The 56,981-nt window shown below is 63.2% G+C and carries 49 protein-coding genes, 1 tRNA gene and 3 pseudogenes (1 of these 53 running past the window's edge); 22 read left to right on the plus strand and 31 right to left on the minus strand.

From position 1 onward, the window contains the following. Window positions 1-299: 299 nt before the first annotated feature. The 11 genes from FJ548_RS24540 to FJ548_RS24595 form a co-directional block, all read right to left on the minus strand. Window positions 300-1,373: an adenylate/guanylate cyclase domain-containing protein gene (locus FJ548_RS24540; RefSeq protein ID WP_140700110.1), complete on the minus strand. Its 1,074-nt coding sequence runs from the start codon at window positions 1,371-1,373 to the stop codon at window positions 300-302. 3 nt (window positions 1,374-1,376) lie between these two features. After that, window positions 1,377-1,871, minus strand: a complete 495-nt coding sequence (locus FJ548_RS24545) for a Rab family GTPase (RefSeq protein WP_140700113.1) — start codon at window positions 1,869-1,871, stop codon at window positions 1,377-1,379. Between the two features lie 12 nt (window positions 1,872-1,883). Further along, window positions 1,884-4,547: an OmpA family protein gene (locus FJ548_RS24550; RefSeq protein ID WP_140779189.1), complete on the minus strand. Its 2,664-nt coding sequence runs from the start codon at window positions 4,545-4,547 to the stop codon at window positions 1,884-1,886. Window positions 4,548-4,554: 7 nt separating this feature from the next. Beyond that, entirely contained in the window at window positions 4,555-5,220 is a 666-nt protein-coding gene (locus tag FJ548_RS24555) for a hypothetical protein (protein ID WP_140609827.1), read from the minus strand. A 178-nt stretch (window positions 5,221-5,398) separates the two neighbouring features. Then, entirely contained in the window at window positions 5,399-6,379 is a 981-nt protein-coding gene (locus FJ548_RS24560) for a 2-dehydropantoate 2-reductase (RefSeq protein ID WP_140609828.1), read from the minus strand. Window positions 6,380-6,381: 2 nt separating this feature from the next. Then, window positions 6,382-7,902 (minus strand): acyl--CoA ligase, encoded by a 1,521-nt coding sequence (locus tag FJ548_RS24565; protein WP_181168896.1) that lies wholly within the window; start codon window positions 7,900-7,902, stop codon window positions 6,382-6,384. A 300-nt stretch (window positions 7,903-8,202) separates the two neighbouring features. Then, window positions 8,203-9,789 (minus strand): gamma-glutamyltransferase, encoded by a 1,587-nt coding sequence (gene ggt, locus FJ548_RS24575; RefSeq protein WP_140779190.1) that lies wholly within the window; start codon window positions 9,787-9,789, stop codon window positions 8,203-8,205. A gap of 49 nt (window positions 9,790-9,838) precedes the next feature. Then, window positions 9,839-10,633 carry an ABC transporter permease gene (locus FJ548_RS24580; RefSeq protein ID WP_140779191.1) on the minus strand — a complete coding sequence of 265 codons (795 nt, stop codon included), beginning with the start codon at window positions 10,631-10,633 and terminating at the stop codon, window positions 9,839-9,841. Then, window positions 10,630-11,556 (minus strand): ABC transporter permease, encoded by a 927-nt coding sequence (locus FJ548_RS24585; RefSeq protein ID WP_140693914.1) that lies wholly within the window; start codon window positions 11,554-11,556, stop codon window positions 10,630-10,632. The genes FJ548_RS24580 and FJ548_RS24585 overlap by 4 nt, the downstream gene beginning before the upstream one ends. Then, window positions 11,553-12,638 carry an ABC transporter ATP-binding protein gene (locus FJ548_RS24590; RefSeq protein ID WP_140779192.1) on the minus strand — a complete coding sequence of 362 codons (1,086 nt, stop codon included), beginning with the start codon at window positions 12,636-12,638 and terminating at the stop codon, window positions 11,553-11,555. The genes FJ548_RS24585 and FJ548_RS24590 overlap by 4 nt, the downstream gene beginning before the upstream one ends. 78 nt (window positions 12,639-12,716) lie before the next feature. Beyond that, window positions 12,717-13,757, minus strand: coding sequence for an ABC transporter substrate-binding protein (locus FJ548_RS24595; RefSeq protein ID WP_140779193.1), 1,041 nt, complete (start codon window positions 13,755-13,757; stop codon window positions 12,717-12,719). A gap of 225 nt (window positions 13,758-13,982) precedes the next feature. Here FJ548_RS24595 and FJ548_RS24600 point away from each other — a divergent pair, with 225 nt between their 5' ends. After that, window positions 13,983-14,684, plus strand: coding sequence for a GntR family transcriptional regulator (locus FJ548_RS24600; protein WP_181168895.1), 702 nt, complete (start codon window positions 13,983-13,985; stop codon window positions 14,682-14,684). 21 nt (window positions 14,685-14,705) lie between these two features. On the opposite strand, the gene FJ548_RS24605 is transcribed toward FJ548_RS24600, so the two are convergent. Next, window positions 14,706-15,470: an SDR family NAD(P)-dependent oxidoreductase gene (locus FJ548_RS24605; protein WP_140609835.1), complete on the minus strand. Its 765-nt coding sequence runs from the start codon at window positions 15,468-15,470 to the stop codon at window positions 14,706-14,708. Window positions 15,471-15,780: 310 nt separating this feature from the next. Between FJ548_RS24605 and FJ548_RS24610 the strand changes: the two genes are divergently transcribed. Continuing rightward, the gene (locus FJ548_RS24610) at window positions 15,781-16,569 is read left to right on the plus strand and encodes a hypothetical protein (RefSeq protein ID WP_140779195.1); all 789 of its coding nucleotides are present in this window, start codon (window positions 15,781-15,783) and stop codon (window positions 16,567-16,569) included. 48 nt (window positions 16,570-16,617) lie between these two features. On the opposite strand, the gene FJ548_RS24615 is transcribed toward FJ548_RS24610, so the two are convergent. Beyond that, complete coding sequence (locus tag FJ548_RS24615; protein WP_246678755.1) at window positions 16,618-17,496, minus strand: LysR substrate-binding domain-containing protein; 879 nt, start codon at window positions 17,494-17,496, stop codon at window positions 16,618-16,620. A 133-nt stretch (window positions 17,497-17,629) separates the two neighbouring features. On the opposite strand from FJ548_RS24615, the gene FJ548_RS24620 reads away from it, so the two are divergent. Next, on the plus strand, window positions 17,630-19,024 hold the full coding sequence (locus tag FJ548_RS24620; RefSeq protein WP_140779197.1) for an FAD-binding oxidoreductase: 1,395 nt from the start codon (window positions 17,630-17,632) through the stop codon (window positions 19,022-19,024). Between the two features lie 21 nt (window positions 19,025-19,045). Beyond that, a complete protein-coding gene (locus tag FJ548_RS30585; RefSeq protein WP_246671495.1) occupies window positions 19,046-19,420 on the plus strand; it encodes a hypothetical protein in 375 nt (124 codons plus the stop codon). Here FJ548_RS30585 and FJ548_RS24630 read toward each other — a convergent pair. The 4 genes from FJ548_RS24630 to FJ548_RS24645 form a co-directional block, all read right to left on the minus strand. Then, window positions 19,327-20,643, minus strand: a complete 1,317-nt coding sequence (locus FJ548_RS24630; protein WP_140693932.1) for an extracellular solute-binding protein — start codon at window positions 20,641-20,643, stop codon at window positions 19,327-19,329. The genes FJ548_RS30585 and FJ548_RS24630 overlap by 94 nt on opposite strands. A gap of 11 nt (window positions 20,644-20,654) precedes the next feature. Beyond that, entirely contained in the window at window positions 20,655-24,035 is a 3,381-nt protein-coding gene (locus FJ548_RS24635; RefSeq protein WP_140779198.1) for an adenylate/guanylate cyclase domain-containing protein, read from the minus strand. 219 nt (window positions 24,036-24,254) lie between these two features. After that, window positions 24,255-24,331, minus strand: a tRNA-Arg gene (locus FJ548_RS24640). A 257-nt stretch (window positions 24,332-24,588) separates the two neighbouring features. Next, window positions 24,589-26,076: a HAMP domain-containing sensor histidine kinase gene (locus tag FJ548_RS24645; protein ID WP_140609841.1), complete on the minus strand. Its 1,488-nt coding sequence runs from the start codon at window positions 26,074-26,076 to the stop codon at window positions 24,589-24,591. Between the two features lie 279 nt (window positions 26,077-26,355). Between FJ548_RS24645 and rpmH the strand changes: the two genes are divergently transcribed. The 5 genes and pseudogenes from rpmH to FJ548_RS24675 all read left to right on the plus strand — a co-directional run bounded on the left by rpmH (window position 26,356) and on the right by FJ548_RS24675 (window position 31,409). Beyond that, entirely contained in the window at window positions 26,356-26,490 is a 135-nt protein-coding gene (gene rpmH / locus FJ548_RS24655) for a 50S ribosomal protein L34 (RefSeq protein WP_008833937.1), read from the plus strand. Window positions 26,491-26,504: 14 nt separating this feature from the next. Beyond that, a complete protein-coding gene (rnpA, locus tag FJ548_RS24660) occupies window positions 26,505-26,858 on the plus strand; it encodes a ribonuclease P protein component (RefSeq protein ID WP_140609842.1) in 354 nt (117 codons plus the stop codon). Window positions 26,859-26,872: 14 nt separating this feature from the next. Further along, window positions 26,873-28,687, plus strand: a complete 1,815-nt coding sequence (gene yidC / locus FJ548_RS24665) for a membrane protein insertase YidC (protein ID WP_140609843.1) — start codon at window positions 26,873-26,875, stop codon at window positions 28,685-28,687. A gap of 382 nt (window positions 28,688-29,069) precedes the next feature. Further along, window positions 29,070-29,288 (plus strand): annotated as a pseudogene (locus tag FJ548_RS24670) (hypothetical protein). A 147-nt stretch (window positions 29,289-29,435) separates the two neighbouring features. Next, window positions 29,436-31,409 carry a protein-L-isoaspartate(D-aspartate) O-methyltransferase gene (locus FJ548_RS24675; RefSeq protein ID WP_140609845.1) on the plus strand — a complete coding sequence of 658 codons (1,974 nt, stop codon included), beginning with the start codon at window positions 29,436-29,438 and terminating at the stop codon, window positions 31,407-31,409. A 200-nt stretch (window positions 31,410-31,609) separates the two neighbouring features. On the opposite strand, the gene FJ548_RS24680 is transcribed toward FJ548_RS24675, so the two are convergent. Genes FJ548_RS24680 through FJ548_RS24690 form a run of 3 tightly spaced genes read right to left on the minus strand, consistent with a single transcriptional unit; the run spans window position 31,610 to window position 34,906 of the window. Next, complete coding sequence (locus FJ548_RS24680) at window positions 31,610-33,157, minus strand: DHA2 family efflux MFS transporter permease subunit (protein ID WP_140693942.1); 1,548 nt, start codon at window positions 33,155-33,157, stop codon at window positions 31,610-31,612. Next, window positions 33,154-34,449 carry an HlyD family secretion protein gene (locus FJ548_RS24685; RefSeq protein ID WP_140779199.1) on the minus strand — a complete coding sequence of 432 codons (1,296 nt, stop codon included), beginning with the start codon at window positions 34,447-34,449 and terminating at the stop codon, window positions 33,154-33,156. Before FJ548_RS24685 ends, FJ548_RS24680 begins: the two co-directional genes overlap by 4 nt. Then, complete coding sequence (locus tag FJ548_RS24690) at window positions 34,442-34,906, minus strand: MarR family transcriptional regulator (protein WP_140779200.1); 465 nt, start codon at window positions 34,904-34,906, stop codon at window positions 34,442-34,444. The genes FJ548_RS24685 and FJ548_RS24690 overlap by 8 nt, the downstream gene beginning before the upstream one ends. 177 nt (window positions 34,907-35,083) lie before the next feature. Between FJ548_RS24690 and FJ548_RS24695 the strand changes: the two genes are divergently transcribed. From FJ548_RS24695 to FJ548_RS24710, 4 genes are all read left to right on the plus strand, one after another. Beyond that, window positions 35,084-35,398: a hypothetical protein gene (locus FJ548_RS24695; protein WP_140609849.1), complete on the plus strand. Its 315-nt coding sequence runs from the start codon at window positions 35,084-35,086 to the stop codon at window positions 35,396-35,398. A gap of 120 nt (window positions 35,399-35,518) precedes the next feature. Beyond that, entirely contained in the window at window positions 35,519-36,157 is a 639-nt protein-coding gene (locus tag FJ548_RS24700) for a CatB-related O-acetyltransferase (RefSeq protein ID WP_140779201.1), read from the plus strand. After that, window positions 36,154-36,813 (plus strand): ribosome biogenesis GTP-binding protein YihA/YsxC, encoded by a 660-nt coding sequence (yihA, locus tag FJ548_RS24705; protein WP_140693955.1) that lies wholly within the window; start codon window positions 36,154-36,156, stop codon window positions 36,811-36,813. Before FJ548_RS24700 ends, yihA begins: the two co-directional genes overlap by 4 nt. 186 nt (window positions 36,814-36,999) lie before the next feature. Continuing rightward, window positions 37,000-37,701 (plus strand): hypothetical protein, encoded by a 702-nt coding sequence (locus tag FJ548_RS24710; RefSeq protein WP_140779202.1) that lies wholly within the window; start codon window positions 37,000-37,002, stop codon window positions 37,699-37,701. Between the two features lie 102 nt (window positions 37,702-37,803). On the opposite strand, the gene FJ548_RS24715 is transcribed toward FJ548_RS24710, so the two are convergent. Both FJ548_RS24715 and FJ548_RS24720 read right to left on the minus strand, forming a co-directional pair. Next, complete coding sequence (locus tag FJ548_RS24715; protein WP_246678757.1) at window positions 37,804-38,616, minus strand: tetratricopeptide repeat protein; 813 nt, start codon at window positions 38,614-38,616, stop codon at window positions 37,804-37,806. 147 nt (window positions 38,617-38,763) lie between these two features. Next, on the minus strand, window positions 38,764-39,498 hold the full coding sequence (locus FJ548_RS24720; protein ID WP_140779203.1) for a TetR/AcrR family transcriptional regulator: 735 nt from the start codon (window positions 39,496-39,498) through the stop codon (window positions 38,764-38,766). 129 nt (window positions 39,499-39,627) lie between these two features. Between FJ548_RS24720 and FJ548_RS24725 the strand changes: the two genes are divergently transcribed. Both FJ548_RS24725 and FJ548_RS24730 read left to right on the plus strand, forming a co-directional pair. Then, window positions 39,628-40,818 (plus strand): HlyD family secretion protein, encoded by a 1,191-nt coding sequence (locus FJ548_RS24725; protein ID WP_140765343.1) that lies wholly within the window; start codon window positions 39,628-39,630, stop codon window positions 40,816-40,818. Window positions 40,819-40,890: 72 nt separating this feature from the next. Then, entirely contained in the window at window positions 40,891-42,486 is a 1,596-nt protein-coding gene (locus FJ548_RS24730) for a DHA2 family efflux MFS transporter permease subunit (RefSeq protein ID WP_140779204.1), read from the plus strand. A 115-nt stretch (window positions 42,487-42,601) separates the two neighbouring features. On the opposite strand, the gene msrB is transcribed toward FJ548_RS24730, so the two are convergent. Further along, complete coding sequence (msrB, locus tag FJ548_RS24735; protein WP_140779205.1) at window positions 42,602-43,114, minus strand: peptide-methionine (R)-S-oxide reductase MsrB; 513 nt, start codon at window positions 43,112-43,114, stop codon at window positions 42,602-42,604. 198 nt (window positions 43,115-43,312) lie between these two features. Further along, window positions 43,313-43,393: pseudogene (locus FJ548_RS24740) on the minus strand (fasciclin domain-containing protein); the annotation flags it as partial. A 214-nt stretch (window positions 43,394-43,607) separates the two neighbouring features. Between FJ548_RS24740 and FJ548_RS24745 the strand changes: the two are divergent. Continuing rightward, the gene (locus FJ548_RS24745; RefSeq protein ID WP_140779206.1) at window positions 43,608-45,104 is read left to right on the plus strand and encodes an amidase; all 1,497 of its coding nucleotides are present in this window, start codon (window positions 43,608-43,610) and stop codon (window positions 45,102-45,104) included. Between the two features lie 146 nt (window positions 45,105-45,250). Further along, entirely contained in the window at window positions 45,251-46,144 is an 894-nt protein-coding gene (gene argB, locus FJ548_RS24750; protein WP_140609858.1) for an acetylglutamate kinase, read from the plus strand. 33 nt (window positions 46,145-46,177) lie between these two features. Here the strand turns inward: argB and FJ548_RS24755 are convergent, their stop codons facing one another. The 3 genes from FJ548_RS24755 to FJ548_RS24765 all read right to left on the minus strand — a co-directional run bounded on the left by FJ548_RS24755 (window position 46,178) and on the right by FJ548_RS24765 (window position 48,880). After that, window positions 46,178-46,636, minus strand: a complete 459-nt coding sequence (locus FJ548_RS24755) for a RidA family protein (RefSeq protein ID WP_140693970.1) — start codon at window positions 46,634-46,636, stop codon at window positions 46,178-46,180. Window positions 46,637-46,744: 108 nt separating this feature from the next. Then, the gene (gene bchE, locus FJ548_RS24760) at window positions 46,745-48,292 is read right to left on the minus strand and encodes a magnesium-protoporphyrin IX monomethyl ester anaerobic oxidative cyclase (protein ID WP_140779207.1); all 1,548 of its coding nucleotides are present in this window, start codon (window positions 48,290-48,292) and stop codon (window positions 46,745-46,747) included. Window positions 48,293-48,403: 111 nt separating this feature from the next. After that, window positions 48,404-48,880, minus strand: a complete 477-nt coding sequence (locus FJ548_RS24765) for an Lrp/AsnC family transcriptional regulator (protein ID WP_140779208.1) — start codon at window positions 48,878-48,880, stop codon at window positions 48,404-48,406. A gap of 139 nt (window positions 48,881-49,019) precedes the next feature. Between FJ548_RS24765 and phhA the strand changes: the two genes are divergently transcribed. Further along, window positions 49,020-49,856: a phenylalanine 4-monooxygenase gene (phhA, locus tag FJ548_RS24770; protein ID WP_140779209.1), complete on the plus strand. Its 837-nt coding sequence runs from the start codon at window positions 49,020-49,022 to the stop codon at window positions 49,854-49,856. A 166-nt stretch (window positions 49,857-50,022) separates the two neighbouring features. Here the strand turns inward: phhA and FJ548_RS24775 are convergent, their stop codons facing one another. Beyond that, window positions 50,023-50,700, minus strand: a complete 678-nt coding sequence (locus tag FJ548_RS24775) for an Lrp/AsnC family transcriptional regulator (RefSeq protein ID WP_246678758.1) — start codon at window positions 50,698-50,700, stop codon at window positions 50,023-50,025. A 187-nt stretch (window positions 50,701-50,887) separates the two neighbouring features. Between FJ548_RS24775 and FJ548_RS24780 the strand changes: the two genes are divergently transcribed. From FJ548_RS24780 to FJ548_RS24790, 3 genes are all read left to right on the plus strand, one after another. Further along, window positions 50,888-51,652: a transporter substrate-binding domain-containing protein gene (locus tag FJ548_RS24780; RefSeq protein WP_246678760.1), complete on the plus strand. Its 765-nt coding sequence runs from the start codon at window positions 50,888-50,890 to the stop codon at window positions 51,650-51,652. 77 nt (window positions 51,653-51,729) lie between these two features. After that, window positions 51,730-53,034: an FAD-binding oxidoreductase gene (locus FJ548_RS24785; RefSeq protein WP_140779211.1), complete on the plus strand. Its 1,305-nt coding sequence runs from the start codon at window positions 51,730-51,732 to the stop codon at window positions 53,032-53,034. Beyond that, on the plus strand, window positions 53,031-54,005 hold the full coding sequence (locus FJ548_RS24790; RefSeq protein ID WP_140779212.1) for an amino acid ABC transporter permease: 975 nt from the start codon (window positions 53,031-53,033) through the stop codon (window positions 54,003-54,005). Before FJ548_RS24785 ends, FJ548_RS24790 begins: the two co-directional genes overlap by 4 nt. Before the next feature lie 104 nt (window positions 54,006-54,109). Here the strand turns inward: FJ548_RS24790 and FJ548_RS24795 are convergent. After that, window positions 54,110-54,450: pseudogene (locus FJ548_RS24795) on the minus strand (GMC family oxidoreductase); the annotation flags it as partial. Window positions 54,451-54,498: 48 nt separating this feature from the next. After that, complete coding sequence (locus tag FJ548_RS24800; RefSeq protein WP_140693980.1) at window positions 54,499-55,260, minus strand: GGDEF domain-containing protein; 762 nt, start codon at window positions 55,258-55,260, stop codon at window positions 54,499-54,501. Between the two features lie 161 nt (window positions 55,261-55,421). Between FJ548_RS24800 and FJ548_RS24805 the strand changes: the two genes are divergently transcribed. Then, the gene (locus tag FJ548_RS24805; protein WP_140779213.1) at window positions 55,422-56,138 is read left to right on the plus strand and encodes a pyrimidine 5'-nucleotidase; all 717 of its coding nucleotides are present in this window, start codon (window positions 55,422-55,424) and stop codon (window positions 56,136-56,138) included. A gap of 101 nt (window positions 56,139-56,239) precedes the next feature. Here the strand turns inward: FJ548_RS24805 and FJ548_RS24810 are convergent, their stop codons facing one another. Next, on the minus strand, window positions 56,240-56,981 hold the 3' portion of the coding sequence (locus tag FJ548_RS24810; RefSeq protein ID WP_140609868.1) for an LOG family protein. The gene runs 104 nt beyond the window's last position; only the last 742 of its 846 coding nucleotides appear in the window; its start codon lies off the right edge, out of view; it ends in the stop codon at window positions 56,240-56,242.

Below are 56,981 nucleotides of genomic sequence, written 5' to 3' on the forward strand. Positions count from 1 at the left end.
GGCGGGGAAGGGGTGATCGGCTCCAGAGCGACTGGACGCGGTTGACCGGATCGCACGCGCTTTGCCCGGTGTAGGAACGTCTTGATCGGGGCCGGAAGCAGTAGGTCCGCTTGTGGTGCGGGGAAGAATGATAGCGGACGCTAAATCTCAGGACCGATGTCCTGAGTGACCCAGGACGGACCTTTTGGCGGTCGCTCGGTGGTCGACTGCTTCTCGCACCTCTGCGGACATTCGACACGATGATGTTTGACTAGCTTGAGATGCAATGCGCTTCAGGGTCGGCACTGCCAAGCGGCAAATCAGGCCCGGAGCCGCCACATTCGCACAGGACCTGTACCACGCAATTCCGTTTCCCCGAGTGGGTCGCGAGCAAAATTTGGTCCAAGCAGTTTGTGAGTTGCATCCGAAATACGTATCTCATCGGGCTCCGCGGACTTTTGAATACGTGCGGCGAGATTGACGGTGTCGCCCCACAGGTCATAGGCAAAGCGCCTGTTGCCTATGACGCCCGCCACGATTGGGCCTGAGTGGATTCCAATTCTCAGTCTCAGCGGTTCTCCCGCGAAGCGTTCGCGCCTACCCACCTCCCGCAGTTCAACTGCATAGTGCGCAAGGGCTTCTGCATGATCGGACCGCGCGACGGGCAGGCCGGCCACCACCATCACACAGTCGCCGATTGTCTTGATCTTTTCGCAGCCGTATTCTTCTGAGAGCAGATCCGCCGCCTTGAAGAAGTAATTCAAGATCGCGAGCGTCGTCACGGCCCCAACGCTCAGCGCTCTTTCCGTGAAACCGACGATGTCGGCGAAAAGCACACTCACGTCTGCATGATTGTCCGCAATTTGTTCGTGCGCCTTCAACCGCTGCGCGATCGACGCCGGAAGAATGTTGAGGAGAAGGGTTTCGGCGCGCTGGTATTCACGCGACAATCCCTCCTGGCTCTCCCTCAATGCCTCGTTCGTCGATTGCAGTTTCTCGTTGAGTTGACGCTCCCTCTCTTGCAGGAGCGTCATTTCATAAGCCTTCTGTTGAAGTCGCTGCCTGTTGTCGCGTTCGGCAGTGGCGTCAAGAAAGAGCAGCCACACGCAGGCATTGTCAGCAGCAAAAAGATGAAGATCCGCGACACGCCCGTTGGGCAGTTCCACCATGGCCATATGATATGGAAGTTCCGGGCAAGGCAGCAAACCTTCCATGAAGTCAAGCTGGTCGGCAACAGGCTTGCCAGTGCGAAGCGATGAGAGTCCGTAATGTTTAACGTTGCCGCCCTTCGCAGCTATGCAAAGCTGGGCGTCAATTTTCAGATATGCGACAGCGTGCTCATTGTAGAAGAAATTGAAAATCCAGCTTCTGACTTCTCTTGGCAATCCATGCATGATCTATTTGGCGACCATCGAGGCAAGCTGGCGAAACGCATCTTCGACATATGCACCCGAAAGCGCACTTGTCAGATAGATTTGCCATCCAAGCTGCCTCAGTTCGTCGATCTCACCATCCGGTATCGCCCATCGATCGGCGAGATCGGATTTGTTGAACAGCAATACGAACGGCATAGCGCCGAATTCGGCCTCGACCCGCTCGCGCAGCGTGAGCGCCACGGCCAGAGTAGCGGGCCGGGTTCCATCGACGACGAGCACGAGCCCGGTCGCTCCTCGCACATAGCTGACGCGGAATGAGCCGATATCGTCTTCGCCGGCCAGATCCCACAAAATCAGATCCACGGTTTTATCCGGAAACGCGACACTCTTCTTGTCGATTTTCACGCCAACCGTGGTCAGGTAGTTTTCCGAGAAGATGCTTTGGACGAACCTGCGCACCAGGCTCGTCTTGCCGACAGCAAACCCGCCCAACATGCATATCTTTTTTTGCAGCATCCCGGGCTCCGACTACTCCAGGTTTACCGTAACCGAAACCCGGCGATTGGTGGAGTTCCCAGTTCGACTATTTTCATTTTCGGGCACCGCTGGCTCAAAGGTGCCGGCGCCCCGAACCAGCAGCAGTTCCGGAGCGACGCCGCGCTTGTTGAGAAGCGCGCGAACTGTCTCGGCGCGGGCGGCACTGATCGACGCGTTGGCCGTCTCACGGCCCGTTGTGTCTGAATGGCCGGTCAACATGAACCGCGCTGTCACGCCTGCCTTGCGGGCATTTTCGGCGAATTCCTTCAATTGATCAGCCAATCTGTCGAGCACCGGCGACTGCTCCGGACCCGGGACAACTCTACCGGAAGAGAAGAAAATATCGGTCGTCTGGATGGCCTCTCTCAAATGATTAAGTTCTGCAAGGTTCAGCTCGTGCAGCTGCGAGACGTCCAGAACCACTCCATCCGCCGAAAGTTGTTCGGCGGCGGCCCGTGCCCGGCTGATCCACCCGGCAGGAGCCTCGCCCACGACCAGGATGCGACCTTGGATGATCGAAAGCTGAACCGATTTCGGCGGGGACAGCGACGCCGTTAGCCGCTTAACCACGAACTTTGGATCAAGGCTCTGAAAGAATTGCCACTGGGAATGAACGCGGGCGGGATCAACCTGCGTTCCGGACAGCAGAGCTTTCGGGTCGGCGGCAAGCGGGTCTCTCAGGCCGGAAATGTAGAATTGGCCTCCCCTCTCCGTTTGTTGGGCGACGATGATTCCCGGTTGGGCCTCGAGTCGCGACACATAATACTGCCAGTGCTCCGCCTCGCGTGCTTCGGGGCTCACATCACGAACCTTGGAGATGTCGAATTCCGGTCCGCCTGCCGAAAGCTGTCGGGCCGCGGCGCGCGCCCGATCTATCCAGGTGTCGGGAGCCTCACCCTCGGCAACGATGCGATTGTCGACGATCGAAAGCCGAACCGATTTCAGCGGGTACAGCGACGCCGTCAGCCGCTTCAACACGAACTCCGGTTCAAGGCTTTGATAGAAATGCCACTGCGAATGGACCCTGCCGGGATCGACCTGCGTTCCCGACAGCAGCGACTGCGGGTCGGCGGCAAGCGGGTCTCGCAGGCCGGCAATATAGAATTGGCCATCGCGGATCTTTTGTTCGGCAACGATGATGCCCGGCTGGGTCCCCAGTCGCGACACATAGGCCTGCCAGTGCTCTGCCGCGCGTGCTTCGGGGCTCACATCACGAACCTTGGAGATATCGAATACCGGTCCGCCTGCAGAAAGCTGCTGGGCGGCGGCCTGCGCCCGGCTGATCCACGTGGCGTCAGCCTCGCCCTCGGCAACGATGCGATCCTTGACGACCGAAAGTCGCACCGAATCCGGCGGAGCCAGCGATGCCGTCAGCCGCTTCAACACGAACTCCGGCGCAAGGCTCTGATAGAATTGCCAGTTCGCATGAACGCGGGCGGGATCGACCTGCGTTCCCGACAGCAGCGACTGCGGGTCGGCGGCAAGCGGGTCTCTCAGGCCGGCAATATAGAATTGGCCATCGCGCAACGTTTGTTCGGCAACGATGATGCCAGGCTGGGTCTCCAGTCGCGATAAATAGGCCTGCCAGCGCTGCCCGGATTGCCAGGAAAGAAAGAACCAAATGCCCGTCGGAATCAAAACCAGCAGGACTGCGGCCACCACCAGCCACGGAAATCCCTCGTTTGATTCCTCGTGCTTCAGTTCAACACAGGTTTGCAACTGCGTCTCTACGCTGGCCAGTTGCGAACTGTCGCCGTCGAACTGCTCCAAAGCCTGTGAGTATTCATCATGGATGCGGAGCAATACGTCGCGAATTATTTCGTGGAGTTCTTCCGGCGGATTGCCCCTGATCACCGAAACCAGTGTCGCAAATGGTCCAACCTCCGACCAGAGACGAAGCTCCCCAAAACGGATAGTGTCCAGGCCGCTCTGTTCTTTCTCCTTAAATGAGTCGCTTACAAAATCCTGAATTGCGCTGAGCATCGAAGAAATGAGCTGAGGATCCTCGCTCGTAGCATTTTCGGCAGTTACATGTGCAATCAAAAGCCCGGAACTGCGGCTGATGAGAAAGACGTGTTCTACACGATAGACAAGAGAATGATTAAGAACAACTTCCGAGAAGCTTGCACCCGTTCTCCAAGCTTCAAATCTCCACTTAAGCCCATGCCAGGTGAATATATGTCTTAAAGATTCATTCAGCGACTGAAAGGTCTGGTCGATCTTTTCGCCGATCGACTTGCGAATAGCGGGCAGAAACACCGGGTACAGTATATCCGTCAGCGTGCGCGGGTTCTTCTGGATGGACCTTTGCGCAGCCCTCTCGACAACCGGCACAAATGCCTCGCCGAGTTGCGCATGAGACGCACGTGCGGCTGCATCGGGGAGAACGCTCCCCACTGCTGCCGCAAGCTGCTCAGGTTCGTCAAGCAGGTGCGCAACTCGTGAAAGCTCCGAAATTTCGCGGCCGACCAGCAGCTGGCGAAGCGTTTCCATGCGATGATCGGCGGTTGGAATTCCGTCGAAAAGCGCACCGTGGTCCGGATCAACGTTCCGGGCAATTTCGACCAAAAGCCGAGCCAGAGCCTCGCGATCAATCTCGGTATCGTTCGCAGCGGCTCTTTCAGAAGGGTTGATTGGGTCGACGGTCGACCTCAAGTTCCGATCAACTCACTTTCCAGCTGCGTTCCGAGTTGCCCTTGCTGCCGATGGGATCCTGATTCAGACACTTCGCAACCTCGATAAACAGGCCAGCCAAAAGATTTCGGTCGGTCTTGACGTTGCTGAGATCGGAAAAGAATTTCTCCATTAGCATCTGAACGCTTTCATTCTTCTGCTTGATTTCCTCACGCAGCGAATGGTCGCTTCGATTTATCCGATCCGAAACTTCGCGCTCAAGCTCGCTCAATTGATCCGACAACGAGCGCACCTGCTTTTCAAGTGCCTGATTTTGTTCGCGAAGATTCCGGTCAATCTCCTTGTCGGCATCGGCTCGTGCGTCTTTTTCGTTGCGCAATTGCCCCGCAAGTGAATCGACCTGCTTCTTTGCATTTGACTCGTACATCTCAAGATTGCGCTTGGCCTCGGATTCGACATCCTTGAAGCGCTGCAAGAACCGTTCTTCAAGCTTGGAAAAGCGGCGGTCATAGTCCTGCATCTGGTTGCCGAACAGCAGATCACGTATCTTGTCGACACCTACAGCCTCGCCGGAGACCCCGCTCTCGCGAACCTGGGCCGCCATGAAATTCAGCCCGTTTTCGGCTGGATTACCTATCAGATTTGCGTCCGCTTTATTTGCCGAAGAAGCGGCATTCGAAGAGTCCTTAGCCATCCTCACGCCCAATCGCCAGAGTGCAAAACTCGGAGAATAGGAAATTATGTCAGACAAATACCCTGCCTGCAAGCCGGAATCCCCTTGGCTCAAGCCGATTCGTGCGTTCCTTTTTCGTCTCTTGGACTAGCAACGCATTGTCGGTGCAGCCCGTTGCTTCTGGCTTAAATAATTGCTCTCACCCATAACACCCCCGCTCCACCGCCAGCCTCTTCACCAACCCCAGCACCCCATCGATGGCCGGCGTCGGCTTGCCCGTCAGTCGCCCAAGCTCCTGCACGGCTCCCACCAGCGCGTCGATCTCCATCGGCCGGCCGCGTTCCAGGTCCTGCAGCATCGAGGTCTTGTGCTCGCCGACGTCGCCGGCGCCCTTGATGCGGCGGTCGACGTCTATGGCGAAGCGCACGCCGAGGCTTTCCCCGATCGCCTGGGCTTCCAGCATCATGGTGCGGGCAAGCTGGCGGGTGCCTTCGTCGGCGACGATCGCGGCAAGCGTGCTGCCGGTCAACGCCGAGATCGGGTTGAAGGAGAGGTTGCCCCACAGCTTCACCCAGATCTCCGAGCGTATGTCGTCGCGCACCGGCGCCTGCAGCCCGGCCTTGACCATTTCCTGCGCCAATGCCGTCACCCGCTCGCTGCGCTCGCCGGAGGGTTCGCCGAGCGAGAAGCGCTTGCCCTCGACATGCCGGATGAGGCCGGGCGCATCGACCTCGACGGCGGGGTAGACCACCGAGCCGATGACGCGCTCAGGCCCGATCCGCTGCCAGATCGCGCCGCCCGGATCGACTGCGTTGAGCCTGGTGCCTTCGAGCGGCCCGCCGACCTTGTGAAAGTACCACCACGGCACGCCGTTCTGCATGGTGACGACCGCGGTGTCCGGACCGAGCAGCGGCGCTATCTGGTCCAGCGCCGGGGTGAGCGAGTGGGCCTTCAGCGCCAGCACCACGATGTCCTGGACGCCGAGCTCCCCGGCCTTGGCGGCGGCACGGACGCGCGCGACCGTCTCCTTTCCGTCCTCAATCAGGCGCAGGCCGTCTGCCTCGATCGCTTCGAGATGGGCGCCGCGCGCCACGATCGACAGATCGGTGCGGCCGGCGATCGCCAGTTTGGCGGCGAGATAGCCGCCGATCGCGCCGGCGCCGAAAATGGTGATCTTCATCGTCAAAGCCCGAGTTTGGCGGCAAGGCCGATGCGCTGTAGCTTGCCGGTCGCGCCCTTGGGGATCTCGTCCAGGATCAGCACCTTGCGCGGCACCTTGAAGTCGGCGAGCCGCATCGCCGCATGGCTGCGGATATCGCTTTCAGTGGCGCTCATGCCTTCGCGCAGCACCACTGCCGCCGCCACCTCCTCGCCGAGCTTGTCGTGCGGCATGGCGAAGGTGACCACTTGCGCCACCGCCGGATGGTCCATCAGCACGTCGTCGACCTCGAGCGGCGAGATCTTTTCGCCGCCGCGATTGATGATCTCCTTCAGCCGGCCGGTGACCCGGAGATAGCCGTCCGCGTCGAGCACGCCCTGGTCGCCGGTGTGGAACCAGCCATGCGCGAAAGCCGTCGCATTGGCATCCGGGTTCTTCTCGTAGCCGCCAGTGACATTGGGCCCGCGAATGACGATCTCGCCGGTCTCGCCGGCTTCGAGCAGCCGCCCGTCCGGCGCCATCACCGCCACGTCGGGTCCGGCCGATGCGCCGACACTGCCCGGCTTGCGCAGGCCCGGCGGCAGCCGGTTGGAGGCCATCTGGTGCGCGGCCTCGGTCATCCCGTAGGATTCGATCACCGGGCAGCCGAAGGTCCTTTCCAGTTCGGCCATCACCTGCGCCGGCAGCGATGCCGAGGACGAGCGGATGAAGCGCAGCCGCGCAGCCGCCAGCACCTCTTCATTGCGGGCCGCGCGCGGCAGGATCGCCTGATGCATGGTCGGCACCGCCGTGTACCAGCTCGGCTTGGCGTCGCCCAGCCACTGGAAGAAGCGCAACGCGTTGAAGCCCGGCGTGCAGTAGATGCTGCCGCCCGAGGCCAGCGACGACAGCACCGCCGCGATCAGGCCATGGATATGGAACAGCGGCATGATGTTGAGGCAGCGGTCACTGGCCGTCAGGCCGAGCGTCGCGCCGATATGGGAGGCGGACGCCGCGATGTTGGCGTGGCTGAGCGGCACCAGCTTGGGCCGCGAGGTCGTGCCCGACGTGTGCAGCAGAAGCGCGACGTCGTCATCCCCAGCCATGTCGGACGCCGCCTGCGGGCCGACCGACGCGCCTTCGATGGTGAAGCTGCCGGCAGGGGCGTCCGGCGGCACGACAAGCCGCAGCACGCCGATGCCGAGGCGTTCGGCCACCGCCACGGCCGGGCCGGCCTCGGTCTCCGCGACAAGGATCGCCTTGGCGCCGATGTCGGTGAGGTAGAAATCGAGTTCGTCCGCCCGATAGGCGGGATTGAGCGGCGCCGTCGAGGCGGCGGCCGCCACGGCGACGAAGGCGGTTGCCATCTCCGGCCCGTTCGGCAGCACGATCGCCACCCGGTCGCCCCGGCCGATGCCAAGCGCGTGCAGCCGGCTGGCCGTGGCCGCGATCAGCGCGCGCAGCTTGCCATGGGTGAGCGTTGCGCTCTCGGGCGCCAGGATGGCCGGCGCATCATCGGTGCCGGCAACGAGGCGGTGGGTGAGGTCTGTGTGGGTTTGGGTCATGGTCACCGGCTATGTTTCAAAGCTCGTGAAAGTTCAGCGGAGGTTAGCGCCGCCCCTCATTGCCCTGCCGGGCATTTCTCCCCGTATAGTGATGGGGAGAAAGACGCAGTCGCCGATGGCTTCGCCAACTGCCAGCGTTGCCGCGAAAGCGCTGAGGGAGCGGAGCCCCCTCTCCCCGTCACTATACGGGGAGAGGATGCCGGCAGGCAGGTGAGGGGCAGCACCAGCGCCTGAAAAGGAAGGCCAAACTTGAATTGAGCACTTGGCAATTTCCGCACTGCCACCTGCTTGCTCATCCCCTCAATAACCCAGCGCCAACCCGTCCTTGCGTGGATCCGACGCCCCGGTCAGCGTTCCCTTCTCCCAGTCGATCAGCACCACCTGGCCTCCGCCGAGCGGGTGGGGCGGCTCCGTGACCTCATGGCCGCGCCGGCGAAGGCCCGCAACCGCCTCGGTGGGCACGCTGCGCTCGGCCTCCACAACGCCGTCATTGTAGAACACCCGTGGTGCATCCACCGCCTGCTGCGGGTCCATGCCGAAGTCGATTATGTTGGTCAAAAGATGGACATGCCCGAACGGCTGGTAGCCGCCGCCCATCACGCCGAACGGCATCACCACGCGGCCGTTCCGGGTCGCCATGCCAGGCATGATCGTGTGCATCGGCCGCTTGCCGGGCGCGATCGCGTTGGGGTGCGCCGGGTCGAGGCGGAAGCTCGAGCCACGGTTCTGCAGCACCACGCCGGTCTTCGGGCCGACGACGCCGCTGCCGAACGAATAATAGGTCGAGTTGATGAAGGAGACCGCGTTGCGGTCGCGGTCGACGATCGAGATATAGACCGTGTCGCTGCCGGGCAGGTCGACGCGCGGCAGATGCGTCATGGCGCGGTCGCGGTCGATCTCGGCGCGGAGCCGGTCGGCATAGGCGCTGGACAGAAGCTCTCTCACCGGCACCGGGACATGATCCTGGTCGCCCAGAAAGGTGTCGCGGTCGCGGTAGGCCAGCCGCCCGGCCTCGATCTCCAGGTGCAGGCGTTCGACGCCATTGGGATCGAGCCCGCCAAGCTTGAACCCTGACAGCACGTTCAGCATCAAAAGCGCCGTCAGCCCCTGGTTGTTCGGCGGCATCTGGTGGATATCATAGCCGCCATAGGAGGTGCTGACCGGCGCCACGTAGTCCCCTCTGGTCGTAGCGAAATCCTCATGCGAATGAAGCCCGCCCAGTTCATTGAGCCGGCGCACCATGTCGTCGGCGACGACGCCCTCGTAGAATCCGGCGCGGCCGTGCTTGGCGATCACCCGCAAGGTGGCGGCAAGCTCCGGCTGGCGATGGACATCGCCGGCCTCCGGCGCCTTGCCGCCCGGCAGGAAGATGCGCGACGCATGTTCGTCCGCCGACAGGTCGGTCTCCGGCTCGGCCCAGTCGAAGGCGACGCGATCGTGCACGACATAGCCGTTCTCGGCATAGTGGATGGCCGGCGCCAGCACCTCGGCGAGGCCCTTGCGGCCATGGTCCTCCAGCAGCCGACACCAGGCGTCGATGGCGCCCGGCACGGTCACCGCATGCGGCCCCTGTTTCGGCAGCTCGGCAAAACCCTGCGCCAGATACCAGTCGACGGTCGCGCCCGCCGGCGCGCGGCCGGAGCCGTTGAAGGCCAGCACATTGCCTTGTCCAGCCGGACAGTAGAGCACGAAACAGTCGCCGCCGATGCCGGTCGATTGCGGCTCGACCACCCCTTGCACGGCGGCCGCGCAGACCGCCGCGTCCATGGCGTTGCCGCCGGCGCGCAGCATATCGATGGCAGCCAGCGTCGCCAGCGGGTGCGAGGTGGCGGCCATGGCCTCGGTGGCACGAACCGGCGAGCGGCCGGGAAACTGGAAATCACGCATTGTTGTCTGGATATCCCCTGGTCACTTGAAGCGAATTGGTCCGATGAAATCAAGGACGGCGGCCGAAGATCTGCGCGATTGCCAAAAGCACGACCGACAGCACGATCAGGCAGGTGGAGATGGCGGCGATCGTCGGGTCGATCTGGTCACGCAGCGCATTGAACATGCGGCGCGTCAACGTCGTCGTCTCGCCGCCCGAAATGAACAGCGAAACCACCACCTCGTCGAAGGAGGTGATGAAGGCGAACAGCGCGCCCGAGACGATCGAGAAGCGGATCTGCGGCATGGTCACCTGCCAGAACGCCGCGATGCGCCCGGCGCCCAGGCTGCGCGCCACCCGCTCCTGGTTCATGTCGTAGGACCGCAGTCCGGATAGCACGGTCAGCACCACGAGCGGCAAGGCTTGCACCGTGTGCGCGATGACCAGGCCGGTCAGCGTGTTGTTGAGCCCGATGCGGGCATAGAGGAAGAAGGTGCCGATGCCGATCAGGATCACCGGGATGATCAGCGACGCCGTGAGCAGCCCGTTGATTGTGCCGTTGAAGCGCAGCGTGCCCCGGTTGACGGCATAGGCGGCCGCGGTGCCGAGCGGCGTCGCCACCAGAACGGTCATGAGCGCCACCTTCACCGAGACGATCGTGGCGTCGCGCCATTCCAGTGACTGGAAATAAGTCTGGTACCAGCGCAGCGACCATTGCTGCGGCGGAAACTGCAGCAGCGTCGAATCCGAGAGCGACATGATGACGATGATCACCGACGGCGCGATCAGGAACAAAAGCACAAGGCCGCCCAGCGCATAAAGCCACAGGCGTTGCCAGTGCGAAATCGGCAGGCTCCCGTTCATCGCGAACTCCACACGCCGGTGGCGCGCGCGCCGAGCAGCCACTGGAACAGGCCGAGCAGCGCCAGCGTGACGACCAGCAGCACCACGCCGAGCGCGGCACCCGCGCCCCAGTTGGAATAGAGGCTGGTGGTCTGTTCCATGCGCATCGCCCACATGACCACCTTGCCGCCGCCCATCAGCGCCGGGGTAACGAAGAAGCCGAGACACAGCACGAAGACGATGACCACACCGGAGGCGAGGCCGGGCAGCGACAACGGAAAGAAGATCTGCCGGAAGGTCGCGACGGGGCCGGCGCCGAGGTTCATGCCGGCGCGCAGGCAGTCGGTGTCGATGGTCTTCATCGAGGCGTAGAGCGGCAGGACGAGGAAGGGCAAGAGGATGTGCGTCATGCCGACGACGACGCCCGACAGGTTGTTGGCGAGCGACAGCGGCTGGCTGATGACGCCGAGGTCGATCAGCCAGCTGTTGATCAGGCCCTTGCGCTGCAGGATCACCAGCCAGGCATAGGTGCGCACCAGCACCGATGTCCAGAACGGCAGGATGACGAAGATCAGGCAGATCGACGCCGCCCGGCGCGGCAGTTGCGACAGCATGTAGGCCAGCGGATAGCCAAGCAGCACGCAGGCCCCGGTAACGATGAACGCGACCTTGAAGGTGGTGGCAAAGGTTTTGATGTACGAAGCCTGCTCGAAGAAGCGCGCATAATTGGCGGCGCTCAAGGCGCCGGTCTCGTCGAACAGCGACAGCCAGAACAGCCAGCCGATCGGCACGATGATGATGGCGCAGACGAGGAAGAGACTGGGCGACAGCAGCGCCAGCAGCCGCAGCGACTCGCGCCGCGCGTCGGCGCGCAATGCCCGCGCGTTCAGGTCCCCGCCGACGCCGCCGGCAGTCCCCTCGATGAGGGCGGATTGCGCGCTCATTCTTCGGCCGCCACCAGGATCGTGTCCTGCGCATCGAGGCCGAGGCGGATCGGCTGGCCGGGCGCCGGCAGCCGCGCCAGCACATCACCGCGGCAATAGTCGCGCAACGTCAGCTGGCGCCCATCGCGCAGCACCGCGTAGCAGACGAAGCTGTCGCCCTGGTAGATGATGTCGGCGACCGTGGCATCGAAGACGTTGATCCCGTTCGACGGCTCCGTTGTGGTGACCAACCGCAGCTTTTCGGGCCGCACCACCATCAGGTGCCGGCCCGAGGCCGGGGCCGGCATTGCTGTGTGGATACGTCTGTCCTCGCACCAGACCGCCCCGTCGCGGCATTCGACGGGCATGAAATTCGATTCGCCGATGAAGCCGGCGACGAATTGCGTCCTGGGCGCGGCGTATAGCGTTTCGGGCCGGTCGAGCTGTTCGATGCGGCCGGCGTTCATCACAGCAATGCGGTCCGACATGGTGATGGCTTCGCGCTGGTCGTGCGTGACATAGACCGTCGTCATGCCAAGCCGCCGGTGCAGTGCGCGCAGTTCGATCTGCATATGCTCGCGCAGGCCCTTGTCGAGCGCCGACAGGGGTTCGTCCATCAGCACGATGCGCGGCTCGAAGATGATGGCGCGCGCCAGCGCCACGCGCTGCCGCTGGCCGCCGGAGAGCTGGTCGACCGCCCGGTCGCCCAGGCCCTGCAGCTTCACCAGCTCCAGCGCCTTTTCGACACGCTGCGCCGTCTCGGCCGTCGCCACGCCACGCTGCTTCAGCGGAAAGGCGATGTTGTGGAAGACATTCATATGCGGGAACAGCGCATAGTTCTGGAACACCATGCCGATGTTGCGCTTGTGCGGCGGCGTGGTGATGATCTCGTCGTCGCCCACCTTGATGGAACCGGCATTGGCCCTGATGAAACCGGCCAGAATCATCAGCAGCGTCGTCTTTCCGGATCCGGAAGGGCCAAGCAGCGTCAGGAATTCGCCCGCCGCGACATTGAGGTTCAGGTCGCGCAGGACCGATACGGAGCCAAATCGTTTCTCGATCGCGCGCAAGCCGATCGGCAGCGCGGATGGCGCAATGGACAAGATCACTTTCTCCCTAGCCGGCAATTTTCAGGCGACAGAAGGCAGGGCGACGCTGGTGCCGCCCTGCCTTGTCAATGCCTATTGCTGGATCAGATTGTTGAACTTTTCGGTCGCCTCGACCAGATTGTCGCGCCAGAACTCGGCGTCCTGCAGCACCTGCTTCTTGACGTTCTCCGGCGACGAGTTGATGTCCTTGATCCGCTCCGGCGGGATCTTGCCGGTTTCGAAGGCCTTTTCGTTCACCGGTCCGTTGTCGACATAGAGCGGCAGATTGGCCTGCAATTGCGGGCTGACGAACATCGCCAGCGCCTTCATCGCCGCGTCCTTGTTCTTGGCGCCCTTCGGGATCACCATGCAGTCGGCGGTCAGCACCCCCTGGTCGAAGGAGAAGCTGACCGGCGCGCCTTCCTTCTTCAGGGTGCCGGCGCGGCCGTTCCAGATGCTCGCCATGTCGACTTCGCCGTCCTTGACCAGCTGCATGGCCTGCGCGCCCGACGTCCACCAGGCGTCGACATGGCCGCGGATCTTGTCGACCGATTTCAGCGCGGCGTCGATGTCGACGGGATAGACCTTGTCGATCGGCAGGCCGGAGGCGAGGGCGGCGACGCTCAACGTCTCGGTCGCCTGGCTGCTGCTCAGCGCGCGCCGCCCGGGAAATTTTTTCACGTTCCAGAAATCCGCCCAGGTCTTCGGGCCTTTGTCGCCGAAGACGTCGGTCCGGTAGATCAGCACGACGGAGGTATAGGAGATGCCGAGCCAGTCGTCATGGACGAGCTTCGGGTTGATGCCGCTCTTGTCGATAATGCCGTAATCGAGCTTTTCGAACAGCCCTTCCTTCGAGCCGCGCGCGCATTCGTCGGCGCCGAGTTCGGTGATGTCCCACTTCACCGCGTTGCCGGTTACTTGCAGTCGCACGTCGTCAAGGCCGTTGGTGGTGTCTTCCTTGATGGTGATGCCGAGCGCGTCGGCGGTCGGCTTGAAGAACGCCTTTGTCTGCGCCTCCTGATAGGTGCCGCCCCATGAGGCGACGGTGATCGTGTCGGCCGCGACGGCGGGCACTGCCACGGAGGCTGCGAGGCCGGCTATGGCAAAGGCTTTAAAGCTGCTGGTCCTGTTCATTTCGGTGCTCCAACCGGTGTTCCCATTTGTTTTTGATTTAGCATGCGATTTTGTATACAATTTTGAATGTAGCCGAGGGATCGGTGTTGTCAACATCGGCTGGCGCGATCTATTTGAGCCGGACAAGCCTGTGAGAGACGCCACCACGCGCGTGGCAAATTGGACCGACAACGAATACAAACGGGGCAATGTCCGGCCTGAGTGCTGGAGGACTGGAAGCGGATCTTGGCCAAGGAAACGAAAAACACGCTGCGCGACTCGGTCTACACCTCGCTCAAGGCGATGATCGTGACCGGCCAGATTCCGCCTGGCGCCCGCGTCACCGAGAGCGACATCGCGGCGAAGCTCAATGTCAGCCGCACGCCGGTGCGCGAGGCCTTCAACCGGCTGGAGCGCGACGGGCTTGTCACCGGCCGGCCCCGCCAGGGCTATGCCGTCACCGAGTTCGACATCAACATGTTCCGCGAGGCCTTCGACATCCGCGAACTGCTCGACGGCCATGCCACGGAACTCGCGGCCGTCGCCGCGACCGAGAAGGACAAGGCGCGGCTGCGTGCCATGCTGGCCGAATGCGAGCGGCTTGCCGCCATTCCCGATCGTACCACAAAAGAAAAATTCCAGGAGCTGGAGGTCGGCATCGATCTGCACCGCGTCATCGCGCAGATCAGCGGCAACGCCATGCTGCACGGCATGCTTTGCGGCATCCTCGACAAGTGCCAGCACTATGTCTGGACCGAACTGTTGTGGCTGGACGAATGGAAGATCGCCCGCGACGAGCATGCCGAGATCGTCGAGGCCATCTGCGCCGGCGACGCCGGCCGGGCCGGCATGCTGGCGCGTGCCCATGTGCGCGGCTCGCGCGAGAACGTGTTGCGCCTGCTGCAGGCCAAGTCCGATTACCAGAGTTTTCTCGCCAAGGCGTCCTGAGCGGGTTGGGACGGCGCGCCTTCAGCCCTTGCGTTCCTGAAGGCTGTTGCCGCCGTCAACCACCAGCACGGCGCCGTTGACATAGCTGGCGCCCTCCGATGCCAGGAACACGACCGCCGCGGCCACTTCATCGGGCCGGCCGGCCCGCGCCGGCGGCGTATGCAGGGCCGCTGCCAGCTCCATCGCGCTCGACGCGCCGGTTTCGATCCAGCCGGGCGCGACCGCGTTGACGGTTATGCCGTCCTTTGCCATTTCCAGCGCCAGTGCGCGTGTCAGGCCGACCATGCCGGCCTTGGCGGCGGAATAGGCTGATGTGCCTTCGAAAGACACGATCGGCCCGGTGACCGACGCTACATTGACGACGCGTCCGTAGCCCGCTTCGACCATCGCCGGCAGAAACGCCTTTGTGACGAGGAACGCGGTCTTCAGGCTGACGTCGATTCCTTGATCCCAGTCGGCCTCGGTCATCGAGACAAACGCCTTGTCGGCCGACGGCGATGCCAGCGAGCCCATGCCGGCATTGTTGACCAGGATATCGACCGCGCCGGCGGCCACCTGCAGCCGCGCGACATCGGCAGCCAGGGTGAGATCGGCAACCGCGGCAGTGGCATCGATGCCTTCGCCGCGAAGCTCCGCGGCGCGATCCATCACACGCGCACTGGCCCCGGTCAGGAAAACGGCGTGCCCGGCTTTGCCGAGGTGACGGGCAATGGCGAAGCCGATTCCGTCAGCCGCTCCCGCGCCGGTAATCAAGGCGCGTCTGATCTTGCTGGTGGTCGCGGCCATGCGGGCTCCTTGGGGCTGGCATCATTTTCGATTGGATTGGTTTGCCGGTTTACCGGCGCGCCCGCAATCCGACCTAACAAGAATGTTGGCGCAAGAGAGCGCAATCCGAACGAGGATATCCCGGCGCCAACGGGTCCGCGCCCTCCGTGCGAAAGACGACATTTTTGACATGCCGGGGATGCGCAACAACCGAGGCGGCGGGTTGCAATCATCTCTTCGATGATTGGGGAGGCTGCATAAGCTGAAGCTTATGGACTCCTCCGGCGATTCGAGCAAAGGTCAGGGCGCGGCGCTGCTGCCGGGGCCGGAAATGAGCGACAGTTTCGGATACATCGCGTTCGGCGATGACGAGCTATACACGCGCGGCGCGCTCTTCAGCGCGCTGAGGCTGCTGCACTATTGCCCGGGCGCGAAGATCACTGTCCTCACCGACAGGCCGCAGATTTTCGACGGCTACCCGATCGGGACGATGGAGCTTACGGCGAGCCGGATGGCCGAAATGTCATTTGGCGGCCGATACCGCTTCGGCATCAAGGCGGCCGGCATCATCGATCTGCTGGAGTCCTGCGAGCGCCTGTTCCTCATGGACACGGACATGTATCCGATTGGCGACATTTCGGGCTGTTTCGGCCAGATTTCCCCCTCACATTCCGTCATGAACAGGTGCGAGGGCCGGCCAAAGCCCCCCTACCGTGCCCTCGAAGGCAGGCATTTCATGCTTGGCGAGAAAATGCTGACCGGAAGCGAGCCGATGTGGAGCAGCGGGGTCTTGGGGGTCCACAATGCCGCCCTTCCCGCACTGAGCGACGCCTATCATGCAATCGAGCAACTGATCGATGTCGTAACGGCGCATACGCCGGAACAATTCTGCATTGGTGTTGCGTTGGCCAGGGATGGATGCAGGATAACGCCGCACCGGCTGCCGATCCGAAACTATACCACCAGGGGAAAGAAGCTCTTTGCCCGGCGACGGCTCGAAGCCTTCTTTGCCGGCTATGGCCACCTCGGCGTGGGCGAGCAGATCGAGCAGGCCGCCAGATACAGGCTTTGGCGGGCGCCGACGGATATGTGGAAGCAGCGGGGCATCTGGCATTTCTGATGCCCGTCGTCCGGAAGCGGCTCCGGGAGGACGGTCACAGGCAAGCACTCACGTAACGGTTCTCATCCATGCCAGGAACGACTCGATGATCGCGGATCGCGGACTGTGATGCATCCAGACGACATAAAAGCTGTAGCCCGGCAAGGACAATGGATGCGCCTTGACGAGCGAGCCGTTCTCCAGTTCACGGCCGACCACAACGTCACTGCAGATCGCAATGCCTTGCCCGGCGACGACCGCATCGATCGCGTGCAGTTCCTCGCGGAAGCTCAAATCCCAGGCTTTGTCCGGGACCAGGTCCGGATCGATCGAACGGGCCGTCGCCAGCCACCGGGGCCAGGTGGGAGCGTCCGGATCCCGGTTCATCCAGCCAAAATGGATCAGGGGATACCGCAGGAGATCGGCGACACGCTCGATCGCCCGTCCGTCGCTCGCCAACAATCGGGGACTGCAAATGGGAAAGAAGGAATCGCGGCACACTTCCTGAGCGGCAACGCCCAAAGGCGGGCGGCGCGTGTAGCGGATCGCAACATCCGCGGCGCCGGCACGAAGGTCGAGTACCGCGTCCGTCCCGATGATCTCCAGTGGCACGGCCGGGTTGGCCTCTCGCCATTTCGGCAACCGGGGCACCAGCCATCGGCTTGCGAAAGCGTTCGGGCTCGTCACCCGCAATGGCGATTGAACATCCGGCTCGGCGACTGCGGCAAGAGAGCCTGCGAGAAGATCAAAGCCGTTGCGAAGGATAGGAAACAGTCGCGCTCCCGCACTCGTCAGCACGAGCGGGCGTGGCCGGCGCTGGAACAGCTTGCGACCGCATATTTCCTCCAACGAGCGGACCTGATGGCTGATCGCCGTCGGTGTCACGCCGAGCTCCGCTGCTGCCGCCTTGAAGCTGCCGAGCCGGGCTGCGGCCTCGAAGGCGTGCAAGGCGCGGAGCGGCGGACAGTTTCTCATGCCGGCAGCGTAGATGAATTCCTCTCATCCAGCAGCTAAGAATTTCGCTTTTGCAGAAGGCTGGTCCCTGTGAGACCGTAGTCCCGTTGGAGCAAGGACGATAACGATGGAGATTCCACGACAGACCGATGTGCTATCGGGCCGATCCCATTTTTCGAGTCCCGTGATCGAACAGCTGCGGCAAGGCTTGCGCGGCGAACTGGTGTTGCCGACAGACCCCACCTACGGCCAGGCGCGTGGGGTCTGGAACGGGGCGATCGACAGACGTCCCGCTGCCATCGTCTTTTGCGCCCATCCCGATGATGTCGTTCTTGCCGTGGCCTGTGCCAGGTCACAAGGCTGTCTCGTGGCCGTTCGCAGCGGCGGCCATAACGTTGCCGGTCTGTCCGTCTGCGACGATGGCATGGTGATCGATCTATCCCGCATGAAGAAGATCGTCGTCGATCCCGAGCGCCGCATCGCCAGGGCCGAGGCTGGCCTCAATCTCGGCGAATTCGATGCCGCCACACAGGCCCACGGTCTTGCGACGACCATGGGCGTCAACAGCGACACCGGCATTGCCGGCCTCACGCTCGGCGGCGGCTTCGGCAAGCTTGGACGCAAGAACGGCCTGAGCTGCGATAATCTGATCGCCGCTGAAATCGTCACCGCCGACGGCCGGCTGTTGCGGACAAGCGCCGGCGAGCATCCCGAACTGTTCTGGGCCTTGCACGGCGGCGGCGGCAATTTCGGCATAGTGACGGCGTTCGAATACCGGCTGCATCCGCTCGGCCCGGCTCTTCTCGTGGGCTCGGTGCTTCACGCCTACGATCATGCGCGCGAGGCCATGCGGTTTTACGATCGGTTCTCCCGAGAAGCCCCGGACGAGTTGAGCGTCGACGCCGCGCTCGTCACGTTGCCGACGGGCGACCGGGGCTTCAGCATCTCGGCCTGCTATGTCGGGTCACCCGAAGCGGGCGAACCTGTCATCGCACCGCTGATGACATTCGGATCCCCCATCGAAAGCCGCCTTCAGGCCCTTCCTTATCTCCAAATTCAATCGGCGGGCGATAGCCTCTTTCCACGCGGACGGCGCTATTACTGGAAGGCGCAGTTCCTGCGCGAGATCAGCGACGGTGCGATCGACGCGTTGCTCGACCGTTACGCGGCGGCTCCCAATCACTCCAGCCTGCTGGTTTTCCAACAGGTCGGCGGAGCCATCGCCCGCGTGCCGGCATCGGATTCGCCCTACGCCAATCGCGACGCGGCTGTCGATTGCTTCCCGATCGCCATCTGGGACGATCCCGCCGATGACGAGGCGAATATAGGCTGGGCGCGCGACCTGTGGAATGCGGTGAGGCCATTCTCTACCGGCGGTGTCTATGCCAACAATCTCGGTGATGAGGGCGACGAGCGCGTGCGGGACGCTTATGGTGGAAACTATGCACGTCTCGCCGCCATCAAGACGCAATACGACCCGACCAATTTCTTCCGACTGAACCAAAATATCAGGCCTGGGTAATTCGCAATCCGTGAGAGAACCTTGCGCAGCCGCTGGACGATCCTGGCTGTCCTGTTCGTCGCCCGCGCGGCAATGGCGTTTCAGTTCCAGAGCGTCGGCGCCGTCGCGCCCCTTGCCGGCGATAGTCTTGGCGCGAGCCTGGCCGACGTCGGCGACAAGGCGATCGTTCTCGCCGGCCTGCTGATGATGCTGGCGGGTGAATGGCATGACGGCGTGGCCGTCCTGGAGCCCGCCCACAGGCGCATCGGCGATGTATCGGAGGCCGCACGCGCCTTGCGACGCAATTTTGCGATCAAGGGCGTCTATTTGCAGCCGTTTTCGGCGATCGTCGTCTTCCAGTCGGCCGCGATCCCGTCGAGCGTCTCCTTTGCCGATCCCCCATCCTTGAGCAGGTAGGGTGCCAGACGTGCGTTCATCTGATCGACGAGCTTGGCGTAGTAGGGTTCTGCCCAGAAGTCCTTCACCACGAAGAGGCTCTGATAAAACGCTTCATTGTACGGCGTAGCGTTGCGGAACTTCTCCGACTCCAGAATGTGGGCGTCGGCGGTATAGCCGCCAAGGTCCGCCCATTTCTGCTGCGTGTCGTCGCGAGCGAGCCATTCAAGGAACTTCCTGGCTTCCGCCTGTTTGCGCGAATAAGAAACGATCGAAATACCTTGGCCCCCCAGCGCCGTGAATCGATCCCCGCCCGGTCCAGCCGGGCTGGCGAAGAATCCAGTAACGGAGGCGTTCGGATTTATCGCTGGATTCGCCAGCGCCGGAAAGAAGGCGAAGAAGTTCATACTCATTGCCGCCAGCCCCCCGGTGATCGCCAGGTCTTCCTCTCGATTGGTGGTGTTACCCCAGTCCGGCGGCGTGAAGGAATAGAGTTCCTTGTAAGCCTCAAGCGCCTTGATGGCTTGCTGCGAGTTAACGATGCCTTCGACCGCACAAGTGCTGTAGTTCCCGAGCTCGCCGCCATAGCTGAACAATTCGGACATGAAGCCCATGATCAGCCCGTCGCCGTGCTGCTCTGTATAGATCGCGACACCATAGCGCGGTGGGTTGGCGTGCGGTCGGTAGAAGAACTCGGCGATGTCGCGCAGCTGCATCCAGGTTTTCGGCGGGGCGAGGTCGTAGCCGTACTTCTCTTTGAAGGCCTTCATTTCGGCGGGATCCTCGAACCAATCCTTGCGGTAGGCCCAGCCGACCGCGTCGGCCTCGAGCGGAACGGCCCAGTAGCGTCCGCTGCCCCTTGGATATTCGGAATAATAAGTCATCGACGCCGGGGTCATGACCTTGGTCAGGTCGCTCTCCTTCACGAGATCGGTCAGCTCGGCGTAGTGACCCTCCGTGGCGCCGGCTCCAAGCCATTGCGAATCGCCGACGACCATGTCGTAGGAATCAGAGTGGGCATTGAACTCCATAAATGCCTTGTCTTGGAAACCGGGCCAGTTCACGGTCTCGACCGTGACCTTGACCCCGGTCTCCTTCTCATACTCGTCGGCGAGCTCCTGCAGATAGTTGGCCGGATCCCATTCTGCCCACAGGATCGTGAGTTCGGTTGTCGCATCAGCCTGGCTGCTAGGCGGCAGCAGTGCAACGCCCGCCAACAGGCCGACCCACATTCGTTTGAGCATGGCTCTCCTCCCTAGGGCACCGCGGTCGCTCCTTGCGGAAGCCGTTGCAGCAGGCGTCCGGCCTCCATCAGGTCAGGCGTGTCGAGGCCTTCGTTGAATGCCGCATAGACCGGTGCGAGCAACTCTCGCGCCTCCTTGTCGCGGCCGTGGTTGGCCCAAAGTCCCGCGAGGCGAAAAGCAGCTCTCAACTCGGCCAGTATCGCGCCCTGCTCGCGGGCGGCGGCCAAAGATTGCCGCAAAGGGTCTTCGGCGGCGTCGCCGCGCGGGTCCAGCCGTGACAGCAACTCTCCTTTCGCACTCAACAACTCGGGCAGCTGATATGTGGAGCCTGATTTGGCGAGCGTGTCGAACGCCTGCTCCAGAACGGCCAGTCCCTCGCTTGCCTCGCCGCGCTCGCCGCAGGCCCGCGCTAGCGCGCACAGATAAGCGGCCATCCCCATGTCGGCGCCGGTTTCGGCCATCGCCGCTATCCCATCACGCATCTCGCCAATCCCATCGTCCAACGCACCCAGACCAGCAAGCGCCCAGCCGAAGAAGGCGCGAGCCTGCCCCAGCAGCAGCGGGAGGGCGAACTCGGTGCACACCGCAATGGCTTTTTCAGCCCAGCGTCGCGCCTCGCCGGGCTCTCGCCGGAGTAGGTGGACAACGCCGAGGGCCATCTGTGCCTGGGCCAAGCTAAGGGGATGGGAGTCGCGCTGGGCCAGGGCGACGGCTTCCCTTGCCTGCTGAATCGCACCGTCAGGCTTGCCGCATATGCAGAGCATCTGCGCGTGGAACGACCTGCAACAGACGCCGGGATCGTGCCCGGTATAGCCCCACGCAAGGTGGCGATGCCGCTCGTAGTCGTAGGTTTCAAGGCCATATCTGACAAACGGTTCAGCGGACTCGTACCTGCCGAGATAGAAATTGACGCCCCAGAGTTGATGGTGTGCCTCCAGCAGGTACTCAGAATCGCCGGATGCCTCGGCGAGCTCCACCCCGAGCGTCTTGCACTGCATGGCAAGAGCTTCGGCGGCGCGCAGGTCGCCCGAGATGGTACGGCAGCCACTCTCGCCGCGCACCGCTGCGAACAGCTTGACTTTGTCGCCGAGCCGCGCGGCAAGTTCCCGCGCGGTCGAAAATGCCTGCAGGGGCTCCGGAGCGGCCCAACCTTTGGCGGGGACAAGAGCCGAGCCCATCGCCGTCCACAGTGAAACTTCCTGCCTGAGCCGGGTCTCGGAAGCGGGCAGTGACGCGGTAAGCTCGAGCCCCTTGGCGAAGTGAGCTGCGGCCTCGCGGTTGGCAGACCTTGCCATAGCGCGCTGCCCCGCCCGCAGCCACCATGGCACGCCCTCATCCGCCAGTCCGGCCAGCGTGTAATGCTGCGCGACGGTCTCGGGTTCGGCTTCGGCGATTTCGGCGAACTCGGCTTCGAGCGCTGCGGCGATCCTGCCATGGATTTGCTGGCGCCGGCTCTTCAGCAGGCTCTGGTAGGCGGTGTCGCGCACCAGCGCATGCTTGAACGTATAGGTCGCCTCCGGCGCGACGCCGCCGCGAAACACCAACTCGGCCTGTTCGAGCTGGTGGAGCGCATCGTCGCGCCGCGCCTGGTCCGCACCGCTCACCGCAGCGAGCAGCCGGTGGCCGAAGATGCGCCCGATGCAGGCACCGATCTGGGCCGTCTCTTTGACCGGCGACAGCCGGTCGAGGCGCGCCATCAGCGAGTCCTGCAGGGTCGAGGGAATTGCAAAGTTGGGCAGCGGCCCTATCGCGAGATAGCGCCCGTCGGCCTCTAGTAGCTGCCCGGAATCGAGGACTGTCCGCGTCAGCTCCTCGACGAACAGCGGTACACCTTCCGTGTTGGCCAGGATCCTGTCGGCAATATCGGGCGGCAGCTTTCTGTTGCCTGCAACGCGCTCTATGATCGCTATGCCGTGTTCCTGTTCGAGCCGTCCGAGCAGCACTATCTCTACAGACGATAGCGGCTTCCAGTGCGGCTCGAATTCCGGTCGTGCCGTCACCACCAACAGGGCGCGCAGGCCGGCGAGCCGCTCAACCAGCATCCCGAGCCACTCTGCCGTCGTCGGGTCTATCCAGTGGGCGTCTTCGACCAGCACAAGCGCCGGCTTGTTCGCCGACGCCTCGACCAGCCGTATCAACGCCGCCAGCGTGCGCGTCCTGAGTGTCGGCGCGGGCAGTCTGGGCGGCTGGTAGCGTCCGCCTGGGTCGATCGACAACAGGATCGCCAGCAGCGGCAGCGCCTCGTCCGTCTCCATATGGAGCCTGGCGAGCAGTGCCCTGAGTTTGTCGAACCTGCTATCGGCACTGTCGTCACTGACGAAACCCGCCGCTCGCTCGATATGCGCTATGAGAGGATGCAGCGCGCTGTTCGTATGATAGGCGGAGCAGAAGAAGCGCAGCTCGGCATGCGGTTCGGTGGCAACCCGCTCCGCGAGCGCCGCAATCAGGCGCGACTTGCCGATGCCCGCCTCGCCACTGAGCAGAACGACCCGACCCTCTGCCGCTGTCGCGCGGTGCCAGCGTTCGAGCAGGAGTGCCAGCTCAGGGTCCCGCCCGACCAGAGGTGCAAGTACGGCGTGCCGCGCTTCGAACCGGCTTTCGGCGGCTGTTTCGCCGACGACGCGCCGGCACCGCACCGGAGCGGCAAAGCCCTTCAAAGGGCGCTCACCGAGGTCGGCTGTCGCGAACAGCCCCGCAACCAGCTTTTGCGTCGTGTCGGCGATGATGACTGCGCCTGGCTCTGCGAGTGCCTGCAGCCGGGCCGCGAGGTTGGGCGTATCTCCGACAACGGCTTCCTCTTGTGCAGCGCCTTCGCCGACCAGATCGCCGACGACCACCAGTCCCGTGGCGATGCCGACGCGCGCCGCTAGCGGCTTGCCGCCGGGCGCGGTCAGCCGGCCGGTGGCGGAAGCGGCGGCGAGGCCGGCTCGCACGGCGCGCTCAGCGTCATCCTCGTGCGCCTGTGGCCAGCCGAAATAGGCGAGCACGCCGTCGCCCATCAGCTTGGCGACGCGCCCGTCGTAGCGAGCGATCTCCCGCGCAACCACCTGCTGATAGGCGAGAATGACCTCGCGCATGTCTTCCGGGTCGAGCGCCTGCGCAAGCTCGGTCGAGCCAACGAGGTCGACGAACATCACAGTGAGTTGCCGTCGCTCTGCGCGAGAATCCGAGGGGGCGGGCGGGGGCTGGGCCGTTGTTGGCCGGGTCGGACTCTCGGCGAGGGCCGCAATGGCGCTGAGCAATTTGCGCCGATGGCCAATCGACATGACCCCGAGCGCCGTCAGGTCGTCGGCGGTCAGGCTCGGGAGCACCTCTTCATCGATGTCTTGGCTGCCGAAGGCGTCGGCATACTCGCCGAGACCGAGGCTCACCAGCCATGCTCGAATATCCACGTGCCTACTCCCAGGCGGTGGAAGCTTTGCCCGAGCACTATATCGCAAACACTAAGTAGGGTCGCGCTTCTTATGCGAGGAGCAGTATCATCTTTGGGCCGCCCACAAGTCAGTCGAGTTGAGCCGTCCAGGCGTCTTCTTCGGGTCGGAAGCAGACGCAGATGCCCAGTTTTGTTCCAGTGCTGGGGAAAATGTCGCGCCAAATCAGTATGTCACGATTGGCGCGCCCGAAGAGATTCGAACTCCTGACCCCCAGATTCGTAGTCTGGTGCTCTATCCAGCTGAGCTACGGGCGCGCAACAGGCCGTGTTTTCAACGGCCCGCGATCCGATCCGAAAGACCGGCCGCGAATGTGTGCAGTTCCCTAACGACTGAAATCGCGAAAAGCAAGCCGATCCGGCAAAAGTTTTGTCGCGGTCCTGTCATCCGGTGATGACGGCCCCGATTCCCGGGCTTCGAAGCTGCCGGGAGCCGGTCTGGTTTGAAGCTGGGGCAAAGAAGCTTCAGCGAAAGTGTCACGTCCGACGCGCCTCGGAAAGACAGCGCGCAAGCGTCACGCCGGGCGGCGCAGGCTGCCTCGGGCCTGGTCGAGCCGCACCGGCTGGTCGGGGATGGTCACGGCGAAAGTGGTGCGCCCGCCAATGCTCTCGACCAGTTCCACCGTGCCGCCATGCGCCCGGATCAATTCGTGCGCGATCGCCAGGCCAAGGCCGGTTCCGCCGCTGCGCGCCGAGCCGCGGAATGCCGCGAACAGGTTCTCGCGCGCTTTCGGCGGCAGGCCGGGGCCGGTGTCGGTGACGGCGATGCGGCTGACGCTGCCTATCCGCTCGGCCGACACGGCCAGCCGGCGCACGACGGCGCTCTCGGTGTCGGCCGCCATCGCCTGCACCGCGTTGCGGCACAGATTGGTCAGCACCCGGAACAACTGGTCGGAATCGGCATCCACTTCGAACGCCGTCTCGACGGCGTTGATGAACTCGATGCCCTGTTCGATGTCGAGCAGGCCATGCACGTCCTCGACCAGCTGGCGCAGCCTCACCCGGCGGCGCGAAGGTGGCGGCTCCTGCGTGCGGCCATAGGCCAGCACGCCTTCCGAATAGGAGACGGCCCGGTCGAGCGTGCGCAGAAGCTTCGGCGCGAAGGCCTGCACGGTCGGATCCTTGACCTGGCGCAGGCGGTCCGAAATCAGTTGCGCCGAGGACAGGATGTTGCGCATGTCGTGGTTGATCTTCGACACGGCAAGGCCAAGGTCGGCCAGGTGCTTCTGTTCGGAAAGCATCTTTTGCAGCCGTATCTGCATCTGCGACAGCTCGCGTTCGGCGACGCCGATTTCGTCGGCGCGGTCGGCGGGATGGATGATGCGCGCAGGGTCGTCGGGGGCCTCGGAAAAGGTCAGCATCGAGCGCGTCATCGTGCGGATCGGCCCGATCATGATCAGGTCGATCGCGGCATAGACCAGCATGGCCGTGAACAGCGAGATCAGCAGCGAGACGAAGGCGACGTTGCGCGAATAGATCAGCATGGCCTTGCGCAGACTGTAGTCCGGCATGATCAGCTCGAATTCCTTGTCGCTCTCGCCGACCGGCCCGAAAACGCGCAGCATGCGGTCGCCGCCGAAGAACAGCGTGTCGAGCGCGCCGGTCATGCCCTTGATCATGCCGACGTTGGCGAGGTCGATATGGGAATCGACCTGCGGCGGCATGTCGGCCACCACCAGAAGCCGCGACACGCCGCCGTCGCGCACCGCGATCGCCTTGGCGCCGATCGCCATCAGCACGTCGTTCTGGGCCGCGCGCGACAAGGAGGTCGATTCGCCCTGCACCAGCACGATCGACACGGCGGCGGCGGTGCTCAGCCGCTCCTTGAGCCAGCTCAACCGGTAGCTGGCGATCCAGGGCAGGAAGATGAGCACTTCGGCCAGCAGCACGAAAACGATCGTCAGCAGCAGCAGCTTTGTCGACAGTCCGCGCGACAGCGGCACCGTGCGGACGGCGGCTGGCGCCGTTCCGGTCCCTTCACCCGCTTGGCTGGTTTCGCTCATGCGACTCTGTCTTCACAATCACTTGATCAGCCAAGATTAGGCGATTACGGCTTTTTTGCCAATTTTATCCTTGGTCGGAACATTAAATTTGCGCCAGATGGCCTGCCGCCTTGGCGAGACGACGCCGGATTGACTTTAAAAACCCTTCTTTCTATAAGCCCGCTCACGCTCGGGCCATTCGTCCCGGCGCGGTTTCGATCGCGCCAAAACCGGCCCGGCAAAGCTCCTGTTACAAAGTGACAGAATCAAGAAGGGCCGCACCCCGCGGTATTAAAACAAATGAAGCGTACCTACCAACCGTCCAAACTCGTCCGCAAACGTCGGCACGGCTTCCGTGCCCGCATGGCCACCAAGGGTGGCCGTGGCGTCGTCGCGGCTCGCCGCAACCGCGGCCGCAAGCGGCTCAGCGCCTAAGCGAGACGAGATCGTTGCCCGCAACCGGCAAGCCAGTGGGGCAAAATCCCAAGCGGCTTCTGAAGCGCGCGGAATTCCTGGCCGTCCGCCGTGGTGAAAAGCGCCGCGGGCGGTTCTTCCTCGTCGAGGTCCTCGACCGCGACGACGGCGGGATGCCGCGTGTCGGCTACACCGTCACCAAGAAGGTCGGCAAAGCCGTTGTGCGCAACCGCATCAGGCGGCGGCTGAAAGAAGCCGTCCGCGTCCACGCGGCCGATGACATGATGCCCGGCAATGATTATGTCATCGTCGGGCGCGACGATGCGCTGCGCGCCCCCTTCGGCCAGTTGAAGGCCGAACTCTCCCGCCGACTTCGCGGAACACGATAGGCCAAAGGCTCTCGATGGAAAACAACCGGAACTTCTTCATCACCATCGCGCTGTCGGTGCTGATCCTGACTTTGTGGCAGGTTTTCTACATGAATCCGCGCGTCGAACAGCAGCGCGAGGCCGCCAAGGTCGAGCAGCAGCGCGTGCAAGAGCAGAAGAAGGCGGCCGAGGCCGTCAATCCGGGGGCTGGAACGCCGGCGCCGGCGCCGGGCAGCATTCCCAACGCGCCCGGCGGTGATGCCGTCACGGCTGCCAGCCGCGATCAGGCCTTGGCGGCTTCCAAGCGCGTCAAGATCGACACGCCGAGCCTGATGGGTTCGATCAACCTGACCGGCGCACGCCTCGACGACCTCAGGCTCAAGCACTACACCGAAACCGTCGACAAGAATTCGCCCGAGATCGAGCTTCTCAACCCGCAGGTCCTGCCCACCGGCTATTTCGCCGAGATCGGTTTCGTGGGCAACGACAAGACGGGCACGGTACCGGGTGCGGAAACTGTGTGGAGCGTGGACGGCAACCCGACACTGACCCCCTCGACGCCGGTGACGCTCACCTACACCAATGACAAGGGCCTGACCTTCAAGCGTACGGTATCCGTCGACAATGACTACATGTTCACGGTCTCGGACACGGTGCAGAACTCAGCCAGCAGCGCGGTTTCGCTGTTCAACTACGGCCGTGTCACGCGCTATGACAAGCCGGCGGTCGCCAGCACCTACGTGCTGCATGAAGGCCTGATCGGCGTTACCGGCACCGAGGGTCTGGCGGAATACAAATACTCCAAGATCGAGTCGGACAAGCAGATCACGCCGGGCAAGTCGACCGACGGCTGGCTCGGCATTACCGACAAATACTGGGCCGTCACCTTGGTACCGACCGAGAAGCAGCCTTTCCAGCCGCGCTACGCCTATTTCGAGGATGGCCGCCATCGCTATCAGTCCGACTTCCTGACCGACCCGATCAACGTCGAGGCCGGCCAGTCGGCGACCGTCGAGACGGAAATCTTCGCCGGCGCCAAGGAAGTCGCCAAGATCAATGCCTATGAGGCGGACCGCCACATTCGCCAGTTCAACCTTGTGATCGACTGGGGCTGGTTCTACTTCATCACCAAGCCGATGTTCTGGCTGATCGATACGCTCTACAAATTCTTCGGCAATTTCGGCCTGGCGATCCTCGCCACCACCGTCATCGTCAAAGCCATCTTCTTCCCGCTCGCCAACAAGTCCTATGCGTCGATGGCGAACATGAAGAAGGTGCAGCCGAAGATGCTCGAAATCCGCGAGAAATACGCGGACGACAAGATGAAGCAGCAGCAGGCGATGATGGAGCTCTACAAGACCGAGAAGATCAATCCGCTTGCCGGCTGCTGGCCGGTGGCGCTGCAGATCCCGGTCTTCTTCTCACTCTACAAGGTGCTCTACATCACCATCGAGATGCGGCACGCGCCATTCTTCGGCTGGATCCACGATCTTGCGGCGCCCGATCCGACGTCGATCTTCAACCTGTTCGGTCTGCTGCCCTTCGCGGCACCTGCATTCCTGCCGCATATGGGCGCCTGGGCGGTTGTCATGGGCATCACCATGTTCCTGCAGATGCGCATGAACCCGACGCCGCCGGACCCGACGCAGGCCGCGATCTTCACCTGGATGCCGGTGATCTTCACCTTCATGATGGGCAGTTTCCCGGCCGGCCTCGTCATCTACTGGGCCTGGAACAACACGCTGTCGATCCTGCAGCAGGGCGTGATCATGAAACGCCAGGGCGCCAAGATCGAACTGTGGGACAATCTGATGGCCCTGTTCCGCAAGAAACCGTCGCCGGCGGAATAGAGGGCTTCTTTGGCAAAGAGCCCGCCCCGGCAAACCGAACCATAAAGTTGGGCGGTTTGGACCAGAGCAGATTTGATGGCTGGGTCCTGTGTTCTACAGGGCTCAGCCTTTAGTTTCAGTGATGCAGCGCGCGACGCCGTGGCCCGGCAAGCGATGGGGACAAGGGACCGAGCCGGCATCTTCCTCGCCTCCCCCTCATTACCGCAAATCGAACCTCGCTACTGCCGGATTGTCCGTATGGAACTTATCCTGCGTTCAAGAGTTCGCGCACAAGGCTCCCTAAAAGCTCCCGCGTGGGAGGATCAGGTCGACGCGCCCGTTAAAATTCAAGGCAGTGCAGCGGATCGACCTCATCACATGCCACTTGCAGCGAGGCATTCCGATGAGCAGCAACATTCACCCAAAGACACGCAAGGTCACCGACAAGGATTTGAAGCAGAATCCCGGCATTGGCGCCTCCAGGGGCACGATCAAAGGTGGCAATCTTCTCGACGAGGACGAGGAACTGGACGGCGAAAACACTTTTTAGGGAGATGTCGAAAACGACACCACACCGCAAGGCGGTGTCAATCCCCGTCAGACCGGGCGAACCAATGAATAAGAGCCGGCACGACCGGCGTCGAGCCTGCAGAGGAAGACCGGCAGCGATGGTCCGGGGCCGGAAGCCGGGAGAGCGGATACCGCGGAAATGAGTTCGCTCGTCAATAACGTCACGTCGACCCGATCAACCGCCTGATTGGAGGCTGTCATGCTGGATTTCGAGCACGCCAGGCATCGGATGGTGGAGGCGCACATCGCGCGCCGGGGTGTGCGTGACAAGCGGGTTCTGAATGCGGTGCGCCGGGTCGCGCGGGAGCAATTCGTCGACGAAGGTTTTGAGGAATTCGCCTATGAGGACAGCCCGTTGCCGATCGGCAGCGGACAGACGATCTCGCAACCCTTCATCGTGGCGAAAATGGCTGAGATGGCCGAGATCGAGGCTACCGATCGCGTGCTGGAAATCGGCACCGGCTCGGGCTACGCGGCAGCCGTACTGGCCGAACTTGCTGAACACGTTTTCACCATCGAGCGGCACCGATCGCTCGCGCAACAGGCGGAGCGGCGGCTCAATGCCGCGGGTTACCGAAACGTCGAGGTCAGGGTCGGCGACGGCACGAAAGGCTGGCAGGAAAAGGCACCCTTCGACGCTATCGTCGTCGCGGCCGCCGGCAAATCCATTCCCCTCGGCTTGCAGGAGCAGTTGGAGATCGGCGGCAGGCTGATCATTCCGGTCGGTGAAGACCCTTACTCCCAGCGGCTCGTTCGGCTGACGCGGATTGCGGCAAACAAGTTCGAGGAGGAGGACCTCGGCGGTGTCATGTTCGTGCCGCTGATCGGCGAGCATGGCGGGCAGGAAGAAAGCACGCGGTCGGCGCGCGAGGTACGCCCTCCTCCATTGCCGCAGCAAATCGCGCGGGCGGCCGAAGATCTGCCGCCGATCGACGATCCGGCCTTCGGCGCGATGTTCGACCGGTTCGGCAGCCGGCGCGTCGTCTTGCTCGGGGAAGCCAGCCACGGCACTTCGGAATTTTATCGTGCGCGCGCGGCGGTCACCCGGCGCCTCCTCCAGCGACACGGGTTCACCATCGTGGCCGTCGAGGCGGACTGGCCGGATGCCGCGCAGATCAATCGATATGTTCGCGCAGAGGAACGGCAGTCGGATGCGCAGCCGCCTTTCCAGCGCTTCCCGACCTGGATGTGGCGCAACACCGAGGTGGCCGCATTCATCGGCTGGCTGCGTGAATACAACCGGGATGTGCCCGATCATGCGCGGAAAGCAGGCTTCTACGGACTGGATCTCTACAATATGAGCGGCTCGATCGCCACGGTGCTTGCCTACCTGGAAAAGGTCGATCCCGAAGCGGCCGCGGTCGCGCGCGAGCGCTATGGCTGTCTGATGCCTTGGCAGAACGAGCCCACCACCTACGGACGCGCGGCGCTGCGGCCGGGCTACAGAACCTGCGAAGAGGCCGTCGTGCGGCAGTGCATGGATCTGTTCGAACGATCCATGGCGGAGGGCGACGGCGATCTCCTCGACGCCAAGCAGAGTGCACGTCTGGTCGCATCGGCCGAGCGGTACTACCGCGTGATGTATTATGGTGGCGCCGAGACCTGGAATCTCCGCGATCGGCACATGTTCGAAACGCTCGATCAGCTTCTCGAAGCGCAAGGACCGGATTCGAAGGCCGTGGTGTGGGCGCATAACTCGCATATCGGCGATGCGCGGCATACCGATATGGGCACTGTCCGCGACGAGCTCAACATCGGCCAGCTCTGCCGGGAACGCTTCGGTGCCCGGGCGGCGCTGATCGGCTTCGGAACAGATACCGGTACTGTCGCCTGCGCCTCGGATTGGGACGGTGAGATGGAGGTGAAGGATGTGAATCCTTCGCTACCGCACAGCTTCGAGCGGATGTGCCACGACAGCGGCAAACCTTCGTTCCTGCTGGATTTTGGGCGCCATGGCCAGCTCGGCGCCGATCTGGCGGCGCCGAGGCCGGAACGCTATATCGGCGTCATCTACCGGCCGGAGACCGAACGGCTCAGCCATTACATGGACTCGTCCGTCTCCCTCCAATTCGATGCCTTCGTCTGGTTCGATCGAACGTCCGCGGTCACGCCGCTCGCCATGTCGGCCGACAGCACCGGCAAGGTACCGGATACATTCCCCTTCGGCATCTGAGGTCCGGAACTTCATTCCAGTGCATTGGCGGGTCCTGTCGAAAAAGCCTGGTTCCGTCCGGGCTTTTTTGGGGGGCGGGCATCTGTTCCCGTGATCGGCGAAACTGAAAAGCACGCGCGCGGCGTGACTGCTTGTGCGCTTCCAAAGGCTGTCAATTCGTCGCCGCGCGATACCCCGACGCAATCAGCCGGGTCCTGGCCTCACTCCATGACGGCGCTGTGGTCGATCTTGGCCGGCGTCCCGGGCTTGCGCAGCAGGAGCACCAGCGGAATAGCGGCCAGCGACAGGATCATCATCAGCTTGAAGTCGTTCATGTAGCTGATGATCGTCGCCTGCAGCGTCACCACGCCGTCCAGCGCCGCGCGGCCGGCGGCGGTGTAGGGGCTCATCGCCTGGGCGATCGCCGGATTGCCGAACGCCTGGTTGAAGGGCGTCACATAGGTGGCGATGTTGGCATGGTTGATCTGCACGTTCTGCGTCAGCAGAGCGGTGACGACCGATATGCCGACGCTGGAGCCGATATTTCGCGACAGATTGTAGAGCCCGGTGCCTTCCGCGCGCCGCTCCGGCGCCAGCGTGGCGAAGGTGATGGTGGTCAGCGGCACGAACAGGAAGCCCAGTCCGGCGCCCTGGATGAAGCCGGTGCTGACGATCGTCCATTGCGACACGTCGGGTGTCCAGCCGGTCATGTCGTACATCGCCCAAGCGGTGACCAGCAGGCCGGTCAACAGCAGCCAGCGCGTGTCGACCTTGCCGACCAGCCGGCCGACGAGGAACATGCACGCCATGGTGCCGAGGCCGCGTGGGCCCATGACGATGCCGGCCGTTACCACCGGATATCCCATCAGCGTCTGAAGATAAGGCGTCATCAACGCCAGCGAGGCGAGATAGGTGATGCCGATGATGAAGATGAAGACCATGCCGACGGCGAAATTCCGGTCGAGGAAGAGCCTCGGGTTCACGAAGGTGTTGCGGCCGGTGAAGGTGTGGACGAGGAAGATATAGAAGGCGGACGCGCAGATCAGCGCCTCGACGATGATCTCGGATGACGAGAACCAGTTGAGCTGCTCGCCGCGATCGAGAAACATCTGCAAGGCCGCGATGGTGATGCTAAGCATGCCGAAGCCCAGCCAGTCCAGCCTGGCCTTGAAGTCCAGCTTCGTTTCCTGGACGAACATCGACACGCCCGCGAATGCCAGCGCGCCGATCGGCACGTTGATGTAGAACACCCAGCGCCAGCTGACATTTTCGGTCAGCCAGCCGCCGATGACCGGGCCCAGCACCGGCCCGACCATCACCGAAACGCCGAACAGCGCCATCGCCGAGCCGCGCTCTTCCACGCTGTAGATATCGAGCAGGATGCTCTGCGACAGCGGCACCAGGGCCGCGCCGAACAGGCCTTGCAGCAGGCGGAAGCCGACGATCTGCGGCAGCGACTGCGCGAAACCGCACAGCACCGAGGCGACCACGAAGCCGGTGATCGAGGTCAAGAGGATACGCTTGCGGCCGAAACGGTTGGCAAGGTAGCCTGAGGGCGGCGTCATGACCGCGGCCGCGACGATATAGGAAGTCAGTACCCAGTTGATCTGGTCGGCGCTCGCCGAAACGCTGCCCTGGATGTAGGGCAGCGCCACATTGGCGATGGTCGTGTCCAGCGCCTGCATGATGACGGCCAGGATCACGCAAGCTGTGATGGCGCCGCGATTGGCGACCACCGGTGTGCCTCCCGTAGCGGCCGCGCTGGTCATGACTTTTGTCCGAAGCTCTTCAGGAGGTTGGTGACGAAGTCCGGCAGGCCGCGCGCATGGCCGGTGTCGACATCGACCACGACGCTCATGCCGCCCCGCAGCGGCGGTTTGCCCCCGATATCGTCCACGGCCACGCGCATCGGGATGCGCTGCACGACCTTGACCCAGTTGCCGGTGGTGTTCTGGGCCGGCAGCAGCGAGAAGCTCGACGACGAGGCGGGGCTGATCGAGGCAACCGTGCCGTGCCACACGGCACCCGGATAGGTATCGACGCTGATCGTTGCCGTCTGTCCCGGCCTGACATAGGTCAGCTCGGTTTCCTTGGGCTCGGCCGCGATCCACAGATCGGTCGACGAAACCAGGCTGAAGGCCGGCTGCGAAGCCGGCAGATACTTGCCGACCTGAAGCGCATCGACATTGGTGACGATGCCGTCAAAGGGAGCCTTGACCACGGCATCGGCGAGGTTGCGCTGTGCATCGTCGACGCCCGACTGAGCCTGCAGGTAAAACGGGTTCTTCTCCACGGGCTGGTTGGCGTCGCCGCCGAGCTGGGCAAGCATGGCCTGAGCCTGTGACTTGGCAACGGACACTTTCTGGCGCGCCGCGACGAGGTCGTGCTGGGCGCTGTCGAAGGACGCCTTGGAGGCGGTGGAGGTCTTGAGCAGATCCTGCTGCCGCTGGAAGGCGGCCTCGTAATAAGGAATGTCAGCCTGCGCCTGCTCGATCTGCGCCAGCGACTGCTGGTAGCTCGCCTGCAAGGTCAGCACCTGGTTGCGCACGGTCCCGAGCTGGGCTTGGGCGGCGGCGAGGGCGGTTTCGAAGGAGGCAGGCCTGAGGCGGAAGAGCACGTCACCCTTCTTCACCGCCTGGTCCTCGCGCACGTCGATTTCCTGCACGGTGCCGGAGACGTCGGTTGACACGCCGAGCGACTGGGCCTGGATATAGGCATTGTCGGTCGTCATCACCTGGCCGCCGGTGACATAGTAATAGCCGCCGACCACCAGCGCGACGGGCAGCAAGGCAAAGAGCACCGGCCGCGTCAGGCCGCGCCTCGGCTTGACCGGCCCGGGAGCGACAGCCGCGACCGGGGCCTGCCGTGGCTGCGGCTCCCTGGACGGAGCCTCGAGCGCCGCCGGCTCCAGGGCGACCGGCGCTTCCAGCTCGTCATTGTCGATGACGACGTTGCCGCGCCTCTGTTCGCGCTCGCTGTCCAGCCGGATGACCTGGTCGCTGGCTCTTTCGCCGACACCTTCTTTGTCAGCAGGCTTCTTGGGTGATGTTGATTCAGCCATGTACTTTCTCCCGGTCGACGGCTGGCTGGGCGCAAGCCGCGAGCAGATTGGATTTGATCAAGCTTAGGGTTTGCAGCAGATGCTGCCGTTCATCCGACGAAAGGCCGGCGAAGGCCTCGTCTCGTGTTTTCTGGCCGTTGCCGCGCATGAGCTCGAGCAGCGGATGGGCCTGCGGCGTCAGATAAAGCAGCCAGGCCCTGCGGTCGGCTGGATTGGGCCGGCGCTCGATGAAGCCCCGGGCTTCAATCTTGTCCAGCAACCGGGCGAGTGTGATCGGCATGATCTCGATGAAGTCGGCGAGCTTGTTCTGGTGAACGCCTTCATGCAGCGAAAGATAGGCCAGTACCTGCCATTGAGCCCGCGTCAGCCCCGATGCGCGCGAACGCTGCTCGAACTGCTTTCGAAGCAGACGCGCGACATCGTGCAGCACGAAGCTGATATTGGACGAGAAGGACATGGGAGGAGATCAGAGTCTGCCGACAACTTTTAGTGAGCATGCTTATTATCATCATGCACATAATCCTGCTGGACGGCGCGCGCAAGACGGATTAGACCGCTCGGAAGAAAAATTGCATGGGCCAAGGCGCGCCACGGGCGCCAAGGCGGCGAGAATTTTCCGGCAAGGATTTCGACGATGAATTGGATCAGGATCGCAGCCGTGACGGCTCTCGTCGGGTGCCCGGGCGCGGCGGTGGCAAGGGAGGCGGTCAGCTGCGGCGGTGCCGCCATGCTGGGTGGCGCGCAGCTGAACTGCAGCCACGTCGAACCCGAGGCGCCCCAGCAATTCTGCACGTTTAGCTGGGCTCTCCACACGACATCAGGCGACCAGAAAGTGGTCGAGGGCACCTTCATGCTGCCGCCCGGCGCCGCCAACGTCACCATCTATCAGGGCAGCGGTTTCGACAGCGCGCTGTCCAATCCGATCGTCATCTGCCGCGGCAACAAATGAGCTTGTCCGCCAACGAAGACTCGCTCCCCGGCCGTTTGGTGCTATAGGGCGGATCACGTTATTTTGACCGGCATCTCCGTTTCCGGATGCGCCTGTCCGCCAATTCCCGGACGAACCGACATGAACGGACCCAACCCCGACATCAAGCACCCGATCGCGATACACGCGCGCGTCGGTTTCCTGAAGCCGCTGGTGACGACGCCGAACATCGAGATCGGCGACTACACCTATTATGACGACCCGGACGGGCCGGACAAATTCGCCGAAAAATGCGTACTGCACCACTATCCCATCATCGGCGACAAGCTCATCATCGGCAGGTTTTGTGCCATAGCCGAAGGCGCGCGCTTCATCATGAACGGCGCCAACCATGCCATGTCTGGCTTTTCGACCTATCCGTTCAACATTTTCGGCCATGGCTGGGAACAGGGTTTTGACCCGGCGACATGGTCGAAGGAGGTACGCGGCGACACGGTGGTCGGCAGCGATATCTGGATCGGCATGGAGGCGGTGATCCTGCCCGGCGTGGAAATCGGCCACGGCGCCATCATCGCCGCGAAATCGGTGGTGACGCACGATGTGCCGCCCTATGCCATCGTCGCCGGCAATGCGGCCAAGGTGGTGAAGATGCGTTTCGACGACAGGACGATCAGGCGGTTGCTGGCGCTGGCATGGTGGGACTGGCCGGTGGACAAGATCAGTCGCAATCTCGATGCCATCCGGGGCGCCGACATCTCTCTTCTGGAGACAGCAGCTTGAACACTCAAAACAGCACCACGATCGGCACCGACCTGTTCACGCGCGGGTGGATTTTCATTCGCGGCGTGCCGGCAATGAAGTTCCTGCCACCGGAAGGCCCGCCCGAGATCGCCTTTGCCGGTCGCTCCAACGTCGGCAAGTCCTCGCTCATCAACGCCCTGGTCAACCAGAAGGGGCTGGCGCGCACCTCCAACACGCCGGGGCGAACGCAGGAGCTCAACTACTTCGTGCCGGATGGATTTTCGGGCGAGGGCGCCGACCTGCCGCCGATGGCGCTGGTCGATATGCCTGGCTACGGCTATGCCACCGCGCCCAAGGAGAAGGTCGACGAATGGACGAAGCTGGTCTTCGACTACCTCAAGGGCCGCGTCACGCTGAAGCGGGTCTATGTGCTGATCGATGCCCGCCACGGCATCAAGGCCAAGGACGACGAGGTGCTGTCACTGCTCGACAAGGCGGCGGTGTCCTACCAGATCGTGCTGACCAAGACCGACAAGATCAAGGCTGCCGGCGTGCCGCGGCTGATCGAGGAGACGCTGGCCAAGATCAAGAAGCGTCCGGCGGCGTTTCCGTTCGTGCTCGCGACATCATCGGAAAAGGGCGAAGGCCTTGAGGAATTGCAGGCCGCGATCGTGCTCGCGGCCAATGGCGGCTAGAGCCGGATGATTTCAGGTCGAGTCGACCTGAAATCTGAATCCGTCTCTAAATCAAAAAGTTAGAGCATGATGTCGTCCGAAAACCGCTTCACACTTTTCGGCATCATGCTCTAGACGTCGTACGCGCATCCGTTGACCGCGCCTTGGCGATCCGTCAACATCGCAGCGCCATGTGAGGCGAACCGGATGCGTATCGTTTTTCGTTGTGATCCCGCGCTTGCCGAGACGCTGCCCCGGCCGGTTCCAGCGCGCGGCGTGCTGCCTGACTGGCTCCGCAAGATGCCTCCGAAAGCCTTTTCGGACATCCATGGGCGAGAGATTCGGACGGTAAAGCAGTGTCCGCCCTTCGTCGATGCCATGACACACGGCTTCATGATCCTGCTGCCGTGCGATGTGACAGTCGAGAACGGCGCCTTTGAATGGCGGTGGGACATCGCCGAGCCGTCAACGAAGGGCCATCCGCGTTCGCCGCTCAGCTTCCACGTCGCCGAACAGCTCGCCGGCGCACCGTTTTCGAATGGGCTGGCGGCCATAAAATTCAACAGTTTCTGGACAATCGAGCTGGAGGACGGCTGGTCCCTGTTCGCCACCCATCCGGTCAACCGCGATGATCTTCCTTTCCGCCTGGTGACGGGTGTTGTCGATGCGGATCATTTCCAGGACGCCGGCATCAATTTCCCGGCAATTTGGACCGACCAGGGTTTCTCCGGCGTGCTGGCGAAGGGCACGCCGGTTGCGCAATGCTTTCCCGTGCCGCGCGCGCCGCCCGAACTCGTCTTCGAAAGCTTCGATGCCGTGCGCAAGGCTTCTTACGAAAAAACCGTTGCCGATGTTCTTGCCGAACCCGGCGTCTACCGGAAGCAGTTTCGCGTAAAACGCGCCCGCTAGAGTCCCGATCCGAGTGCGGCCGCTCTGCAGGCGACCTGCTCTAATTCTTTGTCTTTACCCAATTCCGGACGGAAAACCGCGACGCATTCTCCTGGAATTGCCCTAGCCGCCAAGCAAACCCTTCAACGCTTCGCGATCGATCCAAAGCTTGCCATGCGGCGCTGACGTCAGGGCCATCGCGATGATGCCGAAGGTTGTGGCGCGCTGCTTGTAGGCCGTCCGATAGGCCTCGATCGCGGCGTCCATATCGGCCGTTTCCTGCAGCGCTATCCCCAGATTGACCGCCGCCTCGGCGTCGTCGGGACGTATCTCCAGCGCTTTGCGATAGGCGGCCGCTGCCCCCACATTGTCATGCAGATCTTGCCTGACAAGGGCGAGGTCGAACCATGTCGATGCGGGCGCATTTCCCTTCACGGCCCGCTCCAGCAAAGGTGCCGCATCGGCAGGCATTCCGTCCTCGAACAGCATGCGGCCCAGACGCGCTGCCGCTTCCGCCGACGAGGGATCGGCAAGTATCACCTGCCGCCACGCCTCGAGCGCCTGGGTCCGGTCGCCCGCCTCATCGAGCGTTCGCGCCTGCTCGATAAGCACGGCAGCGTTGGGCGCCAATTCCGCCGCGCGTGAGAGATGGAACAGCGCCTGGTCAAAATCCCGTGCCGCCCGCGCCAGGCGACCGGCGAGCAATTGAGCGGCTGCGTTGTCGGCCCTGATCGCCAGACTTGCATGAATATGGGTGCGGGCTCCCGATATCTCTCCCTTGGCGAAAAGAACGGCAGCCAGAAGGTGGTTGAGAACTGGGTCGTCCGCGGTCTGGCGAAGAGCCTCCTCGCAGAGCAGCCGTGCCTGCTCGTGGCGCCCGGCGTTGAAGTCCGCCACGATGCGTCGCATCTGACCCTGGAGCTTCGGATCGCCCATCCCGATCTGCCTTCACGCTCGCGAACGAGAATCATTCCCGCGGAATGACCGTTCGGCCCGGTCCCCCAGACGTTGACGCTCAGCGCCTTGAGGTCAAGCCGGCTTCCACGAAAAATCGGCCACTGGAGGGCCGTTCGGAGCGTCATGTCAGGGCGACTGTGAGTTTTTTTCTTCCTCGGCAAGCTTTTCGGTGCCGTAGGCCTTCAGGAACATGCTGACACCCGACCTGACGATGCGGTCGATCTCTTCCTGGTTCGGAGCCTTGGTCCGGTAAGCGAAGATGCACTGCCGGAAAAGGCCGGCCAGGCAAAGCTCGGTGAACTGATAGGCGGCAAGATCGACATCGTCGATCTTGAGCAGGCCACGTTCGACAGCTGCGTTGAGGAACGTCACGACCTTGTCATGGCCGCGTTTGGGGCCGCGCTCGTAAAAACGCGCGCCCATGTCGGGGATCCTGTCGGAAGCGCCGATCACCGTGCGCTGCGCCTGGATGACCTTGGCCGAGGTGATCTTCATGGACAGCACCTTGCCGAACTTCACCAGCGTCTGGCGCAGGTCGTCGGCACGGTCGAGCATGTCGTACATGTTCTTGAAGATGGTGCCGCGCTCTTCCTCGATCAGCGCCTCGAACAGCTCTTCCTTGTTGGCGAAATAGACATAGATGGTGCCTTTCGACACGCCGGCTTCACGTGTGATGTCGTTCATCGAAGCGGCCTCGAAGCCTTTGTCGATGAAGACACGGCGGGCGCCATCGATGATCTGGCTGCGCTTGACCGGATCCTGTCCAGCCGCCGGGCGGCCACGGCGCAGGCTCTCCAACAGGTCGCCGCATTTGTCGTTCTCGGCGTCAGGGTTTTCGGCGTCAGGTGTTGTCTCGGCCATGAAAGTCGCACCTCGAAAATAATTCGAACCAACCGGTTCGATTGCCCCTTGATATGGTCCTCTTTTCGCGCTATGTCAACGGCCGGATCGAACCGAACGGTTCAGTATTATTCATTTTAGAGAGATGTCATGTCCTCGAACGCGCCAACCACTGCCGAAGTCCGCCCTTTCCCCAATGCCAAGGTCGCGCCGGCGACGGAAGCACCGGAGATTCCCGTCCAGCCGGTCGTCGCACCGCCGCCGGCGGCTGACGCTCCGGCCAAGAAGAAGCGCTCGGCGCGCTCCTTCCTGCTGCCGATCATTGGCCTTGCGCTACTCGGCGGCGGCGCCTGGTACGGCTACGACTACTGGACCACGGGCCGTTTCATGATCACGACCGACGACGCCTATGTCCAGGCTGACATGGCGTTCGTTTCGCCCAAGATTTCCGGCTATGTCGATCAGGTCAAGGTGAGCGAGAACCAGGTGGTCAAGGCCGGCGACCCGCTGCTGACGATCGACGATGGCGACTATAAGATCGCAGTCGGGCAGGCCGAGGCGCAGATCGCCACATTGTCGAAGACGCTCGACCGCATCGACGCGCAGACCAAGGCCGCGCAGGCATCCCTGCAGCAGGCACAGGCACAGAAGGTCGCCGATCAGGCGGCCGCCGACAATGCCGCCCGTGCCCAGCAGCGTGCCGCGCAACTGGTCAAGACTCATGTCGGCACCCAGGCACAGCTCGATGACGCCCAGACCGCGCTCGACCAGGCCAATGCCGCTCTCGTCGGCGCCGACGCGCAGATCGCAGCCGCCCAGGCCAATATCGGCGTGCTCGAGGCGCAGCGCGCCGAGTCGGCGAGCACGCTCGCATCCTTGCAGCTCAGCCACGACAAGGCCGCGCGCGACCTGTCCTTCACCGTGCTCAAGGCGCCCTATGACGGTATTGTCGGCAACCGTTCGGTCGAGCAGGGCGATCTGGTCAGCCCTGGCCAGAAGCTCGCCGTCGTCGTGCCGATGGACAAGCTCTACATCGTCGCCAATTTCAAGGAGACGCAGCTTGCCCGGCTGGTTCCCGGCGAAAAGGTCAATATCTCGGTCGACGCCATCGACGGCAAGCCTATCCAGGGAACCGTCTCGTCGCTGGCTCCGGCGTCAGGCGCGGTGTTCTCGCTGCTGCCGCCCGAGAACGCCACCGGCAACTTCACCAAGGTGGTGCAGCGCATCCCGGTCCGCATCGACGTCCCGGCCGATGCCCTGAAGACCGGCAAGTTGCGCGCCGGGCTCAGCGTTGTCGTCGCCGTCGACAGCCGCACGGCGCCGAGCACGACCAGCAACTAAGCGCTTTCGGAGGGCGGCTCGGCGGCTGATCAAGCACCGCGCCGCCCGGCCTGCCTCAAGGAGGCTCAGGAAATGGCAACCGCAACCATCACCGCAGGATCGCTGCCGGCAAGGCCGGCCGTTCCCGACACGATCTCGACCCGGCGCGTCATCGCCTTCCTGGCGATGGTGTTCGGCATGTTCATGGCGATCCTGGACATCCAGATCGTCTCGGCCTCGCTGGCCGAGATCCAGGCGGGCCTCAGCGCCAGCTCCGACGAGATCCCGTGGGTGCAGACCGCCTACCTGATCGCCGAGGTGGTGATGATCCCGCTGTCCGGCTTTCTCAGCCGCATGCTGTCGACGCGCGTGCTGTTCACCATCGCGGCGGCGGGCTTCACCGCGGCCAGCGCTCTTGCCGCGACAGCCACCAACATCGACCAGATGATCGTCTACCGCGCCGTCCAGGGTTTCATCGGCGGCGGCATGATCCCGAGCGTCTTTGCCGCGGCCTTCACCATCTTCCCGCCCTCGCGCCGCGCCATCGTCTCGCCGATGATCGGCCTGGTGGCCACGCTGGCGCCGACCATCGGCCCGACCGTCGGCGGCTATATCAGTCACGCCTTTTCATGGCACTGGCTGTTCCTGGTCAATGTCGTGCCCGGCATCCTGGTGGCGACCGCGGCCTGGTCGCTGATCGATTTCGACAAGCCCAACCTCAAACTGTTCAGCAAGTTCGACTGGTGGGGCCTGGCCGGCATGGCGGCCTTTCTCGGCTGCATGGAATACGTGCTGGAAGAAGGTCCGAACAATGACTGGCTGCAGGACCAGGCCGTGTTCATCTGCGCCATCGTCATGACCATCGGCGCGGTGATCTTCTTCTGGCGTGTCTTCACCGCCGAGGAGCCGATCGTCGACCTCAAGGCGTTCAGCAACATCAACTTCGCCTTCGGCTCGCTGTTTTCCTTCGTTATCGGCATCGGTCTCTACGGGCTCACCTATCTCTATCCGGTGTTTCTCGGCCGCATCCGCGGCTACGATTCGATGATGATCGGCGAAGCGCTGTTCGTCAGCGGCCTGGCGATGTTCGTCACCGCGCCGATCTCCGGTTTCCTGTCGAGCAAGATGGACCTGCGGCTGATGATGATGATCGGCTTCTTCGGCTTCGCCACCGGCACATGGTGGATGACGCATCTGACCGCCGACTGGGATTTTTATGAGCTGCTCATCCCGCAGATCCTGCGCGGCTGCTCGATGATGCTGTGCATGGTGCCGATCAACAACATCGCGCTCGGCACCTTGCCGCCCGACCGGTTGAAGAACGCGTCCGGCCTGTTCAACCTCACCCGCAATCTGGGCGGTGCGGTCGGTCTTGCCCTCATCAACACCGTGTTGATCGACCGCAATGCCTTCCACTATGCAAGGCTCGCCGAGCATGTGCAGTGGGGCAGTGCGGCCGCGCAGACCAAGCTGCAGAACATGACGCTCAACTTCGAGCAGAGCACTGGCCTCAACGCCACCAGTGCCGCGATCTCAAAGCTGTCTGGCATGGTCCATCAGCAGGCGGCGCTGCTGTCCTTCATGGATGTGTTCTACCTGCTGACGGTGCTGTTCGCGACGCTTGGCCTGTTCACCATGCTGATCAAGAAGCCGGCCGCGCCCGGTGGCGGTGGTGGCGGCGGGCACTGAATCAGTATGTGGGCAGCGGTTTCGGGAAGCTCCTCCAGTCCACGCCCGAAAACCCTGACCGCGCAAAAACTCCGGGCCGCAAGCCCGGAGTTTTTTCTTTCTTCAGGGGGTATTGTCAGGCCGTGGCGGGCTTGAAGGTCAGCGCCACGCCATTGATGCAGTGGCGCAGGCCGGTCGGCGCCGGGCCATCGTCGAAGACATGGCCGAGATGGCCGCCACAGCGGCGGCAGTGCACCTCGGTGCGGGTCATGCCCAGCGACCGGTCCTCGGTCTTGCCGATGCCATTGGCGATCTCCTGCCAGAAGCTCGGCCACCCGGTGCCGGAATCGAATTTCGTCTCGGAGGGATAGACCGGCAGGTCGCAGCCGGCGCAGGCGAAGATGCCCTTGCGGTGCTCGTTGAGCAGCGGGCTGGTGCCGGGATACTCCGTGCCCTGTTTGCGCAGCACGTCGAAGGCGGCCGGCGACAGGATGGCCTTCCACTCGTCGTCAGTCTTGGTGACCTCGAACTTTTCTGCGGCCTGTGCGGCCCGTGCGGGCTGCGGGCTGCCCATGCGCAGCATTGTCGCCGCGGCTCCTATGATGCCGATGGCGGCGGCGCCGCTCAAAAGAAAGTCGCGACGGTTCATCACCAATTCCTCCTGTTGTCCTTTTGCCAGACCGCGCCGCCACGTGGAAATCAAAAGCGGGTGACGGTTCACTCTCGAACGAACTCCGCGCCGTTCGACAGGAACGGCGCGGAGCGCGTGCCGGTTGCCGATCCCGGGAGCGGGACCAGGCAATCGACGAGAGCTCTTGCTGCGACTTCGTCGGCAGCAAGTCCTTTGTTACATCTTCGGCAGCAAAACCTTGTCGATGACGTGGATGACGCCGTTGGACTGTTCGACATCGGCGATCGTCACATCGGCTGATGGTCTTGCTGGCACATGGCCGCGCCGCCAACCATCGGGTTTTGGGTATAGGCAGCGGTGGCAAGCGCGGAGACAACGATCGTACCGGCGAGCAAAAGGCTGGCGAATCTACGCGAATATCCCGTGCGCCTAAAGTTCTGGCGTCCCGGCGCTGGCTTCAATTGCCAAGTAAATCGCCACTGGCTAGCTTGGCGGGAGTGGGGAAGCGCTGATGTCGATCGAACGGATCCTTTGGGAGGAAGACGCAACCAGCCTCGCCAGCCTGGTGCGTAAGGGCGACCTGTCCGCGATCGAACTGACCAATGCGGCGATCGCGCGCGCCGAGGCCACCCGGCCCGATATCAATGCCACGGCCGGGCCGCTCTATGACGCGGCACGGGCGCGGGCAAAGACCATCGACCGCTCGCTGCCGCTGGCCGGCGTTCCCTTTGCCATCAAGGACCTCGGCATCGCCGTCAAAGGCGTGCCGTCGCATGGCGGCAGTCGCATTCCGGCCTGGGTGCCCGACTTCAATTCGACCATGACCGAGCGCTATCTCGCCGCCGGGCTGATCCCGATCGTCACCTCGACATCGCCGGAGCATGGGCTTCGGCTGATGACCGAATCAAAAGCCTTCGGCATCACGCGCAATCCCTGGAACATCGGCCACACCACCGGCGGCTCGTCGGGCGGTTCGGCGGCGCTGGTCGCCGCCGGCGTCGTTCCGGTGGCGCATGCCTCCGATGGCGGCGGCTCGATCCGCGTGCCGTCCGCCTGCACCGGGCTTGTCGGCCTCAAGACCTCGCGCGGCCGTATCCCGCTGACGCCGCTGGTGAGCGAAAGCTGGTATGGCATGGTGGTCGACCATGCCGTGACCCGCTCGGTGCGCGATTGCGCGCTGCTGCTCGACCTGACCCACGGTCCAGACTCCTTGTCGCCCTATGCGGCACTGCCGCCGAAGGGCACATTCGCCGCCGCCGCGGCGCGCGATCCCGGCAAGCTCAGGCTGGCCGTGTATCGCAAGTCGCCGCTTGGCCTGCCGATCTCGGCCGAGACGGTTGCGGCACTCGACACGGCGGTCGCGCTCGCCCGCGAAGGCGGCCACACGGTCGAGGATATCGACCTGCCCTTCATCGGCCGCGATTTCTTCGCCGACTTCTGCAGGACGGTCGCTTCCGCCGTAGCCGGCATGCTGCGGGCGGAAGCGCAGCGCGTCGGCCGCTCCGTCAGCGGCGACATCGAGCGCACCACACGGGTGCTCGGCCGGTTGGGCGAAATGGTCTCGGCCGGCGAGACCTATGCCGGCCTGCAGCGGCTGCACGCCGCCTCGCGGCAACTGATCGCGGAAACCGCGCAATACGACGCCGTGCTGATGCCCATCATAGCCCACCCGCCGCTTGTCTGCGGCGCCATGGACCCGAAGGGCGCCGATGAGCTGATCGAAAACCTTCTCGACAAGCTGCATCTCACGCCCCTGCTCAAAATCGACTCCCTGTTCGGTCAGCTCATGGACAAGAGCCTGTGGTTCACCCACTGGCCGGCAATCCAGAATGTTTCCGGCCAGCCGTCGATCGCTCTGCCGGTCCACGTGACGGAAGCCGGCCTGCCGCTCGGCATCCAGGCGATGTGGCGCCCAGGCGACGAAGAGACGCTTTTGTCTCTAGCAGCGCAGATGGAGAAGATTTCGGGCTGGTTGAAGCGTCGCGCGCCGCTGATGAAGCCATCGTGAAATCGATTTCGTCATTGTGACAGCAATGCCATTTGCGACCGGCATCAATTCCCGCTAAGACGCCGCCGTCTTTCCAGTGCATGCTGCCAAAAGGGCCCAGCGTTTTGGGACAACGACATGCACAACCAGAACCGGGAACCATGCCGATGACGGACGTCGCCGCCACCGCCGAAATGCAGGCTGCCCTCCTGTCGCGGGCGCTGCCCTACATGCAGCGCTACGAGAACAAGACGGTCGTTGTGAAATATGGCGGCCACGCCATGGGCGACAGCGAACTCGGCAAGGCCTTCGCCCGCGACATTGCTCTGTTGAAGCAGTCCGGCGTCAATCCGATCGTCGTCCATGGCGGCGGGCCGCAGATCGGCGCCATGCTGACCAAGATGGGCATCGAATCCAAATTCGAGGGCGGCCTGCGCGTCACCGACCAGAAGACGGTCGAGATCGTCGAAATGGTGCTGGCCGGCTCGATCAACAAGGAAATCGTCGCCCTGATCAACGCCGAGGGCGAGTGGGCGATCGGCCTGTGCGGCAAGGACGGCAACATGGTGTTCGCCGAAAAGGCGCGCAAGACCATGATCGACCCGGACTCCAACATCGAGCGGGTGCTCGATCTCGGTTTCGTCGGCGAGCCGGTCGAAGTCGACCGCACGCTGCTCGACCTTCTGGCGCGCTCCGAGATGATCCCGGTGCTGGCGCCGGTGGCGCCCGGCCGCGACGGTCACACCTACAACATCAATGCCGACACTTTCGCCGGCGCCATCGCCGGCGCCTGCAAGGCCTCTCGCCTGCTGTTCCTGACCGACGTGCCCGGCGTGCTCGACAAGAACAAGAAGCTGATCGACGAGCTCACCGTCGCCGAGGCCAGGGCGCTGATCAAGGACGGCACGGTCTCCGGCGGCATGATCCCCAAGGTCGAGACCTGCATCGAAGCGATCGAGCGCGGTGTCGAGGGCGTCGTCATCCTCAACGGCAAGACCGCGCATTCCGTGCTGCTCGAACTCTTCACCGAGCACGGTGCCGGCACGCTGATCGTGCCCTGAGGTGGTGCGGCGACAGCGCTGGCTCACACGCGCCTAATCCGGCAGGGCCGCGACCACCACGATTTCGACGACAAGGTCGGGATGGGCGAGTGCGGCGACTCCGATCACCTCCGACGGCGGCGGATTGTTGTAGCTGCAATGCTTGGGACAGTGCTCGGCGAAAAATTCATCCATCACGTCCAACCGAAAATTTGGCGAGCTGAGGGCACCTCCGTTGGGGAATGGTCCCGTGACGTATTGGGTGATCTTGATGAGGTGTTCGAGCGAACTGCCGAGCTCTTCCAGATCCGATTTGATGTTCGTCAGAATGGAGCGCCATTGCGCCGTTGCGTCACCAACGGCGCCGCTCTTGCCACTGGCCGGATCGTAATTTTCGGCAGTGCCCGTATTGCCGGCAAGAAAGACATACCCCTTGGCTCCCGTCACGACGGTGCCTTTTCCCCAAGGCATCAGCCGGTCACCCTTCATCTTCTTGTGCGTGACAAGGTTCATCGCTTTCTCCTGCCGGTAGCCAGCGGCCCAATTGCAGAGTTAGCGCGTTGCCCGTCGACGGCCAGTATCGGTTCGGTCTCCGGCGGCAGAACGCGGAAGAGGCACCGCTCAAGCGCTGCGCGACTGCGCAACGACAGGTGCCGCCACTTTTCGCGCTGGTCGCCGAACTGCCATTGATTCTTCCTCGCCATCCTGCGGCGCGCCCCAGAACGCGGCGAGTGTCGGACCATCCTTCGTCCGGCGGTCCGTCACCAGAAACCCCCAGACCTCCCGGAACCACACGCGCCGGCCCATCTTCGTATACCAGCGCATCGAGTGCCGCTGCTCGGGATCCCTATGGAAGAGGATGCGAGCCAGCGCCTTGGGCCGCGACTGCACCGCGACCTCGATCAGTTTGACGCTGAAGAACAGCATCCACGGCTTCAGCCGCGTCATCTGCAGCACCTGGTGCTTGTAATCCCACAGCCGCGCATCCAGCTGGATCACCTTGCGATCCCCGGCGATCCTGAAGAACGGCGTCCAGCGATGCGGCGTCACGTAGAGTGCCTGGATCTGGTCGGGGTCATAGGCGAGGAGCTGGCGGAACCCGCGCCAGAGGTCGCGGAAGCCCTCGTCCTCGAAGCCGGTCACCCAGGTTGCCATCGACAGGATGTCGTGTTTCCGCAGCAGTCTTATCGCCTCGCGGTCGGATGAGGTGCTGCCGCCCTTGCGGATCAATTGCAGCGTCTGCTCGTCGGTGTTTTCCATGCCGAGCAGCCAGCGGATGACGCCGGCCTTGCGGTAGAGGTGCAGGATGTCGGCGTCGCGCACGATGTCGTCGGCGCGGATCGAGCCGACGATCAGCACCGGCACGTTTTCGGCGATCAGCGCATCCAGAAACGCGCGCCAGGCCTTCTTCGAAACCGTCGGATTCTCGTCGGCCAGATTGATCAGTTCGACGCCGTGCTCGCGGTGCAGCCAGGCGATCTCCCCGGCGAACTTCACGGGGTCGCGATGCCGCCAGCGGGTCCAGAAGCCGCGCTGGCCGCAATAATTGCACAGATGCGGGCAGCCGCGCGAAAACTGCATGACCACGGCGCGCTTGCCGCCCCAATAGCTGTACTTAGGGTGTTCGATCAGCTCCCAGCCCACGCGGTAGGCGTCGAGCTCGGTGATGGTCATGGCCGGTTGCGTCGCGACGGGCCGGCGCAGATCATCGCGAAAGGCAATGCCGGCCACGCTCGCCGGCGACTGGTGCATTTCCAAAGCCTCGACCAGCGCCACAGCGGTGGCCTCGCCCTCGCCGCGCACGATAAAGTCGAAGACGTCTGTCGCCGCCAGGATGTCGCGCCAATGATAGGTCGGGAAGACGCCGCCATAGATGATGATGGTGGCGGGTTCGCGCAGCTTGATCATCCCGGCGATCAGCAGGGCGGTCGGGTGCGCCGAGGTCGATCCGGAATGGCCGATCAGGACGAAGTCCGGGTGGTCATCCAGCGCGTCGCGCACCGCCATATCGAGCGGCATCGGCCCGAATTCGGCATCGACGAGGCACACGTCATGGCCAGCATCGATCAGCGGACCGCCGATCGCCAGCAGACCGAGCGGCGGAAGATGGTCGTCCGGCACGCGGCTGCCGATGGCGGTGTGCGGTGGGTTGATCAGGACGATTTTCATGACGGACCTCCTCGGTGGCTGGTCCGTTCATGCTGGCCGGCGCGCCGGGCGCCGAATGGGCCGATCCCAGCAGTTTGCGTGCAGCTTTTCCGCAAAAAGCCGGAAGCGGCGTCAGCGCTTCAGATGCCCGAGCGGCACGTGGCCGGGTCCCTTGATGTTCTGCAGCACCAGTTGCGTGTGGACGTCGCGCACGCCGTCGAGCCGCATCAGCCGGTGCATCACGAAGGCGTTAAGGTCGTCGACCGACGGCACCATGACATGCAGCAGGAAGTCATGATCGCCGGTCATCGTCCAGCACGACGACACCTCGTCCATGCGCTGGACCGCGGCAATGAAGCTCTCGGGCGATCCGTCGCTGTGGCTGACCAGGCGCACCTGGATGAACACCTCGACCATCAGGCCGACCGCGCGCCGGCTGATCACCGCGGCGAAGCCCTTGATGATGCCGGCGTCCCGCAGCGCCTCGAAACGCCGCGCGCACGGCGTCGTCGACAGGCCGATCTCTTGGGCCAGCTCGGAGACGGGCTTGCGGCCGTCGCGTTGCAGGACATCGAGCATCTTGACCTCGAAATCGTCGAATTGAGGCATTTTCACTCCTTATAGGCGATCGTTGAGTGAATATTATCCAGAATACGCCGTTCGATCCATCATCAAAACCGATTTGCCTCCGGAAATGCCATTAATCTCCGGGCACGTTCGCCATTCATGATTTGTGAGGAGAAAAACCATGACGACGATGAGCGTTGCCGAATATGCCCGCGAGTGCGCGGCGCAGGGGTTGCGCGGCGACTATTCGGTCTGCCGTGCCGATTTCACCGTGGCGCAGGGTTATGACTACAGCGCCGAGGAACAGGCGGTGTGGCGCACGCTGTGCGACCGCCAGACCGAACTGACGCGCAAGCTCGCCCACCACTCCTACCTCGACGGCGTCGAGAAGCTCGGCCTGCTCGACCGCATCCCCGATTTCGAGGACGTCAGCGCCAAGCTGCGCAAGCTCACGGGCTGGGAGATCGTCGCCGTGCCGGGGCTCATTCCGGCCGCGCCCTTCTTTGATCATCTCGCCAATCGCCGCTTCCCGGTCACCAATTGGCTGCGCACCAGGCAGGAGCTCGACTACATCGTCGAGCCCGACATGTTCCATGATTTCTTTGGCCACGTGCCGGTGCTGTCGCAGCCGGTGTTCGCCGACTTCATGCAGATGTATGGCAAGAAGGCTGGCGACATCATCGCGCTCGGCGGCGACGAAATGATCACCCGGCTCTACTGGTACACGGCCGAATACGGCCTGATCCAGGAGGCTGGCCAGCCGCTGAAGGCCTTTGGCGCCGGCCTGATGTCGTCCTTTACCGAATTGCAGTTCGCTGTCGACAGCAAGGGTGCCCATCATGTGCCCTTCGATCTCGAAACGGTGATGCGCACCGGCTACGAAATCGACAAATTCCAGCGCGCCTATTTCGTGCTGCCGTCCTTCGTCGTTTTGCGCGACGCCTTCCAGACCGCGGATTTCGGGGCGATCGTCGCGCGCCGCACGGGCGAGCCCGCACTCGACCCGGCGACGGTATAGTTCCTGGGCCGAATCTGACCGGCCGAGGTGGACATTCACGGCGGCACAATTTCCGGTTGGCCAATCCTTCTCTCGGCCGCCGGTATGCCGCGGACGGCTTCTTGGAGGCTTCGGCGGCGCCGGTGTTTGGCACAGTCGGCGCGACGCCCATCTTACCCCGTCTGTCTTACAATGCGTAGATGTTGCGATTGAACTTCGTTTCCATCACCACATGGGAAGCGGTTTTAACGACGCCGTTGATTTCATTCACGGCATTGACCTCCCGGTTCAGCTTCTCGAGCGTGTCGGCGGCAAGGTGGATGATCAGGTCCCATTCGCCGGTTATGGCATAGACCGCCTGGATCGATGGCATCGCCCTGATCCTTCTGGAGACGTCAGGATAGCTCTTGTTGTTCAGCGCGGCGAAGGTGAAACAGTGGACGGAATTCTGGGCCGCCGCCTTGGTCAGTCGCACGGCATAGCCTTCGATGATGCCGCCCGCCTCGAGTTTCTGTATCCGCTCCTGCAGCGCCGTCCTGGATACGCCGAGCTGACGTGCCAACGATGCGACCGGCTCACGTGCGTTCTTTTGCATCAGCGCGAGCAACTGGCGGTCCTTCTCGGTCAATTCCACAATCAAATCCTCTCGCACGGTCGGCGCTGGAACGGTCAAATCGGTCCGCACGATCCTATCGGCTGAACCGCCCCGACGACAATCCTCGCGCCGGCGGTGCCGGGCACGGCATCCGGCACTATGCCGCCTCGAGGCACGCAATGACTGCACGATCGCCACTATCCGGCATTTCGCCGGGTAGAACCCTGCTTTTTGCGACCCGACTGTCAAACGTAACAAACGCCGGTCCATCAGAGGGAACCAGCTTCGGCTGTGGTGGGCACGATCGAAACCTGATCCGCGTTGACCTTGCGGCTGAAAGCACTGAGGTCCGACGTCCGTCACGAATCATGTCAATCACGAGGGAGGGATAACTTTGAAAAAGCTGCTCGAATTCGCCGTTCTTGCCGCCGCGACAGTCGCGATCGCGACGACAGCCATGGCCGGAGAAACCTTGGACCGCGTCACGTCCAAGAAGGCGATGGTCGTCGCCACCAACGCGGCTTGGCCGCCGCAGAGCTTCCTCAACGACAGCAACGAGCTCGCTGGTTTCGACATCGATGTCTCGCGCGAGATCGGCAAGCGGCTCGGTGTCGAGGTCTCGTTCGAAACGCCCGACTGGGCGACGCTGACCGGCGGACGCTGGCAGGGACGTTACGACCTCGGGGTCGGATCGGTCACGCCGACCAAGGCCCGTTCCAAGGTGATCGATTTTGTCGGCATCTATTATTACAGCCCCTATGTCTACGTCGTGCACAAGGACAGTAACGCCAAGTCGGTCGCCGATCTCAACGGCAAGGTGATCGGTGTCGAGACGGCCACCACCTCGGAGGACTTTATCCGCCGCAAGCTCGAAATCGATGCTCCCGGCCTGCCTCCCGTCGAATACAAGCTCGAACCTGGCGAGATCCGCACCTTCGCGGATTCCATGCTGCCCTTCGATGATCTGCGGCTTGGCGACGGTGTGCGCCTGAATGCCGTGATCGCGCCGGAACAGACGGCGCAGAATGCCATCAAGAATGGCTATCCCGTGAAGATCCTGGAGGGCGAGTATGCCTTCCGCGAACCGCTCGTCGTCATCGCCGAGAAGAACGACCCCCAGTGGACGGCAAAGGTCGCGGGCATCATCGCCGAGCTGAAGACGGACGGCACGCTCGCCGCGCTGACCACGAAGTGGTACGGCAAGGACTACAGCGCCAAGTGACGCAATCCCCGGCCGCCGTCTGGCAGCCTGGGGCTTCAATCCGCCAAATGCACCGCCACTTACCCGCAAAGTCGCCGATGGCCTATCCCGACACTTACTATGCCCGCACCGCGGCCGACCGCAAGACGAGGCCTCCCCTCCAGGGCGAGGCGCAATGTGACGTGGCCGTCGTCGGTGCGGGACTGGCCGGTCTGACGACGGCGCTGCAGCTGGCGCGCGCCGGACTGCATGTCGCCGTGGTGGAAGCCCAGTCTGTCGGTTTCGGCGCTTCCGGCCGCAATGGCGGTTTCGTCACGCCCGGCTTCGCCACCGGCGGCCAGGCCATTGCCGCGCGTGTCGGCGAGGAGGCGGCGCGCGGACTGCACCGCCTGTCGATCGAGGGCGTCGAATTCGTGCGCGACACCATCGAGGCGCTCGCAATAACCGCCGCCATGCCGCGCGCCGGCCTGCTCAGCGTTCTGCGTTACGACGACGGCGATGCGCTGAAGGCCTATGCCGAGCAGATGGCACGCGACCACGGCTACGAGCTTCAATATCTGCGCACGGAAGCCGTCCGCTCGATGCTGAAATCGGCTCGCTACCACCAGGGCCTGCGCGACCCGAACGCCTTTCACATCCACCCGCTCAACTATCTGCGCTCCCTGGCCGACGAGATCGAGCGCCTGGGAGGCACGATCCATGAGAGTTCACAGGTCGTCCAATGCGACCTGTCCGGCACGCGAAAGATGCTCCGCACGAGACAGGGCACGGTTCGGGCGTCCCATGTCGTGCTGGCAACCGGCGGCTACACCGGCCCGGTATTCGGCCAGCTGTACCGCGCCTTTCTGCCCATCGCGACCTATGTGATGGTCTCCGAGGCGGCTCCCCGTCTCATTGCTCAGGCCGTCGCCACGACGGATGCCGTCGGCGACAACAGGCGGGCCGGCGACTATTACCGTCTGGTCGAGAGCGGCAATCGCCTTTTGTGGGGCGGGCGCATCACCACGCGCGCCGCTTCCGCCGACGCGTTGGCGCGCGAACTGCGCCGGGAGATGGTCGGCACCTACCCGCAGCTCGCCGGCCTCAAGACCGAATTGGCCTGGTCCGGATTGATGTCCTATGCCCGGCATCTGCTGCCCCAGATCGGAGAACTGCAGCCGGGTGTCTGGTACTGCACCGCTTTCGGTGGTCATGGCCTCAACACCACGGCGATTGCCGGAAAACTCGTCGCCGAAGGCATTCTGGGCGTTTCGGACCGGTACCGGCAGTTCGCGCCGTTCGGACTGAGCTGGGCAGGCGGCCCCGCTGGCCTGGCCGCCGCGCAGGTCACCTACTGGAAATTGCAGGCGCAGGACTGGTGGCGGGAACGCCGCGCCAGCGCCAAAGACAAGGTGGCGGCATGATCGGCAGGCTGATGCTCTTCAACCCAGGAATCGCCCGCCGTGCGGCGGCCGCGCTTGTTCCGGCGCTGCTGGCAGCAGCCCTCTACACCATGGGCATCAAGTCGAGCTGGATCGGCTCGTTGATGCCGGTTGCATCCGACTGGTTGCAGGCCAACCCGGCCCTGTCGCGCGCGCTTTCCGCCGTGTTGATCGCGCTCCTGGTGTTGGTGAATTGCAAGCTGCTGCTGCTCCTGCCGCGACGCCAGCAGATCGCCGGCGTCTGGATCGAGCTGTTCGCGCTGCTGATGCTGTTCTTCTATTCCTTCGACCTCTCCTTCGCCTTTATCGCCAGGAAGGTCGGCTTCCTGATTACACAGGGTGTCGCCACGACGCTTTACATCTCGGCAATCTCGATCCTGATTGCGACGACTATCGCGCTTGTCGGCGCCATCGCCAAGCTGACCGGCAACGGCCTCGTGTTTGGGCTGGCGACCTTCTACACGTCGCTGTTTCGGGGCCTGCCGCTGCTGATGCAGATCTACATCATCTATCTCGGCCTGCCGCAGGTCGGCTATGTGATCGGCGCGGTGCCGGCCGGCATCCTGGCGCTGTCGTTGTGTTATGGCGCCTACATGACCGAGATCTTCCGCGCCGGCATCGAAAGCATCCCTCGCGGACAAAGCGAAGGCGCCACAGCACTCGGCCTGAGCCCGGGTCAGACCATGGCGCTGGTCATCCTGCCGCAGGCCATGCGCGTCATCATTCCGCCGACCGGCAATCAATTCATCGCCATGCTGAAGGATTCCTCGCTCGTATCCGTCGTCGGCGTCTGGGAGATCATGTATCTCGCCCGCACGATGGGCCAGACGGAGTTCCGCCATATCGAGATGCTGATCACCGCCTCGATGATCTACTGGATGCTCTCGATCGCGCTGGAATTCGGCCAGGCCTATCTGGAACGGCGTTTCGGCAGGTCCGAGCGGCAGGCATAGGCGCCCTGGCGCTTTTGCATCACCGCGCCGACCTGACAGCGCTCAACAAACAGTTGACCTGACCGGCAACCGCGCCCGTCGCGGGAGCGGAAGTCCCTGGCCACTCAGACGGAGACCACCTTGCGCAAATGGTCCTCCAGCCGGCAGACCGTCGCGGTGATCGTTGTCGTCGGGTTGGCTTGACCCGATGTGCAGAACACCGAGGAGCCGCCGACATAGAGGTTGTCCATGCCGTGCACCTTGCAGTCGGTGTCCACGACGCTCCTGGTTATGTCGGTGCCCATGCGCGTACCACCCATGTGATGGTGCCCCGCCGTCTCCTCGTCGGATAATCCTCGCCGTTGGCGATCCAATCCATGAGACGAACGCGGCCCAGATTCTTTTCGATGAGTGTCGTGCCGAACAGCTTCAGGTCTTCGACAAGCGCGCGGCGTTCCAGTGCTGCAAACAGGGTTGGAGAATCCTTAACGGGTCGGTGTGCCAGGCGGCCAACTCACGCGGCCTCGGAAATGTCCGTATCGAGGATTGTCAGGTTGCGGCCGCGGTGCTTGGCCTGGTAGAGGCGCCGGTCCGCGGCGCGCATCAGCTCCGATACGTTGACATCCTCGCCGCAGACGGTGCCGCCGATGCTGACGGTCAACGGAATGGTCCGTTCATCGACAGGCCGGAAGCGGATCAGCTCGACCTCGCGGCGGATGCGCTCGGCAACGCGCTTGGCCTCCTGCTCGGTGGCTCCGACAAGATAAGCGCCGAACTCCTCCCCGCCGATGCGGCCGAGCACGTCGCCGCTGCGCACGCCGCGCTCGATGGCGCCGGCGATCAGCAGCAGCGCGTCGTCGCCGGTCAGGTGGCCGAAATTGTCGTTGATCGTCTTGAAATGGTCGGCGTCGATAATCAGCAGCGCGCCGCGGTCGGACTTGCGTCGGGACCCATCCAGCGCGGCAAAGAAGCTTTCCCGGTTGAGCATGCCGGTCATGTCGTCGCGGCTCGCCTTTTCCTCCAGGCGGCGGTGCGCCGCGGCCAGTTGAGCATGAGCGCGGGCGAGTTCGCGGTGCGCGTTCTGCAGTCGGTCACTCTGCCAGAAGGTGCTGGCGCAGGCCACCCATGCAAGCACAAGCGGACAGAGCGTCGAGGTCAGCCAGATCGTCCGGTTGATCGGGAAACCCATGGCCGGAACGATGATCAGCGTCAGCAGGAGGGAGGCGGCGACGGAGGCAAAAGCGACGGCGGCGGATTTCAGAATGATGCTGTTCATCGCGAGCTCCCACAGGACTGTCTCTGTGCCAGCAAGCCCTGAAGGCCACCTTTCCCGGTTGCTTAAAATTTGAAAGGGTGGGCTATTTCCACCGCTGTCGGCGCGCGGAAGTTGTGGATAAAGTTCCTTCCAGAATTCCCGTTTCATGCCATAAGGAGCGCATGACCACGCTCCCTGATCCCGCCCGCTTCGCTCATGTCACCGATTGGGTGTTCGACCTCGATAACACGCTTTATCCGCACCATTCGAATCTGTTCTCGCAGATCGACGTCAAGATGACCGCCTATATCGGGGAATTGCTGGCGCTGCCGCGCGAGGAGGCGCGCAAGCTGCAGAAGGAACTCTATCTCGAATATGGCACGACGCTGAACGGGTTGATGACGCGCCACGGCATCGATCCCGACGATTTCCTCGAGAAGGTCCATGACATCGACTATTCATGGCTGGTGCCCGACCCCGTCCTGGGCACCGCCATCCGCCAGCTTCCGGGCCGTAAGTTCATCTTCACCAATGGCGACCGCAAGCACGCCGAACGCACCGCCCGCCAGCTCGGCATTCTCGATCATTTCGACGACATCTTCGATATCGTCGCGGCCGACCTCAATCCCAAACCCGCCCGCCAGACCTACGAAAAGTTCGCCGAACTGCACGCCGTCACCGGACACAATGCGGTGATGTTCGAGGACCTGGCTCGCAACCTGGCCGTGCCGAAGTCGCTGGGCATGACAACGGTGCTGGTGGTGCCGCGCAATTTCGAGCCGACCTTTTCCGAGATCTGGGAACGCGACCCGGCGCAGGAAGACGACGTCGATTTCGTCACCGACGACCTGGCCGGGTTCCTGACAGGTATTGTCGCGGGGGTAGGGCAACAAGAGTGAGGCAGTAGGCAGTAGGGGATAGGGAGTAGGCAAACACAGTGCTTCCAGTCTCTGCGTTCGAGGACAATTCTCCTACTGCCTACTGCCTACTGCCTACTGCCTCATTCCCCTAACTTGTAGAAGCGGCTGATGATGCCCCAGGCCTCGTCGGCGGTGTCGACGAAATCGATGATGTCCTGGTCGCCGGGGCTGATCGTGCCTTGCTCGGCGAGGAAGTCGAGGTTGATCGCCCGTTTCCAGAACGACTTGCCGAACAGGATCACCGGCACGCGCTCCATGCGTCCGGTCTGGATCAGGGTCAGCGTCTCGAAGAATTCGTCCATCGTGCCGAAGCCGCCCGGAAACACCGCCACCGCCTTGGCGCGCATGACGAAGTGCATCTTGCGGACGGCGAAATAGTGGAAGTTGAAACAGAGCTCCGGCGTCACATAGGCGTTCGGCGCCTGCTCGTGCGGCAAGACGATGTTGAGCCCGATCGACGGCGCGCCGACATCGTCGGCGCCACGGTTTCCCGCTTCCATCACCCCGGGACCACCGCCGGTCACCACGACATATTCGCGGTAGTACGATGTGGCCGACTGCTGCGAGCACAGGCGGGCGAATTTGCGCGCCTCCTCGTAATATTTGCTGTTTTCCTCGAGGTTCTTCTTCTGCGTCTCGTTCTTGGCCGCCCAGGCTTCGCCACCGGGCTCCGGCAGGCGCGCGCCGCCGAACAGGATCACCGTCGAGCGGATGCCGCGCTCGGCCAGGATCATTTCGGGTTTCAGCAGTTCCAGTTGCAGCCTGACCGCGCGCAGTTCGCGCCGCGTCATGAAGTCGGGGTCGTTCCAGGCCAGGCGGTAG

Source organism: Mesorhizobium sp. B2-4-17 (assembly GCF_006441275.1).
GTDB lineage: Bacteria > Pseudomonadota > Alphaproteobacteria > Rhizobiales > Rhizobiaceae > Mesorhizobium.

Excerpts from the sequence above, each read along its gene's own strand:
- FJ548_RS24800 (WP_140693980.1), bottom strand. The coding sequence starts at position 55,260 with ATGAACAGCATCATTCTGAAATCCGCCGCCGTCGCTTTTGCCTCCGTC.
- FJ548_RS24745 (WP_140779206.1), top strand. The coding sequence starts at position 43,608 with ATGTCGATCGAACGGATCCTTTGGGAGGAAGACGCAACCAGCCTCGCC.
- FJ548_RS24715 (WP_246678757.1), bottom strand. The coding sequence starts at position 38,616 with ATGGGCGATCCGAAGCTCCAGGGTCAGATGCGACGCATCGTGGCGGAC.
- FJ548_RS24785 (WP_140779211.1), top strand. The coding sequence starts at position 51,730 with ATGGCCTATCCCGACACTTACTATGCCCGCACCGCGGCCGACCGCAAG.
- FJ548_RS24755 (WP_140693970.1), bottom strand. The coding sequence starts at position 46,636 with ATGAACCTTGTCACGCACAAGAAGATGAAGGGTGACCGGCTGATGCCT.
- FJ548_RS24775 (WP_246678758.1), bottom strand. The coding sequence starts at position 50,700 with ATGGACCGGCGTTTGTTACGTTTGACAGTCGGGTCGCAAAAAGCAGGG.
- FJ548_RS24605 (WP_140609835.1), bottom strand. The coding sequence starts at position 15,470 with ATGGCCGCGACCACCAGCAAGATCAGACGCGCCTTGATTACCGGCGCG.
- FJ548_RS24540 (WP_140700110.1), bottom strand. The coding sequence starts at position 1,373 with ATGCATGGATTGCCAAGAGAAGTCAGAAGCTGGATTTTCAATTTCTTC.
- rpmH (WP_008833937.1), top strand. The coding sequence starts at position 26,356 with ATGAAGCGTACCTACCAACCGTCCAAACTCGTCCGCAAACGTCGGCAC.
- ggt (WP_140779190.1), bottom strand. The coding sequence starts at position 9,789 with ATGCGTGATTTCCAGTTTCCCGGCCGCTCGCCGGTTCGTGCCACCGAG.
- FJ548_RS24730 (WP_140779204.1), top strand. The coding sequence starts at position 40,891 with ATGGCAACCGCAACCATCACCGCAGGATCGCTGCCGGCAAGGCCGGCC.
- FJ548_RS24580 (WP_140779191.1), bottom strand. The coding sequence starts at position 10,633 with ATGAACGGGAGCCTGCCGATTTCGCACTGGCAACGCCTGTGGCTTTAT.
- phhA (WP_140779209.1), top strand. The coding sequence starts at position 49,020 with ATGACGACGATGAGCGTTGCCGAATATGCCCGCGAGTGCGCGGCGCAG.
- FJ548_RS24780 (WP_246678760.1), top strand. The coding sequence starts at position 50,888 with ATGGCCGGAGAAACCTTGGACCGCGTCACGTCCAAGAAGGCGATGGTC.
- FJ548_RS24565 (WP_181168896.1), bottom strand. The coding sequence starts at position 7,902 with ATGACCCAAACCCACACAGACCTCACCCACCGCCTCGTTGCCGGCACC.
- FJ548_RS24620 (WP_140779197.1), top strand. The coding sequence starts at position 17,630 with ATGGAGATTCCACGACAGACCGATGTGCTATCGGGCCGATCCCATTTT.
- yidC (WP_140609843.1), top strand. The coding sequence starts at position 26,873 with ATGGAAAACAACCGGAACTTCTTCATCACCATCGCGCTGTCGGTGCTG.
- argB (WP_140609858.1), top strand. The coding sequence starts at position 45,251 with ATGACGGACGTCGCCGCCACCGCCGAAATGCAGGCTGCCCTCCTGTCG.
- FJ548_RS24585 (WP_140693914.1), bottom strand. The coding sequence starts at position 11,556 with ATGAGCGCGCAATCCGCCCTCATCGAGGGGACTGCCGGCGGCGTCGGC.
- FJ548_RS24560 (WP_140609828.1), bottom strand. The coding sequence starts at position 6,379 with ATGAAGATCACCATTTTCGGCGCCGGCGCGATCGGCGGCTATCTCGCC.
- FJ548_RS24690 (WP_140779200.1), bottom strand. The coding sequence starts at position 34,906 with ATGTCCTTCTCGTCCAATATCAGCTTCGTGCTGCACGATGTCGCGCGT.
- FJ548_RS24805 (WP_140779213.1), top strand. The coding sequence starts at position 55,422 with ATGACCACGCTCCCTGATCCCGCCCGCTTCGCTCATGTCACCGATTGG.
- FJ548_RS24695 (WP_140609849.1), top strand. The coding sequence starts at position 35,084 with ATGAATTGGATCAGGATCGCAGCCGTGACGGCTCTCGTCGGGTGCCCG.
- FJ548_RS24610 (WP_140779195.1), top strand. The coding sequence starts at position 15,781 with ATGAGCGACAGTTTCGGATACATCGCGTTCGGCGATGACGAGCTATAC.
- FJ548_RS24595 (WP_140779193.1), bottom strand. The coding sequence starts at position 13,757 with ATGAACAGGACCAGCAGCTTTAAAGCCTTTGCCATAGCCGGCCTCGCA.
- FJ548_RS24685 (WP_140779199.1), bottom strand. The coding sequence starts at position 34,449 with ATGGCTGAATCAACATCACCCAAGAAGCCTGCTGACAAAGAAGGTGTC.
- FJ548_RS24765 (WP_140779208.1), bottom strand. The coding sequence starts at position 48,880 with ATGCCTCAATTCGACGATTTCGAGGTCAAGATGCTCGATGTCCTGCAA.
- FJ548_RS24700 (WP_140779201.1), top strand. The coding sequence starts at position 35,519 with ATGAACGGACCCAACCCCGACATCAAGCACCCGATCGCGATACACGCG.
- FJ548_RS24645 (WP_140609841.1), bottom strand. The coding sequence starts at position 26,076 with ATGAGCGAAACCAGCCAAGCGGGTGAAGGGACCGGAACGGCGCCAGCC.
- FJ548_RS24720 (WP_140779203.1), bottom strand. The coding sequence starts at position 39,498 with ATGGCCGAGACAACACCTGACGCCGAAAACCCTGACGCCGAGAACGAC.
- FJ548_RS24675 (WP_140609845.1), top strand. The coding sequence starts at position 29,436 with ATGCTGGATTTCGAGCACGCCAGGCATCGGATGGTGGAGGCGCACATC.
- FJ548_RS24710 (WP_140779202.1), top strand. The coding sequence starts at position 37,000 with ATGCGTATCGTTTTTCGTTGTGATCCCGCGCTTGCCGAGACGCTGCCC.
- FJ548_RS24545 (WP_140700113.1), bottom strand. The coding sequence starts at position 1,871 with ATGCTGCAAAAAAAGATATGCATGTTGGGCGGGTTTGCTGTCGGCAAG.
- FJ548_RS24790 (WP_140779212.1), top strand. The coding sequence starts at position 53,031 with ATGATCGGCAGGCTGATGCTCTTCAACCCAGGAATCGCCCGCCGTGCG.
- FJ548_RS24725 (WP_140765343.1), top strand. The coding sequence starts at position 39,628 with ATGTCCTCGAACGCGCCAACCACTGCCGAAGTCCGCCCTTTCCCCAAT.
- FJ548_RS24630 (WP_140693932.1), bottom strand. The coding sequence starts at position 20,643 with ATGCTCAAACGAATGTGGGTCGGCCTGTTGGCGGGCGTTGCACTGCTG.
- msrB (WP_140779205.1), bottom strand. The coding sequence starts at position 43,114 with ATGAACCGTCGCGACTTTCTTTTGAGCGGCGCCGCCGCCATCGGCATC.
- FJ548_RS24680 (WP_140693942.1), bottom strand. The coding sequence starts at position 33,157 with ATGACCAGCGCGGCCGCTACGGGAGGCACACCGGTGGTCGCCAATCGC.
- FJ548_RS24555 (WP_140609827.1), bottom strand. The coding sequence starts at position 5,220 with ATGGCTAAGGACTCTTCGAATGCCGCTTCTTCGGCAAATAAAGCGGAC.
- bchE (WP_140779207.1), bottom strand. The coding sequence starts at position 48,292 with ATGAAAATCGTCCTGATCAACCCACCGCACACCGCCATCGGCAGCCGC.